Consider the following 56322-nt stretch of genomic DNA (forward strand, 5'->3'; position numbering starts at 1 on the left):
CACATGGCGCGGTCGGGCCCTCTCGGTGCTCCCGGCGGTCCCGGGGTGCGGTCAGCCCGTCAGCCCTTCCGCAGGCCCGTCGCCGAGGACTCGTCGAGGTACCAGGTGGTGGACTCGAGCCCGCGCACCGAGGAGGCCGGGACCTCCCACGGGTCGATGCCCCGGTGGGCGCGCGCGACCGCGTCGGCCTTCTCCGCGCCGGCGGCCAGCAGGCCCACGTGGCGCGCGGAGTTCAGCACGGGCCAGGTCAGCGACACCCGCAGCGGCGGCGGCTTGGGGGAGTCGACCACGGCCACGGCGCTCGCGCCGTCGAGCTGCTGCGCGGGGTGGCGCGGGAACAGCGAGGCCACGTGGCCGTCGGGACCGACGCCCAGCAGCAGCACGTCGAAGAACGCCTCGCCGCGGGTGCGGAACGGACGGTCGCCGCCCGCGCGATCCAGCTCCTGGCCGTACCAGGCGGCGGCCTCGTCGAGGGACATGCCGCTCGAGGTCGAGGGGACCGGATGCACCTTGCCGGGTGCGAAGGCGATCTTCTCGAGGAAGCCGACGCGCACCGACTGGTCGTTGCGGTCCTCCGAGTCGGCGTCGACGAAGCGCTCGTCGCCCCACCACACGTGCACGGCGGCCGGGTCGACCTCGTGCTCGACGAAGGCGACGGGGAGGGCGTCGGCGGTGGCGGCGCCTATGGTGCCTCCGGTGACCACGAGGTGCGCCTCGCCGCGCGCGGAGATCGCCTCGGCGAGGCGGGCGGCCACGTCGTCGGCGGCGCGCACGGCGGCGGCCTCGAGGGACTCGGAGACGGCGTCCGTCGGCTCCGGCTTGCCCTTCGCGAAGGTCGAGGCGTCCTCGACCTTGGAGAAGGCGTGGGCGAGGACCTCGCCGTAGACCTCGTCGGGGTCCAGGCGGCGCAGCTCCTCGGCGAGGAGCTCGTAGAGGGAGCTCGCGGGCACGGGGACGCGCTGGTCCTCCTGGTCGCCGGGCAGGGAGATGATGACGCTGTCGCCCTCGCCTCGGCGCAGGGCCACGGTCCCGTCCTCGCGCTCGAAGACGAGGGACTGGGGGCCGGCGGGGCAGCCGTCGACGGTCTCGATGTCGACCTCGAGGCCGAGCTCGAGGGCGAGCCATGCGGCCAGCAGGCGCACCGAGGGATCGCCAGCGGGGCCGGCGACGCTCACGCTGCGCGGGAGGGAGATCGGCGGGGTCTCGTAGGCCGTGGCGGCCAGTCCGCGCCAGCGGGTGATGCGGGCCCAGGAGAGGTCGGAGTCGCCGCTGGAGTAGCCGCGGCGCAGGCGCTTGAGGGTCGCGTCGGGGTCGCTCGAGGAGGCGGCGTCGGTGATGCGGCGCTGGGAGATCGAGCCCAGGACGTCGTGGACGGGCGAGGACGGGGCGTCCTCGGGCCACCAGGTGACGATCGGGGCGTCGGGCAGCAGCAGCGGGGTGATGAGGGTGTCCAGGCTGGACATGACGTCGCCCCGGGCGCGGAGGATGACGATCTCGCCGGCTCCCGCGTCGCGGCCCACGCGGATCTCCGCGTCCAGTCCGGTATCGGCGTCGGTGTCGGCATCGACCACGATGACCCGCGAGGGGTGCTCGTGGCTGGCCTGCACGGCGGCCTGCAGGGGCTGATCGATGTCCTCGCCGGTCGCGACGATGATCAGCGTGAGCACGCTGCCCACGGTGGTCGCGCCGAAGGTCTCGCGCATCTGCGTCATCTTCTTGTCGACGGCGGATGCGGTGGTGTCGTTCAGGGTGGTGATCACGGTCGCCTCCAGGCGCGTCCGTCGCGCGTGAGCATCTCGTTGGCGGTCTCCGGGCCCCAGGTGCCGGGGCGGTACGGAGCGGGCGGAAGGTTCTTCGCCCAGTAGTCGGTGATCGGGTCGAGGATCTCCCAGGACAGCTCGACCTCCCGCTGGCGCGGGAACAGCGGCGGGTCGCCCAGGAGCATGTCCAGGATCAGCCGCTCGTAGGCCTCGGGCGATTCCTCGGTGAACGAGGACCCGTACTGGAAGTCCATGTTCACGTCCCGGACCTCCATCTGGGTGCCGGGGACCTTGGAGCCGAACCGCATGGTCACGCCCTCGTCGGGCTGGACGCGGATCACGATCGCGTTCTGGCCGAGGTCCGCGGTGTCCGTGGAGGAGAACGGCAGGAACGGGGCGGACTTGAAGACCACGGCGATCTCGGTGACGCGGCGGCCCAGGCGCTTGCCCGCGCGCAGGTAGAACGGGACCCCGGCCCAGCGGCGGGTGTTCACGTCCAGGCGCATCGCGGCGAACGTCTCGGTCGTGGAGTCGGCGGGGATGCCGTCCTCCTCGAGGTACCCCTTGACCTCCTCGCCGCCCTGCAGTCCCGCGACGTACTGCCCGCGGGCGGTGTGCAGGGAGAGGTCGTCGGGCAGGGAGATGGCCTCGAGGACCTTCTCCTTCTCCGTGCGCAGCTCCTTCGCGTCGAAGGAGATGGGCTCCTCCATCGCGGTCAGCGCGAGCAGCTGCAGGAGGTGGTTCTGGATGACGTCGCGCGCGGTGCCGATGCCGTCGTAGTAGCCCGCACGCGAGCCGATGCCGATGTCCTCGGCCATCGTGACCTGCACGTGGTCGACGTAGTTCGCGTTCCAGATCGGCTCGAACATCTGGTTCGCGAAGCGGAACGCGAGGATGTTCTGGACCGTTTCCTTGCCCAGGTAGTGATCGATGCGGAAGACGTCCTCCGGGCGGAAGACCTTCTCCACGACGTCGTTGAGCTCCTTCGCGGAGGCCAGGTCGTGGCCGAAGGGCTTCTCGATAACCACGCGGCGCCACGAGCCGTCGCGCGGGGTGTTCAGTCCCGAGTTCGCCAGCTGCGAGCAGACCTGCGGGAACGCGTCCGGCGGGATCGAGAGGTAGAAAGCGTGGTTGCCGCCCGTGCCGCGGGTGCGGTCGAGCTCCTCGACGACCTCCGTGAGCTTCTGGAAGGCGGCCGTGTCGTCGAAGGTGCCGGTGACGAAGCGCAGGCCGCCGCGCAGCTGCTCGAAGGTCGACTCGTCGAACTCGGTGCGGGCGTGTTCGGTGACGGACGTGCGCACGTAGTCGGCGAAGTCGTCATGGCTCCAGTCGCGGCGCCCGTAGCCGACCAGGCCGAAGCTCGGGGGCAGCAGGCCCCGGTGGGCCAGGTCGTAGATCGCGGGGAGGAGCTTCTTGCGGGCGAGGTCTCCGGTGACGCCGAACATCACCATCGAGCTCGGACCCGCGATCAGCGGCAGACGCCGATCACGGGGATCGCGCAGCGGATTGCGCGGAGTGGGGGTCGTGTTCACGATCATCCTTCCGGCACGTGGCGGAGCCGACCCGTCGGGGCGGCTCCGCCGTGTGCTCGATGGAGTGAGGACCGCCGGCCCTCCTCCCCGCGCGGCGCCGCGGGCGGCGCTCAGGAGCGGACGGAGGAGGGGAGGCGGCGGGGTGGGATCAGGCCGAGGCGATCTGCGCCGCGACGGTCTCGAGCAGCTCGTTCCAGGCCTTCTCGAACTTCTCGACGCCCTCGCGCTCGAGGACGGCGTAGACGTCGTCGAGGTCGACGCCCGCGGCGGAGATCTTCTCGAGGTCCGCGGCCGAGGCCTGCGCGGCCTCCGCGTCCAGGGCCTTCCCGGGCTCGGAGTGGTCGGCGACCGCGTCGAGCGTCTTCTCCGGCATCGTGTTCACGGTGGGGGAGGCGACCAGCTGGTCGACGTACATGGTGTCGGCGTACTCGGGGTTCTTCACCCCGGTCGAGGCCCACAGCGCGCGCTGCACGCGGGCGCCCTTCGCTGCCAGCTTCTCGAAGCGCTCCGAGGAGAACTTCTCGAGGTACACGCCGAAGGCCACGCGGGCGTTCGCCACGCCCGCCTTGCCGCGCAGCTCCAGGGCGTCGCCGCCCAGCTTCTCCAGGCGGGCGTCGATCTCGGTGTCGAAGCGCGAGACGAAGAACGAGCCGACCGAGCGGATGGTCGAGAGGTCGATGCCGGCGGCGTCGGCCTTCTCCAGGCCCGCCAGGTAGGCGTCGATGACCTCGCGGTAGCGGTCCACGGAGAAGATGAGGGTCACGTTGACGCTGATGCCCGCGCCGATCACCTCGGTGATGGCCGGCAGGCCCTCCTTGGTCGCGGGGATCTTGATCATCACGTTGCTGCGGTCCACGATCTCGCTGAGGCGGTGTGCCTGCGCGATCGTCTTCTCGGTCTCGTGCGCCAGGCGCGGGTCGACCTCGATGGAGACGCGGCCGTCCTGGCCCTCGGTGGCCTCGGCGACCGGGGCGAAGAGGTCGGCGGCGGAGCGGACGTCATCGGTGGTGAGCTTCTCGACGACCGCGTCGACGTCCTTGCCGGCCTTCGCGAGCTCGGCGATGTCGGCGTCGTAGTCCTGGGCGCCGGAGATGGCGGCCTGGAAGATCGAGGGGTTGGTGGTGACGCCCACGATGTTCTTCGAGTCCACGAGCTCCTGGAGGTTGCCGGAGGTCAGGCGGCCGCGGGAGAGGTCGTCCAGCCAGATCGACACGCCGGCGTCGGAGAGGGCCTGGGTGCGGGTGTTCTGGGTCATGAGGGGAATCCTTCCTCGGCGCGCGCGGCGCCGATCAGATCATGGGGAGTCGGAGACGGATGGTCGCCGTGGATGCGCGGGGCGGGTGCGGGGCCCGAGGGCCGACGGCGGGCTCCCGCGCGGGCACGGCGAGAAGAGGGGGCGGGACCTCTGGGGTCCCGCCCCCGTCGGCGGATCAGCTCTGTGCGGCCTCGATGGACTCCTTCGCGGCGGCCACCACCGCGTCGGCCGTGAAGCCGTACTCGCGGAAGAGCGTGGCCGCGTCCGCGGAGGCGCCGTAGTGCTCGAGGCTGACGGCGCGGCCCGCGTCGCCCAGGTACTTAAACCAGGACTGGGCGATGCCCGCCTCGACGCTCACCCGGGCGCGGACGCCGCGGGGGAGGACCGACTCGCGGTAGGCCTCGTCCTGGTCCTCGAACCACTCGACGGACGGCATGGAGACCACGCGGGTCGGCGTGCCGGCCTCCTCGAGCTGCTTCTGCGCCTCGACGGCGTACTGCACCTCGGAGCCGGTGGCGATGAGGATGACCTCGGGCTCGCCGCTGCCGGCGTCCTTGAGGACGTACCCGCCCCGGGCGACGCCGTCGGTGCTCGCGTACTCGCTGCGGTCCAGCGTCGGCAGGGCCTGGCGGGAGAGGATCAGGCCGATCGGGCGCTCGCGGCGCTCGATCGTCGCCTTCCAGGCGGCGGCCGTCTCGTTGGCGTCGGCCGGGCGGACGACGTCCAGGCCCGGGATGGCGCGCAGCGCGGCGAGGTGCTCGACCGGCTGGTGGGTGGGGCCGTCCTCGCCCAGGCCGATGGAGTCGTGGGTCCACACGTAGATGTTGTCCACGCCCATCAGGGCCGAGAGGCGCACGGCGCCGCGCATGTAGTCCGAGAACTGCAGGAACGTGCCGCCGTAGGCGCGGGTGAGCTCGTCGAGGTTGATCCCGGAGAGGATCGCGCCCATGGCGTGCTCGCGGATGCCGAAGTGCAGCGTGCGGCCGTACTCGTCGCCCGAGAACTCCTTGGTCGAGCGGTCCTTCGGGATGAAGGAGGGCTCGCCGTCCATGGTGGTGTTGTTCGAGCCGGCGAGGTCGGCCGAGCCGCCCCAGAGCTCGGGCAGCACCGGGGCGAGGGCGTTCAGCACCTTGCCGGATGCGGCGCGGGTGGCCAGGCCCTTGGCGTCGGCCTCGAAGGTCGGCAGGGCGTCGGCCCAGCCGTCGGGGAGTTTCCCGGCGACGAGCCGGTCCAGCAGCGCGGCGCGGTCGGCGTTGGCCTCGCGCCAGCTCGCGAGCTTCTCGTCCCAGGCGGCGTGCGCCTCCTTGCCGCGCTGCACGAGCTCGCGGGTGCGGTCGAGGACCTCGGCGGGGACGTCGAAGGTCTTCTCGGGATCCAGGCCGAGCGCCTTCTTGAGGCCCGCGACCTCCTCGTCGCCGAGGGCGGAGCCGTGGGCGGCGCCGGTGCCCTGCTTGGTGGGAGCGGGCCAGGCGATCACGGTGCGCAGGGCGATGAAGGACGGCTTGTCGGTGACCTTCTTGGCGTCCTCGATGGCGGTCTTGAGGGCGGCGACGTCCTCGACGTACTCGGTGCCGCCGTGGGTCCAGTCCACGTGGTGGACGTCCCAGCCCAGCGCCTCGTAGCGGGCCGCCGTGTCCTCGGTGAAGGCGATGTCGGTGTGGCCCTCGATCGAGATGTCGTTGTCGTCCCACAGGACGATCAGGTTGCCCAGCTCCTGGGTGCCGGCGATCGAGGAGGCCTCGTTTGTCACGCCCTCCTGCATGTCGCCGTCGGAGGCGATCGCGTAGGTGAAGCGGTCGAAGGGGCTCTCGCCCGCGGGGGCCTCGGGGTCGAACAGGCCGCGCTCGCGGCGCTGCGCCATGGCCATGCCGACGGCGGTCGCCAGGCCCTGGCCGAGCGGGCCGGTGGTGGTCTCCACACCCTTGGTGTGGCCGACCTCGGGATGGCCCGGGGTCTTCGAGCCCCACGTGCGCAGGGACTCGATGTCCTCGAGCTCGAGGCCGAATCCGCCGAGGTAGAGCTGGATGTACTGGGTGAGGCTCGAGTGGCCCGCGGAGAGGACGAAGCGATCGCGGCCCAGCCACCCGGTGTCCGAGGGGTCGTGGCGCATGATGTCCTGGTACAGCAGGTAGGCGGCCGGGGCGAGGCTGATCGCCGTCCCCGGGTGGCCGTTCCCGACCTTCTGGACGGCGTCCGCCGCGAGGGTGCGCACCGTGTCGATCGCGCGCTTGTCCACGTCGGTCCAGCCGTCGATTCCCTTGAACGATTCGCTCACGAGTTGTTCTTCCTTCCGTCAGGAGCTGCAGGAGCGGCTCGCGTCGCCCGGGTCCCGGGGCGCGCCGCTCAGCGACCATTCGATCCTATCGCCCCGCCCCGTGGCCAGGGGTTGCCGCGACTTCTCGTGGGACGCGCATCCGGTGAGCCATGTCATGCGAGGTCAGGGACTCTCACGCCCCGAGCAACGGATCGAGCGGCCGCGAAGATGTCCGGAGGTGACGAGAGGCACGCGGTGTGGCGCGTCGAGCATCGCGGCGGCGGTCCGCGGGGCCGGCTGCCGGGTAGTATCGGGCCCGTTCGCCCCCTCGGCGCAGACGCGTCGGTCGCAGCAGGAAGGACGGTGGACGGTGACCGCTCCCCACGGCACCCCCGCTCCCGGGACCGCCCGGCGCACCCCGCAGACGTCGCAGACCCCCGGGTCGGAGTCGGCAGCGTCCGCCTCGTCGGACACGGTCTCGTCGCCCCCGGCCCCGTCGGGCCCCGAGGGCCGCCGCGGCATCGGCCGCACCGTGCGCGCCTACGTCGCGCTCACCAAACCGCGGATCATCGAGCTGCTGCTGATCACGACGATCCCCACCATGTTCCTCGCGGCGGGGGGCTTCCCGCACCCGCTGCTGATCCTCGCGACGATGATCGGCGGCTACCTCGCCGCCGGCGGCGCGAACACGCTGAACATGTACCTGGACCGCGACATCGACGCGAAGATGAAGCGGACGAAGAACCGTCCCATCGTCACCGGCGAGGTCTCCCCGCGGGCCGCCGTCGTGTTCGGCGTGGTGCTGTCGATCGTCTCCGCCCTCTGGCTGGGCCTGCTCGTGAACTGGGCCTCCGCCGTGCTCGCGATCGCCGCGATCCTGCTGTACGTCCTCTTCTACACGATGTTCCTCAAGCGCCGGACCTCGCAGAACATCGTGTGGGGCGGGATCGCCGGCTGCATGCCGGTCCTGATCGGCTGGTCGGCCGTCACCGGCACCGTCTCCTGGACCGCGTTCCTGCTGTTCCTCGTCATCTTCTTCTGGACGCCGCCGCACTACTGGCCGCTCGCCGAGAAGTTCACCAAGGACTACGAGACCGCGGGCGTGCCCATGCTCCCCGTGGTCAGCTCCCGCACGAACGTCGCCCACCAGATGGTGCTGCACAGCGTGCTCATGGTCGCCTCGAGCCTCGCGATCATCCCGCTGGGGCACACCGGCTGGGTCTACGCGGTCGCCGCCGTGGCCTCGGGCGCCTGGTTCCTCTTCCTCGTCATCCGCTACGCGGTGCGCACGCACAGGGGGCTGACCGGCAAGAAGCTCGGCCCGATGGTCGTCTTCCACGGCTCGATCACCTACCTGACGCTGCTGTTCGTGGCGCTCGCGATCGACCCGTTCGTCCGCTTCTGAGGAACGTGCCCGTGGTCGCCGCCGACGCCGGCCCCGCCGAGGTCCGCACGGACGACGCCCGCGATCTCGAGCAGTACCTGAGCCATCTGCGCGTCGAGCGCGGCCTGTCCGCGAACACGCTGGCCGCCTACCGGCGCGACCTCACCCGCTACCTGCGCCACCTCGCCCGCGAGGACCGCGCGCTGCACGCGATGAGCCCGGGGGACGTCTCGGCCTGGCTGCGGACGGTCCGCTCGGGGGCCGACGGGGGATCGGCGCTCGCGGCCTCGAGCGCCGCCCGGGCCCTGGCCGCGGTCCGCGGTCTGCACGCCTTCCTCGACGCCGAGCGCACCTCGAGCACCGGGGACCCCACGCGGCTGCTGCCCGCCCCGAGCCGACCGCGCACCCTGCCGCACCCGATCACGATCGACGAGGCCGCGCGGCTCGTCGAGGCCGCGGGTCGGCCCGGCACCGGCGCACTGTCCGCCGAGCGCGCCCTGCGGGACCGGGCCCTGCTCGAGGTGCTCTACGGGCTCGGGGCGAGGATCTCCGAGGCGATCGGCCTGGACGTGGACGACGTCGATCCGCTCGAGCGCGCCGCGGTGCTGCGCGGCAAGGGCGACAAGCACCGCGCGGTGCCCGTCGGGCGCTTCGCCCTCGAGGCGCTGGAGGCGTATCTCACCCGGGCCCGGCCCTCCCTCGCCTCCCGGGGACGGGGCACCCCGGCGATCTTCCTGGGCTCGCGCGGCACCCGTCTCACCCGGCAGGCGGCGTGGCAGATCGTGCAGCGCGCCGCCGCCGACGCGGACCTCGAGGGCGCGATCGGACCGCACACGCTGCGCCACTCCTTCGCAACCCATCTCCTGCACGGCGGCGCCGACGTCCGCGCTGTCCAGGAGCTGCTGGGGCACGCCTCGGTCACCACCACCCAGCTCTACACCCAGGTGACCGTCGACTCCTTGCGCGAGGCCCACGCGGCCGCCCATCCGCGCTCCCGCGATCGCGGCTGAGCCGGGACCGACCTCCCGCGGCGGCGGCGCCGCGGCCTCCGCGGCGGGACCGGCGGGCCCGAGGAACCCATGGGGCTTAGACTTGCGGGGCGATCCGCGGCCCCGCCACGTGCGGCGGAGCCGCCCCGCGTCCGCCGCGCGCACCGCGGCGGGACCCGAGCAGCGGGTCCCGATCGGCAGGATCGGCGCAGCAGCGCAGCAGTACGACGCCCGGACGAGCAGACGACAGGAACACCACGTGAGCGACTCCTCCAAGTTGACCCTGGACATCGACCTGGGACCCACGGGTCTCCCGCGGCCCGATTTCCCCGAGCCCCCGGCGCTGGAGAGCCACGGCCCCGCGCGTGTGATCTCGATGGTCAACCAGAAGGGCGGCGTCGGGAAGACCACGAGCGTCATCAACCTCGGTGCGGCGCTCGCGGAGATGGGCCGCAAGGTGCTCCTCGTGGACCTCGACCCGCAGGGCGCGCTCTCCGCCGGCACCGGCGTGAACCCCTACGAGCTCGACATCACCGTCTACAACCTGCTCATGGACCGCAGCCACGACGTCCACGACGTCATCCAGTCCACGAGCACCGACGACCTCGACGTGCTCCCGGCGAACATCGACCTCTCCGCGGCCGAGGTCCAGCTGGTCAACGAGGTCGCCCGCGAGATGGCGCTCGCCCGCGTGCTGCGTCCGGTGATGGACGAGTACGACGTCATCATCATCGACTGCCAGCCCTCGCTGGGCCTGCTCACCGTCAACGCGCTCGCGGCCAGCCACGGCGTGATCATCCCGCTCGAGGCCGAGTACTTCGCGCTGCGCGGCGTCGCCCTGCTCGTGGAGACCATCGAGAAGGTGCAGGACCGCATCAACCCCCGCCTCGACATCGACGGCATCCTCATCACGATGTTCGATCCGCGTACCCTGCACGCCCGCGAGGTCAGCCAGAGGGTCGTCGAGGCCTTCCCGGACCGGGTCTTCCGCACCACCATCAATCGCACGGTGAAGTTCCCCGATGCGTCCGTGGCGGCGGAGCCGATCACGTCCTTCGCCTCCTCCACGAAGGGCGCGGAGTCCTACCGGCAGCTCGCGCGGGAGCTCGTCGCGCGCGGCTGCGCCGCCTGATGGCCGAGCGCCGCCGCAGCGCCTTCACCCCGCCGCGCAGCGTCCGTCTGCGGGACAGCGACGGGCGGCCGGCGCCCGCCGCCGAGTCCGCGTCGGCCAGCGGCGAGCGCCTGCAGAAGGTCCTCGCCCGCGCGGGATTCGGCTCCCGGCGCGCCTGCGAGGCGATCATCTCCCAGGGCCGCGTGAGCGTCGACGGCGAGACGGTGCTCGAGCAGGGCGTGCGCATCGATCCGGCCCGTCAGGTCGTGCACGTGGACGGCCGCCGCCTCCAGCTCGACGGGGGCAAGCGCACCGTCGCCCTGAACAAGCCCCGCCACGTGGTCAGCGCCATGTCCGACCCGGAGGGCCGTCGCGACCTCACCGAGTTCGCGGAGCGCTTCCCGGAGAGGCTCTACCACGTGGGCCGTCTCGACTTCGAGACCGAGGGCCTGCTCCTGCTCACCAACGACGGCGAGCTCGCCCACCGCCTCACCCACCCGAGCTTCGACGTCGAGAAGACGTACGTGTGCCGCTTCCCGCTCACCGGGGCCTTCCCGCGCGGTCTGCTCAAGGCGCTGCGCGAGGGCGTCGAGCTCGAGGACGGCCCCGCCCGCGCCGATCGCGCGCGGCTCGTCGCCCACGACGGCCGCGAGGCCGTCGTCGAGGTCACGCTCCACGAGGGCCGCAACCGCATCGTGCGCCGCATGTTCGCCTCCCAGGGCCACGAGCTCACGGCGCTCGTGCGCACCCGCATCGGCCCGATCCTGCTCGCGGACCTCGCGCCCGGCGAGACCCGCGAGCTCGAGCCGAAGGAGCTCGGCACGCTGATGGCGGAGGTCGGCCTGTGAGCGAGGGGCCCGCCGCTCACGACGCGCCCCTGCTGCCGAGCCCGGTCCTCGTCATCGGCACCGGCCTGATCGGCGGGTCCCTCGGACTCGCCCTGCGGGGCGCGGGCGTCGAGGTCCACGTGCAGGACGTCTCCCCGGGCACCACCTCGCTCGCGGTCGAGCTCGGCGTCGGACGCGTCCGCCGCGCGGGCGACGCCGACCCCGCGCTCGTCGTCGTGGCCGCCCCGCCCGACGTCGCCGCCGCCCTCGTCGCCCAGGCGCTCGGCACCTACCCCGGGGCCCTCGTCGTCGACGTCGCGAGCGTCAAGCGGGTGGTCCTCGAGGGCCTGCGCGCACGCGCCGCGGCCGGCGAGATCACCGCGGACGACCTCTCCCGCTATCTCGGCACCCATCCCATGGCCGGTCGCGAGGTCTCCGGAGTGATCGCCGCCCGCGCCGACCTGTTCCTGGGACGCCCGTTCGTGATCTGCCCGCACGAGGGCACGCGCCGCGGCGCGGTCGCGAGGCTCCGCCAGATCGCGACCGAGCTGGGCTCCCTGCCCGTGGTGATGGAGGCGGCCCGCCACGACGAGGCCGTCGCCCGCGTCTCCCACGCCCCGCAGGTGGTCGCGAGCCTGCTCGCGACCGGGCTGCTCGACGCCGAGGAGCAGGCGCTCGAGCTCTCCGGCCAGGGGCTGCGCGACACGACGCGCATCGCCGCCTCGGATCCGCGGCTGTGGGTCGAGATCCTGGGCGCGAACGCCCGGGCCCTGCTCCCGGTGCTCGGCGACATGCAGGAGCGGCTCGCGGGCGTCGCGAACGCCCTGGCCACGATGCAGGGCGATCCGGACCCGTCCGTCGGCTCGCGCCGCGAGCTCGCGCGCCTCATCTCCGACGGCAACCGCGGGGTCGCCCGCATCCCCGGCAAGCACGGCAGCGGCACCGACGTCTTCGCGACGGTGTCCGTGATGGTGCCCGACAGCCCCGGCGAGCTCGCGCGCCTGCTCACCGAGACCGGGCAGATCGGCGTCAACCTCGAGGACCTCCACCTCGAGCACTCGCTCGGCCAGCGGGTGGGCGTCGCCCACATCGCGGTGATCCCGAGCCATGAGGATCTGCTCACGAGGGAGCTCTCCCGGCGCGGATGGAGCGTGCTCGAGGGCTGAGCGCCCGTATCCTGATCCGATGGAGTCCTCCGCAGCCCTGCCCGCATCCGAGCACGCCGTCACGTCGGACGCCGCGCCCGCCGGCGCGCCCCGCGGCGTGACCGTCGCGATCGACGGCCCCGCGGGCTCGGGCAAGTCGACCGTGGCACGCCGCGTCGCCGAGATCACCGGCGGCGGCTTCCTCGACACCGGCGCGATGTATCGGGCGGTGACCTGGCAGTGCCTCCGCGGCGGCATCGACCTCGAGGACCGCGAGGCCGTCGCGCACGTCGCCGAGTCCCTCGACCTGGACCTCGGGACCGACCCCGCCGGGGCCACCGTCGCGGTCTGCGGCCAGGACGTGACCGCCGAGATCCGCACCCAGGGCATCAGCAGCCAGGTCTCCGCGATCGCCACGAACACGGCCGTGCGCCCGATCCTCCAGCGGCGCCAGCGCGAGATCCTGCGGGAGACCGCCGATCTCCGCGGCCTCTGCGCCGCCGAGGGCCGCGACGTCACCACCGTCGTCGCTCCCGACGCCGACGTGCGCGTCCTGCTCACCGCGAGCGACGAGGCCCGCATGGCCCGGCGCGCCGCCGAGCTCGGCCTCGACGACTCCGAGGAGAGCCGCGAGCGCATGCGCGACCAGGTGCTGCGCCGCGACCGCGACGACTCCGCGGTCTCCGAGTTCCTCACCGCCGCCGAGGGCGTCACCCCGATCGACACCACCGACCTCACGATCGAGCAGGTCATCGAGCGCGTCCTGGCCCTCGTGGACGAGGCCCGCGCGCGCCACGAGCAGGAGTCCGACGCGCAGGACGATCCCGAGGTGCACTGGACGGGCGGTCCGGACCTCGCCGCCGTCCCCGGGGACGAGCCCACCGACGAGGAGATCGCCGAGGCCTGGCGCGCCGGGCTCGAGGACTACGCCCTGGACGACGAGGACCTCGCCCTCTTGACCGAGGGCGACGAGGAGGCGCCCGTCGGCCGCGCGGCGAAGAACCTGCCGGTCCTGGCTGTGGTCGGCCGCCCGAACGTCGGCAAGTCGACCCTCGTGAACCGCATCCTGGGCCGCCGCGAGGCTGTCGTCGAGGACGTCCCGGGCGTGACCCGCGACCGCGTCTTCTACGCGGCCGAGTGGGCGGGCACCGACTTCTGGCTCGTGGACACCGGCGGCTGGGAGGACAAGGTCCAGGGCATCGCCTACCGGGTCGCCGAGCAGGCCGAGGTCGCGATCGAGCTCGCCGACGCCGTCCTCTTCGTGGTCGACGCGACCGTCGGCATCACCACCACCGACGAGCAGCTGCTCAAGGTGCTGCGCCGCTCGGACCGCCCCGTGATCCTGGCGGCGAACAAGGTCGACGACGAGCGCGGCGAGCTCGAGGCGGCGGCCCTGTGGAACCTGGGCCTGGGGGAGCCGCACCCGGTCTCCGCGATCCACGGCCGCGGCTCGGGCGACCTGCTCGACGCCGTCCTCGCGGCGCTCCCGGAGGAGGGCCGCGGCGCGGCCCCCGACGACGGCCCCCGCCGCGTCGCGCTGCTGGGCCGCCCGAACGTCGGCAAGTCCTCCCTGCTCAATCGTCTGGCGGGGGAGAACCGCGTGGTGGTCGACGATCTTGCGGGCACCACCCGCGACCCGGTCGACGAGAAGATCGAGCTGGGCGGACAGGTCTGGACCTTCGTGGACACCGCGGGCATCCGCCGCCGCGTGCTGCAGTCCCAGGGCGCCGACTTCTACGCCTCCCTGCGCACCCGCTCGGCGCTCGACCGGGCGGAGGTCGCCGTGGTGCTGCTCGAGGCCTCCGAGCCGATCTCCACCCAGGACCTCAAGATCATCGACATGGTGCTCGAGTCCGGGCGCGCCCTCGTGCTCGCCTTCAACAAGTGGGATCTCATCGGCGAGGACCGGCGCCGCCAGCTCGAGTGGGAGATCGAGAAGGACCTCGCGCACGTCGCGTGGGCGCCGCGGGTGAACATCTCGGCCCTCACCGGACGCCACGCCGAGAAGCTCGTGCCGGCCCTGCGCACCGCCCTCGACTCGTGGGACACCCGCGTCGCCACCGCCCGCCTGAACGCCTTCCTGGGCACCCTCGTCGCCGCGCATCCGCACCCGCTGCGCGGCGGCAAGCAGTCGCGGATCCTCTTCGCGACGCAGGCCCGCACCCGGCCCCCGCGGATCGTCATTTTCGCGACCGGCTTCCTCGAGCACGGCTACCGGCGCTTCATCGAGCGCCGCCTGCGCGAGGACTTCGGCTTTACGGGCTCCCCGATCGAGATCGGCGTGCGCATTCGCGAGAAGCGCTTCCGCTGACCCGAGCGGGAGCGCCGTGGCCCGTGCCGGCCCCGTCCCGACCGCCGCCCCGACCCGCGTCCTGTCCCGTCCCGTCCCGAGGAGCAGACCATGAGCCAGTCCTGGCAGCAGGTGCCTCCGCCCCAGCCCCCGGGCCAGGGTGCTCCGGGCCCCACGTCCCCGGTGCAGTACCCGGAGCGCCAGTCCCTGCAGACGCAGGCGATCGTGCAGATCGTGATCGGCGCCGTGTGCGGGGCGATGATCCCGTCGATCCTCGGCATCATCGCGCTCGTGAAGCTCGACGAGCCCACCACGGCGCGCACCCTCGTGAAGTGGGGATGGATCTCGATGATCATCGTCGCCGCGCTCATCGTCCTCGCTTTCCTGGTGACCCTCGTGGTGCCCCTGGTCACCACCCTGATCACCGTCGCCGTGGCGTCGGCGGGCTGAGGGCTCCCATGGCGACCCCCGACTTCGTCCTCGCGCTGCGCGAGCGCATCGGCCACGACCTGCTGTGGATGTCCGGCGTGACCGCGATCGTGCTGGACGCCGAGCGCCGTTGTGCCCTCGTGGTGCGCCGCGCGGACACGGGCGACTGGACCCCGGTCACCGGCATCATCGATCCCGGCGAGCAGCCCGCCCGCGCCGCCGTCCGCGAGGTCGCCGAGGAGGCCGCGCTCTCGGTGCGCCCGCTGCGGCTGATCGAGGTGCGCACGCTGCCGGAGACCACTTACGCCAACGGCGACCGCGCGCAGTACCTCGACCTGTGCTTCGTCCTCGAGCACGTTGACGGGGATCCCCGGCCGGCGGACGGCGAGAACACCGAGGCGCGCTGGGCGGACCTCGACGACCTCCCGCCGATGCCCGGCCGGTTCCGCGAGCAGATCGCGCTCGCCCTCGAGGACCGCCCCGAAGCGGTGTTCCGGGCATGAGCACCGCCACCAGCTCCGCGCGTCCCGGCGACGTGCTCGCCCTCGCCCTCACCCAGCGCACCGGGGACGAGGCCCGCGTGCGGCTGCTGCTGGATCAGCGCGCGCTGGCCGACCGCGTGCCGGACGCCGCCGAGCACCTGGCCGCCTTCGGCGACGGCGTCCTGGTCGAGGTGCGGGTCGGCGAGCGCCTCGCGCTTCCGGGCGTCTGGGTCGAGCGCAGCGTGCTCGACCTGCGCCCGACGGGGGAGCACGAGCCCGTGCGCGAGGAGGACCTGCGGCTGCCCGCCGCCGTGGTCGGCGGCACCGGGCAGACCTCCCTGGCCTGGGGAGAGACCCGCTGGCCGCTGCCCCTGGACGCGACCGTCGCGATCCCGTCCTCCTGCCGGCCCGGGCCCCACTCCCTCCCGGAGCTGCGCCGTCTCGCCCTGCACGCGGCCGGTCGCCGCGCCGAGATCGCACTGACGCTCTGGCAGGACCCCGGCTTCGACGTGCCCTGGCGCGATGTGCGCCTGGTCCCGCACGCCTCCTGGTGGTTCGAGATCGCGCAGGTCCCGCCGGGCACCCGCTACGCCGACGCCGCCGCGGGGCAGGGCGTCGAGGCCGCGCGGCTGCTCGCCGCCGTCCGCGACTGACCCGGCGGACACGCCCGCGCTCGGCCTCCGGGGCCTGCTGCGCTCCGCCTGTAGGCTGGCTCACAGCCACGCGCCGCTCGCGGGGACGACCACGCGTCCCGCGGCTGCCGCCCCTCGATGTGGAGGAGCCTTCCCCATGGTCATCCCGGGACCGACCCGCCCCGACAGACGCACCTTCCTCAGGATCACCGCCGGCGCCGCCGTCGTCCTGCCGCTCGCCGCGTGCTCCTCGGACGCGGGAGCGGACACCGTGCGGATCGCCTACCAGCAGTTCGGCTCGGGCACGAACCTCAAGGACTGGCTGAGCGCGAGCGCGAAGACGTTCACCGCCGCCCGTCCGGGCCTCAGCGTCGAGCTGGTGCCGATCGTCGCCGCGGAGAACGACTACTTCACCAAGAACGAGCTGCTCATGTCCTCGCCGCGGACCTCGGCCGACGTCGTCTACGAGGACTCCTTCATCATGCTCTCCGACGTCGGCGCCGGATACCTGCGGCCGCTCGACGCGCACATCAAGACCTGGGACCACTGGGGCGACGTCGTGAAGGCGTCCCGCGAGGCCTTCACCGCGGAGGACGGACACGTCTACGGCGCCCCGCAGACCACCGACACCCGCGCCCTCTTCTACCAACGCGACGTCTTCGAGGAGGCCGGGCTCCCCAGCACCTGGGAGCCGACCTCCTGGGACGACATCCTCGAGGCCGCCCGCGCGATCAAGGACTCCGATTCCGAGGCCGCCCCGTTGTTCATCTTCAGCGGGAAGGCGCAGGGCGAGAAGGCCTCGATGCAGGGCTTCGAGATGCTGCTCTACGGGACGACCTCCCGTTTGTACGACGAGGACACGAAGAAGTGGGTCCTGGGCTCGCAGGGCTTCGTGGACTCGCTCTCCCTGCTGCGCACGATCTTCGAGGAGGAGCTGACCCTCCCGGTCTCCCAGCACCTCGACCCGAACATCAGCGAGAGCATCTACTCCACGATGATCCCCGAGGGGAAGCTCGGCATCCTGCTGGACGGCTCGTGGATCACCCGGAACTGGGCCGAGGGGTCACCGGGGGAGTGGCCGGAGTGGACCGAGAAGGTCGGCCTGGCGAAGATGCCCACGAAGGACGGCCAGGACCCGGGCACTCTCACCCTCGCCGGAGGCTGGGGCCTCACCATTCCCCAGCACTGCCGGGACGAGGACGCCGCCTGGGCGTTCATCGAGGCGGCGACGTCGACGGAGAACTCGCTGGCCTTCGCGATCGCGGACAACCACATCACCGTCCGCAAGGACGTCGCCGCGAAGAAGGAGTACCAGGAGTACGCGCCCAGCGTCGAGTTCTTCACCGGTCTCCTCGCGACCGCCTACTACCGGCCGGCCCTGCCCGCCTACCCCGAGGTCTCGGCGGCGATCCAGGAGGCCATGGAGGCGGTGATGTCCGACGCCGCGGATCCGAAGAAGGCCGCGGCCGACTACGACGCCGCGGTCACGGACATCGTCGGCGCCGAGAACGTGCAGGAGGAGTCCCGATGAGCACTCTCGGCCCCGAGCGCCCCGCGACCCGGTCCGTGCGGCCGCGCCGTCGGCGCCCCGCCGGCATCGGTGACCGCCTCACCCTGCGGCGCGCGGCGCCCATGATCCCCACCGCCGTGCTCCTGGTGCTGTTCATGGCCGGCCCCATCATCTACTCGCTCTACCTCGCCTTCACCGACAAGGCGATCCGCGGGGACGGCGCCTCGAAGACCTCCTTCGTGGGCGTCTCGAACTTCACCGACGCCCTCACCGACGGCGACTTCTGGAACTCGGTCGTGCTCACGATCCTGTTCACCCTGATCTCCGCCGTGATCGGGCAGAACCTGCTGGGACTGCTGCTCGCCCTGCTCATGGAGCGGGCGAACCGGGTGATCAGCTTCGCGATCACCTCCATCGTGATCGCCGCCTGGATCCTGCCCGAGGTGGTCGCCGGCTACCTGCTCTACACCTTCTTCGCCGAGGGCGGCAGCCTCGACGGCATCCTCGGCCTGGTGGGCATCCCGCCGCAGACGCTGCTGTTCAGCGCCCCGATCGTGGCGGTGAGCTTCGCGAACGTCTGGCGCGGCACGGCCTTCTCGATGCTCGTGTACTCGGCGGCGCTCGGTGCGATCCCCGGCGACGTCCAGGAGTCCGCAGCGATGGACGGGGCCGGGCCGATGCGCCGCTTCACCTCGATCACCCTGCCGCTGCTGCGCCCGGCGCTCGCCACGAACCTCATGCTCATCACCCTGCAGACACTCTCCGTCTTCGGGCTGATCTTCATCATGACCGGCGGCGGGCCCGACCGGAAGAGCCAGACCCTGCCGCTGTACATGTACGAGCAGGCCTTCTCCTACGGCCAGCTCGGCTACGGCACCGCGGTCGCCCTGCTCCTGCTGCTGATCGGGGCCGCCGCCTCCCTCGTCTACCTCCGCCTGCTCCCCGAGGAGGAGAAGCGATGACCTCCACCGCAGCGGCCGACGCCGCCTCCGCACCCGCCTCCCCGTCCGCCGCATCCGTCCCCGGCCCGACGACCGCGCCCACCCGGCGCGGCCACAAGGGCGGCAAGGGGCCGCGCGAGCGCACCGCCGAGCTCGCCTCGAGCCTCGCGATGATCGTCATCGGGGTGGCGTTCCTGATCCCGCTGCTGTGGGTCGTGCTGGCCTCGTTCAACGAGAGCGCCACGCTCTCGGTCAGCTGGCCCGAGAAGTGGAGCCTGGGCAACTTCCGGGCGATCTGGAACACCGAGACCACGTTCCGCCCGCTCGGGAACTCGCTGCTGCTGTGCGGCGGGGCGACGATCGTGACCATGGTCGCCGCGGTCCTGTGCGCCTACCCGTTCTCCCGGTACCGCTTCGCGGCCAAGCGTCCGCTGCTGCTGACCGTCATCTTCGCGACCGGCCTGCCGATCACCGCGATCATGATCCCCGTCTACTCGCTGTTCGTGCAGGTCAACCTCATCGACTCGATGTTCGGGGCGATCCTCTTCCTGGGTGCCTCGTCCCTGCCGTACGCCATCTTCCTCACCAAGGGGTTCATGGACTCGGTGCCCGTGGAGATCGAGGAGTCGGCATGGACGGAGGGCGCGGGCGTCCTGCGGACCCTGTGGTCCGTGGTGCTGCCGCTCATGCGCTCGGGACTCTCCGTGGCGACGATCTTCACCTTCGTGGGTATGTGGGGCAACTTCTTCGTCCCCTTCATGCTGCTGCTGAGCCCCGATCACCTGCCGGCGGCGGTCACCCTGTACACGTTCTCCTCGCAGTACGGGCAGGTGGCCTACGGCCAGCTCGCGGCCTTCTCGATCTTCTACTCCCTGCCCGTGGTCGCCCTGTACCTGATCATGGGCCGGAGCCTGGGCACGGGCTTCGCGGCCGCCGGCGGCGTCAAGGGGTGATCGGCCGACGGGCCGCGCGCCGGGGGGCGGGCAGCAGCGCCCGCGGCCTGCGGTGCCCGTTCAGCCACCGCCCGATCCAGGTGCTGCGCACCATCAGGTCGTAGGCGAGCAGGAGGATCCCGGTGGTGAGGAGCAGGTTCAGCGCGACCTTCATGAGCGGGGGCAGCGGCAGCTCCGCCATCGCCAGGCCCAGGGCCACGACGACTGGCAGGTGCAGCAGGTAGATCCAGTACGAGGCGTCGGCGAGGTAGCGGATCGCGAAGATCTCGCGGTCCATCGCGCGCGCGGCGAGGCCCAGGAGCCCGCGCACCCACGCCCACCCGGCCAGCGGGACGAGCACGAGGGTGAGGACCGGGGACCCGGGGGTCCCCGACCCGCCCACCAGGAGAGGCGCCGTGAGCAGGCCGGCGAGGGCCAGGCAGAGGGGCCACCCCCGGGCCATCCGCTCCAGGGAGGTGCTCTCGGCCTGGAGGAACCAGCCCACCAGGAACGCCCCGCCGTACGCGAGCGACGCGCCCGGTACCGGCACCAGGGTGGTCGGCCCCTGGATGCCGCCGATGATCGTCCCCTGGGCGACGAGGCCCGACGCATAGGGGAGCGCGGCCAGCAGCAGGCCCGCGGGGCTCGAGAGCACGCGGCCGATCATGCGGGCGGTGCGGCCCGCGCGCTCGGCGCCCAGGGCCTTCACCAGCAGCGCCCGGACCAGGACGACCACGAGGATGATCTCGACCAGCAGCAGCAGGAACCAGAGCTGCCCCGGCGTGAGCAGTTCGAGCAGCCCCGGCGCGCCTCCCTCGGCCCCGCCCTGCGCCTTGCCCGTGTCCCCGGCCCCGCCCTGCACGGCGCCGGGCAGCGGGCGACCCAGCAGGGCGCTGCCTCCGACGATCACCACGGGCAGCGAGAGCACCGCGAGGGGCCAGAAGGCGATCAGCGGGGCCCCGATGCGCAGCAGGCGGTCGCGCACGTACGACCCGGTCCCGCGGCGCATGAGCACCATGCGGCCGAAGTAGCCGGCCAGCATCATGAACAGGATCATCCGGAACAGGTGGATCACGACCATCACGGGCAGCGCCCACCACGCGGTCCGGGTGTCCTGGAAGAGCCAGGCGGCGCCGGGGACGAACCCGAGCACGGTGTGCAGCACGACCCCCAGCAGCAGGGCGCCGGCGCGGAGGGCGTCCAGATGGTGCAGTCGCGCGGACGGTGTGCGCGGTCCTGTCTCGGTCGTCGGCGAGGGGGACGTGGACGGATGCGCGGAGGAGGCCATGACCACGACGCTAGGCAGGGGCGTAAAGGGACGGATCCCCTCACCGGCGTCCGCACCCTCCGCCGATCGGGGGATGCCCCGGCGCTGGCGCCCGGTGCATGCGCGGGGGAGACTGGGGCGCATGCCTGTGGCGATTCCGCGTCCGACGGCGGGCGCGCGCCCGACGGGGCTCGCGGCCCCGCTGCCGATCCCCGTCCGCGGAACAGGGAGCGAGGCGACGATCCCGACCGGTCCTCTCGGGCGGCTGCTGACCGTGTGGCTGCCGCCCCTGCTCGCCGCGGTCTCGTGGACCGTGGGTCTGCTCGCCTCCGACGCCCTCGGGTTCCGGCACCTGATCCTCTGGGCCCTCGTGCCCACCCTCGCCACGCTGCTCCTGCGCGTCGTGCTCACCCGCAGGGCGCGCGTGCGCGGGGCGGGGGAGTCGGGTCTCGTCGCCCTGTTCGCCGTCCACCAGGCCCTTCTCGTGCTCACGGTCGCCCTGAACCCTCTCGCCTGCATCTACGCCTTCGTGGGCTATCTCGACGCGCCCCGCTTCCTGGCCGGCCGGGCGATCCCGGTCTCGGTCGGGGTGACGGCGCTGATCTGCGCCTTCGGCCAGACGGGCGGAACGGCGGGCGTGGCCGCCGCGCCTGCGCTGTTCGTGATGCTCGTGCTGGTCAACGTCCTGCTGAGCCTGGGCATGATGCACCTGGACAAGGAGCGCGAGCGGGAGATGCTCACGCGTGAGGCGGCCGTCCGGGAGCTGACCGAGGCGTATCGCGAGAACTCGGCGCTGCACGAGGAGCTGGTGCGCCGCGCCCGCGAGCGCGGCGTGGCCGAGGAGCGCACGCGCCTGGCACGGGAGATCCACGACACGGTGGCCCAGGGCCTGGTCGGTGTGATCCGTCAGCTCGAGGCCGTGCCGCAGGAGTGCCTGGACGACTCCGCGCGCCGGCGGATGCGGACGGCGGAGGAGGCGGCGCGCGAGAGCCTCGTGGACGCGCGCCGTGCGGTGGAGGCCCTGGCCCCTCAGCAGCTCGAGGGGGAGGACCCTCTCGAGAGCCTCGCGGAGCTCGTCGCCCGCTGGTCGCGGACCCACAGGATCGTCGCGACCTTCGACGCCGACGCGGCGCCGAGCCCCCTCCCGCATCCCCATGCGGTGGTGCGCGTGACGCAGGAGGCGATGGCGAACGCCGCCCGCCACGCCCGGGCGGGCGCGCTCGAGATCGTGCTCGAGGGGGAGCCCGACGCGCTGGTGCTGCGGATCCGCGATGACGGCCGCGGCTTCGACCCGGCGGAGGCCGCCGCCCACGGCCGCGGGCACGGGATCCCGGGCATGCGCTCGAGGATCCGCGAGATCGGCGGGACCCTCGACGTCGACTCGGCGCCCGGCGAGGGCACCCTGCTGACCGCCAGGATCCCGCGGTGAGCGCCGCCGTGCGTCCCGCGGTGGGCCCCGCTGTGCGGGTGCTCGTAGTCGACGACCATCCGGTGGTCCGCGACGGACTCGTGGCGATGCTCGGCGCCGACCCCGGGATCGAGGTGATCGGCGCCGCGGAGGACGGCGCCGAGGCGCTCGCCCTGATCGCCCGTGATCACCCGGACGTCGTGCTCATGGACCTGCGCATGCCGGGGATGGGCGGCGTCGAGGCCATCCGCGAGCAGCGCAGGCGCGGGGGAGAGCAGCCGCGGCTGCTCGTCCTCACCACCTACGACACGGACCGCGAGATCCTGGGGGCGCTCGAGGCGGGAGCCGACGGCTATCTCCTCAAGGACGCGCGCGGAGAGGACCTCGCGCGGGCGGTCCACGACCTCGCCGCCGGGCGTCCCGTGCTGGTCCCGGCCGCGCTCGCGGCGCTCACCGCGCAGCGCGGGCCGCGCCCCGCGCTCAGCGACCGCGAGAGCGAGGTGCTGCGCCTCGTGGCCGAGGGATGCACGAACCGGGCCGTCGCCCGTCGCCTGCGCATCGGCGAGGCGACGGTCAAGACGCACCTCGCGCACGTGTACGAGAAGCTCGGCGTCGGGGACAGGGCCTCGGCCGTGCGGACGGCGTGGGAGCAGGGGCTCGTCTAGCTCCGACGAGCCCCTGCTCCCGGCGTCGTCGCCATGCGATCGTCTCAGCGCGAGGCGACGAAGACGCCGCCCACGAGGGAGGCCTCCACGGCGGCGCTCCCCGAGCTGCCGGACGAGGAGGTCGAGGAGCTGTTCTGGGTCCCGCTCGCGCTGCCGCCGTCGGATCCTCCGCCGTCGGACGCGCCGCCGGGAGGCATGCCGCGCTGACCGCCGCCGTCGGACGGAGGCGCACCCCCGCCGTCGGACGGCGGCGTGCCGCCCTGTCCGCCGCCCGCGCCGAAGGCGTCGGTGGACTGCCCGGGCTCGGTGCTCGGGTCGATCGCGACGGGCAGCGTCACCGTGAACCCGCTGTCGGCGTCGCCGTCGACGTCGGCGAGCTGCAGCTCCCCGCCGTCGTCCCCGAAGACGTTGTCGGAGTCCAGGGTGACCTGCGCGAGGTTCTCGGCCGAGCCGTCGTACTCGTCGAGCGCGTAGACGGTCTCGCAGACGTCCTGGGGGAGGGCGACCTGCGAGGTGGCCAGCAGGTTGTCGGTGCTGGTGATGGAGTCCGCGTCGGGGTAGACCTCGAAGTGGATGTGGGGCCAGCGACCGGTGTAGCAGGCGGGGAAGATGCTCGTGAAGGTCACCTGCCCCTTCTCGTCGGCCACCTGGACGCCGCGGAGGTAGTTCTCGGCCTCGAGGCCCTCGGAGTACAGCGAGTACTTCCCGGCGGCGTCGCAGTGCCACACGTAGACGGCGACGCCCTCGTAGGGGTCGTTGTCCGCCTCGAGGTTCGTGAGGGTGAGCGTGAGCGACATCGGTACGCCGTCGGCCCTCGCGCTCGCGTCGCCGAAGCTCGAGGTGATGTCCGAGCGCACGATCCCGGACTCGGTGAGCACGTTCGCGCCGTTGGTGCCGTCGGCCGGATAGGGGCCGTTGGTCTCCTCGGGGATCTCCCCGTCGCTCGTGCCCGAGCCGCCCCCGTCGGAGGCGGAGGACGAGGCGGCGTCGTCGGAGGCGTCGGACGTGCAGGCCGCGAGGCCCACGGCGGCGGCCCCGAGCCCGAGGCCCGCGAGGGTCCTACGGCGTGAGAGCAGTGTGGCGAGGTCGAAGCCCAGTCCCTGGTCGGCCAGCGGCTCCTCGGGGTGGGAGAGGTCGCGTCCCTGGTAGCTCACGCGGCCGTCGCCGGCCACCTCGACGCGGGAGTCCTCGGGTGCGAGGGATGGTGGCGGGGCTCGTCCGGCTGCGGGTTCCGCTCCGGCTGCGGCTGCGGGGTCTGCGGGCTGTGCGTGGTCATCGCAGGTCCTTCGGTCGTTCTTCTGGGGCGAGAACGATCCTGCGGGGCGAGCCCGTGCCGGAGGCAGGTCCCGCCTGTGCCGGCGCTGTGCGACGCGGGCCGTGCGCCCGGGGAGGGACGTCAGCGGAAGATGACCGTGCGCATCCCGTCGAGCAGCACGCGTGACTGCGCGAACCAGGTGACCGCCCGCCGCAGCGCGAGGCACTCCTGGTCCTGGCCGATCTCCCGCAGCTGCGCGACCGAGTGCGAGTGCTCCACGCGCGTCACGTTCTGCTCGATGATCGGGCCCTCGTCGAGGTCCGAGGTGACGAAGTGGGCGGTCGAGCCGATGAGCTTCACGCCGCGCTCGTGCGCCTGCCGATAGGGGTTCGCGCCCTTGAAGCCGGGGAGGAACGAATGGTGGATGTTGATGCAGCGACCGGCGAGGGCCTCGCACAGCTCGGGGGAGAGGATCTGCATGTACCGGGCGAGGACCACGAGCTCGATGTCGTGCGAGTCGACCGCCTCGAGCACGGCGCTCTCGAAGGCCTCCTTCTGCTCCGGGCCCGCGACGGGCAGGGAGCGGAAGGGGACGCCGTGGAACTCCACGAGGTCGCGCAGGGTGTCATGGTTCGCCATCACGAGCGGCACCTCGATCGGCAGGTGCCCGGAGCGCTGGTGGAACAGCAGGTCGCTCACGCAATGGGCGGCCTTCGAGGCGAGGATCAGGGTGCGCCGGGGTCTGCCCGCGGCATCGAGGGAGGCCTCGAGGCCGAAGCGCTCGATCACCGGGGCGAGCGCGCCCTCGAGCGCGTCGCGCCCCGTGTCCGAGGCGATCTGCAGGCGCATGAAGAAGCGCCCCGTGTCGGGGGAGGCGAACTGCTGGGACTCGGTGATGTTCCCGCGCGCGGCGACGACGGCGCCGCTGACGGCGTGCACGATCCCAGGCCGGTCCTCGCACGCGAGGGTGAGCACCCAGGTGGTCGGCGCGGTGGTCGGCTCCGCGGGGGTCTGGGAAGCGGTCGTGGGGCCGACGGGTGCGGCGGGCTTCTCGGCGGGGGTCTCGGGCATGGGAGGAGTCTAGGGAAGAGCGGGGCCGCCCCGGCGGCTCGGACCGCGGGATGGGCTGGTCGAGGGGCTGGACTTCTCCCCGGAGGCGGGGGACGATCTCGGTATCCGTGCACCGCGCTCCCGCGCGGTCAGGGGAGGGAGGTCAGTGATGATGGACGCGACCCCCACCGTCGTGGTGGGTGTGATCCCTGGACAGCACTCCCGGGTCGTCGCCGAGGCGGCGACCTTCGCCGAGCGCTTCGGCGCCGAGCTCGTGTGCGCGAGCGTCGACGCCTCGAGCTACACCCTCGAGAGACGGCCCGACGGCACCGTCACCGCACTGCCCGTCGACCCGGACGCCTTCGAGGAGATCGTCGAGGTCTTCGACCCGGCCCTGCACCGGGCGATCGCCGAGACGCTCGCCGACCGCGGCGTGCACTGGTCCACGGTGGCCCTCGCGGGTCCGCCGGCGCAGGAGCTCATGCGCCTGGCCGACCAGCTGGACGCGGCGATGATCGTGGTGGGCACGCGTGAGTCGGGCCTCCGCGCCTCCCTGCGGGAGTTCCTGAGCGGCTCCGTCGCCGTGCACCTCGCGCACCACCAGGAGCGGCCCGTGGTCGTGGTGCCGCTCGCCTCCCATGGCGAGGACCTCACCCTGCCCTGGGAGGACGAGAGCTGATCCCCTCGCGCCTCAGCGCGGGGCGTCGGTGATCTGGAGCGTCGGCCGACGGCGGTGCACGGTGAGGTGGCGCAGCCCCTCGGGTCCCGCCGTGAAGGCACGGCGCGAGCGGCGGGGGAGCAGCACCAGCTCGCCCGGCGCGAGCGCGACCTCCCCGCGCTCCGTGGTGATCGTGCCGCTGCCGGCGAGGACCACGACCAGCACGTCGTGATCGGGTCCGATGTGCTCGCCGATGCCGCCTCCCGCGGGCAGGATCACGAGGTTCGAGTCGAGGTCGCGCGGATGCACGCCGATCGACCAGGCGGCCCCGCCGGCCGACCCCTCGGGCAGCTCGACCTCGGCGGTGTCCACGAGCACGCGGGCGAGCGCGGTCGAGGCGAGCCGTGAGATCCGCACGCGCCAGTCGCCGTCCTCCGTGTTCTCGTACTCCCAGCCGAAGCTGCCGGGCTGGTCCCGCTCGAAGTCCTCCCGCAGGTGGAGCGGATCGTGGTCGTTGACGAGCACGAACGACTCGCCGACCCCGAGCTCCTCGAAGCGGGCGAAGATCCGACCGTGCCGCTAGGGCTTCGCCACCTCGCGCACGTCCAGGACGGCGGGCTGCGAGGGGCGCGCGGACTGCGGATCGGTCGACGGAGAGGGCACGGAGGGACTCCTTCTCTGAGTGGGGCGGGTGGGGGTATGACCGCACCCTACGTGCGGCGCAGTACCCTCGAGCCGACGAAGGTCCCAGCGGCGAGGGAGGCGCGATGAGGGAGGGCGTGTCAGTGCGCATCGAGGGCGGGGAGCCCGCCTGCTGGCTGCAGCGCGTGTGCCCGGACTGCGGCGCGCTCACCGAGCAGCCCGGCGCGACCTGCTGGCGCTGCGGGCGCCGCCTCGAGGACGCGGCGGATGAGTCCGAGACCTGATCCGCGGACCGCCTGCACGCCCCTGCGTCCCCGCGCGGCCTTCCGGCCGGCCGGTCCCGACCCCGGACGGAAGGCGTGGTCCTGGTCCCTCACCGGACCGTGTCGGTGCTGCGCCGGGGAAGCGGTATCGGGCGCTGGCCGCCGCTGCGGAACCGCTCGAAGGCAGCCGCGGAGCGAGCGAACGCCAGGCGGTCGGACGCGGTGAGGTCGTGGAACGGCTCGAAGGCGGCCGTCGTGCGCCCCTCGGGATCGGTTCCTCGCCATGTTCCGATCACCCTGCCGCGGGCGAGCATCATGGGGTGAAAGATGCCGTTCCGGCCGCTGGTGACGCGGCCGGCGAACTCGTCCGGCAGCACGGCGGAGCGGTCCCCGTATCCGAGCAGATACTCGTCGTACCCGGGCAGCACGTGCGTGGTCCTCGGCAGGCGCAGTCGACCCACGCCGCGGTCCCCTGCCCCGTCCATCGTCCGTGCGGTGGCCCAGTGGGTCGCACCCCGGTGCTGGAGCTCGATGAGGTCGGCGCCTGCCAGCCGGATGGCCCTGCGTGCCTCGGAGAGCGGCATCCTCGCCCACCAGGCGAGGTCCCGGTCCGTGGCAGGACCGTGTCCGGCGAGGTACCGACCGGCGAGCTCGCGGAGGGCGTCGTCACCGGCGAGCTCGGCGGCGTCGCCGATCCACTCCTCCGCGAGGACGAGCCCCTGCCCGGTGCCGCGTGCCGGCCCCCAGCAGACGATGCCGCTCTGCGCCAGCCACCAGATGATGTGATAGCCGCGCTCCCCGCCCGTCGCGATCCCGGCAGCCTCCAGCCCGCGAAGGTACTCGGCACGGGGAAGCGCAGTGCGGTCGCCGAGAAGCGCCTCGGTGACGGAGCGCGCGCGCCGCAGTGCCCGGGCGTCGAGATCGAGCCGGCGCAGCCGCGGGCCCGCCGCAGCGATCTCCCGTGGAGAGGTGATGCCGAGCAGCCAGCGCAGATCTTGTGCAGCGAGAAGATGCAGGGTGCCGCGAAGCGGCGAGGCGCGGATGACCTCGGCCTGTTCGAGCGCGCGGTGCACGTCGTGAAGGGTCGATCCACGAGCGCGGACGCCGAGCCCCCATGCGCCCTGCGCGAGGTCCTGAGCCTGCACGGCCAGCATCCTGGTGGCGACCTCGCCGATCGAGAGGCCCGCGCCGCGTGCCACGAGACCGTGACTGCGCAGCCGAAGGGCGCGGAGCTGTGCGGTCGTGATCGTGGTGCTCACCGTGCCACCGCTTCGACGACGGCGCGGCGGCGCCCCGGGGGCAGGGCGATGAGTGCTGCGGGCTCGGACGGATCCCTCACCGTCACGGCGAGGCCCAGCAGCCCGGAGTGGACGGCGAACGGTTCGCAGTGCTCCGCACCTCGTCGCCTCTGTCGTCGTGTGCTCATCAGTGTCCTCCGTGACGCCGGGGAAGGATAGGAACTCATGGTCGCTCGGGGGACAGGTAGTGGTAGACGGTGCTGATCGAGCCGTCGGGGCCGACCGTGTGGATCGCCATGCCCGGCATCGCGCTCGGATCGGCGATGGGGTCCATCCTCCCTCCGAGACGCATCGTCGAGACGACGCCCGGGGCTCCGAGGATCGGTCGACCCGCGAATCCCGCGGCGAACGCCGAGTGGACGTGGCCGACGAGGACCGCCGCAACGTGCCCGTGATCGTGGACCACATCGGCGAGGGACCCCGGATCCAGGAGGCCGTTCCGATCCATGAACTCGTGCCCGACGGGGACCGGTGGGTGATGCAGCGCGAGGATCGCGGGACCGCCGGTCGCGCTGAGCGCTTCGTGCGCGAAGGCGATGGACTCCGCCGCCAGCTCCCCGCCGATCGACGACTCGATCAGGCTGTCCAGACCGATCACCGTCAGCCCGCCGACCGTGCGGACCGAGTTGAAGTAGCCGTTCGTGTCCGGATCGACATGTGCGGCGAGCGGCGCGCGCCGATCGTGGTTCCCGGGTACGACCTGGAGTTGCGGCACCCCGGAGAACAGATCGAAGAACTGGGCGTACTCGGCGGGATCCGCATCGTCGGTCAGGTCTCCGGAGACCAGCACCAGGTCGATGTCTCCGAGAGTCGAGATCTCCTCCACGAGCCGTTCGACGCGCCTCGCGCGGTCCGGGCCGCCGTCAAGATGTGTGTCGCTGAGATGTGCGATGCGCACCATGCCAGGTGCTCCTTCCATTCCGGATGTCGACAGCTTACATACCTTGAGGTAGGTATGTAAGCTGTCGGCATGAGTGCATCGCCAGCCCCTGGCGCGTCCGACCGTGGCGCCAGGACCCGCGAACGGCTTCTCGTCGCCGCGCAGGAGCTCATCTGGGAGCAGGGTGTGAGCGCCACGACGCCGCGCCAGGTCTGGGAGCGCAGCGGCACGGGACAGGGGAGCCTCTACCACCACTTCCCGACGAAGCACGCACTCGCTCTCGCCGCGGTGACCCGCACGGTGCGGCAGATGCTCGACGGCGCACGCGCCTCGCTCGCGCACGACTCCGAGCCCGAGGAGCGGGTGCACGATTATCTGACGCGACCGCGGGACGCCGTCGCCGGATGCCGCGTCGGACGACTCACGAGCGATGCGACCGTGATGGCCGATGACGAGCTGCGGGCCGCCGTGCGCGGCTATTTCACGCAGCTCCTGGATCTTGCGACCGTGGTCTTCGAGGAGGCGGGCGAGCCGCCCGAGGCGGCGCGACGTCGCGCGACGACCGCCGTCGCCGTCATCCAGGGCGGGTACGTGCTGTCGCGTGCGCTCGGCGACCCCGCACCGATGCGGGACGCGACCGAAGGACTTCTTCAGCTCCTCGACATCGCCGACTGACCCGGCTGCACCCCTGAGCGGTGCGCTCCGGGACGCGAACGTCCGGCTCGCAGACAGGAGACGTGCGCTTGCCCCGGGACAGGGCATCCGTGCATCAGGGCACGGCCCTGCGGCCGTATATAGGGAGAGGCCCGCCCCGGCGCTGGCCGGGTGCGGGCCTCTCGGTCCATATATGCAGTTCACCGATGTTTCCGGCGACCGATTCTCTCGGTCGGGCTGACAGGATTTGAACCTGCGACCCCTTGACCCCCAGTCAAGTGCGCTACCAAGCTGCGCCACAGCCCGGAACCTCCGCGGCGGGAGGACCGGGATCGATGCTACCCCGGAAGATGCGTCGAGAGCGAATCCGCGAGCGCGTGACCTGCGGCACCCCGGTCGACGCCCCGCCGCTGCGCGCGTCAGCGGTGCGCATGCGATAGTGAGGCCAGCCCCGTCGGCAGGAGGCCCGAGGATGGATCAGCAGCACAGCGAGCACCCGTCGGCGCCGCGCGAGGAGATCCCCGGCGCGCCCGTGCCCGACCTGCTCGAGCAGAGCCCGGGCCTCGACCTGCCCGAGCTGCCCTGGCGCGTCGCGCAGACCGCGAGCGCGCTCGCCCAGCTCTCCCATCACGTGCTCGCGATCGGGCCGCGCGCCGCGCGCCTCCTCGCCCGCCTGCGGGGCACGCTCGCCGAGGAGGGCGTCGCCGCACTGCCCGTCGGTCCCGCCCACTCCCGGACCCGTGAGCACCTGGGCTCCCTGGGTCTGGAGGTCCTCGACCACGATCCGTCGGACGTCGGCGCGACGCTGCCGTTCCCGCCCGAGCGCTTCGACCTGGTCATCGTGCTCGACGCCCCCTACGACCCGCGCGAGGTCCATCGCGTCCTCGCGCCCGAGGGGATGCTGCTCGCCCAGCAGCGGGGTCCCGGCGATCTCGCCGAGCTGGGCTCCAGGGGCTCCCCGGACACGCTCGCCGAGCACCTGCGCCGCGTCACCGAGGCGGGACTCGAGACCGAGCACTCGGACACCTTCCACGGCGAGGGGCGGGTCACGACGCGCGAGGGTCTGCGCGCCCTGCGCGAGGGGGAGGGCCTCGTCCTCCCTCCGACCGGCGGCCACGGGGCCCTGCCACTGCGGATCACGCTCTCGCGGTACCTGGTCCAGGCGCGTCGCCCGAGCCGGCCCGCTCCGGCGCGCACCGACTTCGCCGAGATGCTCGACGACCCCCTCGACGTTCCCCGCGTCTGACGCGACCCCGGGGCTGACCACGTGCGATGGCCCGCGCGTCCACGATGCCCGATTTCGTGGACCGGGCGCGCAACCGGTCTCGGTCAAGTGTTCGTCAAATCTCCACAGCATTGTCCTTGCACCTCCCGGGAGCCCTCGTCCACATGGGAGGATGGTCCGACCTAGGGAAGGGGAGCATCAGTGACCGAGAACGCCGACGGCACCTACGACAGCCTCGACAAGACCTCGACGCTGCACGCCATCCCCACGCAGGATGCGCTCGAGGAGCCGGAGCACGGCCTCAACCAGCAGGACCGTGCGGCGATCGAGAACCTCCCCGACGGCAGCGCCCTGCTGATCGTCCGCAAGGGCCCGAACCTCGGCGCGCGCTTCCTCCTGGACGCGGAGAAGACGGTCGCCGGCCGTCATCCCAACAGCGAGATCTTCCTGGACGACGTCACCGTCTCCCGCAAGCACGCCGCCTTCCTGCAGCAGGGCGCGGACTTCGTGATCCGCGATCTCGGCTCGCTCAACGGCACTTACGTGGGCATGGAGCGTGTGGACGAGGCCGTCCTGCGCAACGGCCAGGAGGTCCAGATCGGCAAGTACCGGCTGACCTTCCACCTCAAGCCCGGGAAGGACTGAGCCCGTGGCGGCATCGGCCTCGCGCAGGCCGACCCCGTCCGGCAGTGCGCGCCTGAGCATCGGGCAGGTCCTGGATCTCCTGCAGGAGGAGTTCCCCGACCTCAGCCACTCCAAGCTCCACTACCTCGAGGCGGAGGAGCTGATCTCCCCCGAGCGCACTGCGAGCGGCTACCGCAAGTACTCGCGCGCCGACGTGGACCGGCTGCTGTTCGTCCTGCGGGCCCAGCGCGATCGCTTCTGGCCGCTCAAGGTCATCAAGGAGCACCTGCTCGAGCACGGGGTCGACGACGACGTCACGTCGATCGCCTCGCGCCCCGGGCCCACCTCCCAGATCCAGCCCGTCCGTCTCGACCGGCGCGGTCTCCTGCGCGAGGCGCAGATCGACGAGGAGCTGCTCGAGGAGCTCGAGAGCTACGGCATGCTCGAGGAGGGTCTCGTCTTCTACGGGGCCTCGGAGCTCGAGATCGTGCGCGCTGCCCGTGTCCTCGCCGACGAGGGGCTGCACCCGCGCCACCTCGTGATGGTCCGCACGTCCGTCGAGCGGCAGGCGCACATGCTGCGCTCCGTCGCCCAGCCCCATTCGCGGCCGACGGACGCCGCTGCCCGCGGCCAGGCGCAGAGCCTTGCCGAGGAGCTCGGCGAATCCCTGAACTCCCTGCACAACGCCCTGCTCAGGAAGCAGGTCCACCGCGGCGGGTGACTCCGCCGCCCTTTCCGTCCCTCCCGATGGCGCGCCCGCGCGGCGGTGTCCGGATCCTCCGCGCGCGCCCGGATTCGTCGGCGACACGCGCGGGACGGGGAGGACGCCCGCGCGAGGAGACGCTAGGCTGTCAGCGTGCTCTCACCCTTCCCCATAGGAGAGCCGCTACCGGAGGCGAATGTGAACAGCGATCAGCGCGCGGACCGCACGACGCAGTCGACAGTGCCCGCCGAGGACGCGCAGGGCGTGCTCTTCGACGAGCTCGTGGATGCGCCCGGCGAGTTCGGCTACCGCGGCCCCGCAGCCTGCAAGGCCGCCGGCATCACCTACCGCCAGCTCGACTACTGGGCCCGCACCGGCCTCGTCGAGCCCGGCGTGCGCGCCGCGAGCGGCTCGGGCAGCCAGCGCCTCTACGGCTTCCGCGACGTGCTCGTCCTCAAGGTCGTCAAGCGGCTCCTCGACACCGGCGTCTCCCTCCAGCAGATCCGAGTGGCGGTCAGCGCGCTGCGTGAGCGCGGCGTCGAGGACCTCGCCCAGATCACCCTCATGAGCGACGGCGCCTCGGTCTACGAGTGCACGTCCGCGCAGGACGTCTTCGACCTGGTCCAGGGCGGCCAGGGCGTCTTCGGCATCGCCGTGGGCCGCGTGTGGCGCGAGGTCGAGAGCGAGCTCTCGGTGCTTCCGAGCGTCGATCCGGCCGACGACGCCGAGATCGCCCTGCACGACGAGCTCGCCGCGCGCCGGCGCACGCGCCACGCGGGCTGAGCGGACCACGAGCGGCACCGCCGCAGCAGACACGCACGAGGGCGGGCACCCGGGAAGGGTGCCCGCCCTCGTGCGATGAGCGGAGCGGAGCGCGCGCGCCGGGAGGCGCTGCTCAGCTGTCCTGGCGGGAGTCCATCACGCGCTTCAGCAGGGCGTCGAAGTCCTCGGTGAGCCGCGCGCCGCTCGCGCCGTGGTACTCGTGCAGGGGGACCGCTCCGCCCTGCGCCTGCTGCAGGCCCACGCGCTCCTCGATGATGGGGTCGAGCACGAGGTCGCCGAACAGCTCGCGCAGCTCCGCCAGGCGGTACTGGTGCTCGACGGAGCGCGGGCGGTAGCGGTTCACGACGAGGCCCAGCGGCTGCAGGCGCGGCGCGAGATCCCCCTCGCGCATCTCCTGGGCGAGCTTGAGCGCCCGGTCGGCCGCGGTGACGGCGAAGAAGCCCGGCTCGCAGACCACGAGCGAGCGGTCGGAGGCGGACAGAGCCATCTGCGTGAGCCCGTTGAGCGAGGGTGGGCAGTCCACGATGACGAGGTCGTAGCGGTGGGTGCGGCGGTCCAGGGCGTCGCGCAGGCGCCGCACCTCCCGGCCCTTGGGGGCGGGGGAGTCGACAAGCACCGAGCGGTGGCTGCCGGGGATGATGTCCAGGTGCGAGGAGGAGTCCTTCGACCACGGGGCCGGGATGATCGCGCGGTCCACGGTCTCGGTGCGCGGCGAGGACAGCACCTCGGCGACGTCGGTGGTGGTGCCCGGCTCGCCGAGCAGGCCCAGGGTCGCGTCCGCCTGCGGGTCCAGGTCGATGACGAGCGCGTTCACCCCCTGATGGAGGGCCGCGGACGCGAGGCCCAGGGTCACGGACGTCTTGCCGACGCCACCCTTGAGGGAACAGACGCTCACAGTGAACACACGGCGAGTCTACCGATCCCGAGCCGCTCGGCCCGCACCGGCGCACCGATGATGTGCCTCGGGTTACCGTGAGTGGCCGCCCGACACCGTGCCGCGCCGCCCACGCGGTCTCACCCGCTCCAGGAGGGGCCCATGACAGCCGATCGCCCGGACCCCGCACGCGAGCTGGTCCTCGAGGTCCTCGACGGCTGCGGCCCGCTCGCCCGGCGCGAGGCGGAGCAGCTCGGCACCGTCGTCTCCGAGGAGCCGACGGAGCTCCGGCTCGCGGTCCCGGATCTGACGGCAGCGATCCCCATTGCACGATCATGGCGCCGGGTCGTCGCCGCCTCCGCGGTGCTCTCCCTGCCCGCACGTCGACCGCGCGAGCTCCTCGAGACCTCCGCGCAGCAGCGCATCGGCGAGCTGATCGAGCAGGTGCGGCGCGCGAAGCCGCGCCAGCGCTTCGGTGCGCTGCGTCTGCGTGCGGCCGGCGCCGACAGCCCCGACATGCGGCGCCTGTCCGCGGCGATCGCCGAGCACGCCGGGCTCCCGGTCGCGGACGACGGCGACCTCGTGGTCCGGGTCCGCCGGGCACTGGCGGCGGGCCAGTGGGAGCTGCTCGTGCGCCTCACCCCGCGCCCGCTCTCGACCCGGTCCTGGCGCACGGGCGACTACCCCGGCGCCGTGAACGCGACGATCGCCGCGAGCTGCCTCGATCTGCTCGGCGTCGGCCCTCAGGACGAACTGCTGGACATGACCTGCGGCTCCGGCACGTTCCTCATCGAGCAGCTGCACGAGGTCGCGCCCCGTCGGGTCGTGGGCGTCGACCTCTCCGAGCAGGCGCTCGAGCTCGCGCGCGGCCATCAGCGGGCCGCGAGGCGCCGCGGCCGCATCGACTGGGTGCACGGGGACGTCCTCGAGACGCCGCTCGAGGGCGGCTTCACGCGCCTCGTGTCGAATCCGCCCTGGGGCACCCTGCACGGGGAGCACGAGAGCAACGAGCAGCTGCTCGGGGACCTCATGTCACGCGCCGCGGAGCTCGCGGCGCCCCGGGCGCGCCTCGCGATCCTCACCCACGAGATCCGGCGCATGCACGCGGCCCTCGAAGGGCGCGCGGACTGGCGCCTCGTGGACGAGCACAGGTTCTTCCAGAAGGGGCATCATCCCCGGCTCTTCCTGCTCGCACGGGGCTGAGCGGCGCGGGCGAGCACGGCCCCCGAGGGGCCGCGGGCCCGCCTCAGAACCCGCGGTCGCCGCGACGCAGCACGAGCAGCGCCTCGGGGTCGCCCTCGAGGCGCACGCGGGAGACGCGATCGCGGCCGAAGGCCCACAGGGTCAGCTCGGTCGGGCTGCCGTGCACGCGCACAGAGCCGATGGGGTCCTTCGACGGCACGCGCACCCCGCCGAGCGGGGAGACCAGGGTGACGTCGACGTCGGTGCGCACGAGCGGGCGCGCCATGCGCTTCAGATGCGTCCACAGCTCCTGGTCATGGGCCTCGGAGAGCGTCCGCGGCTCCCAGCCGGGTCGCGCGCGCAGCAGGTCCTCGTGATGGACGAGGTACTCGACCGTGTTCGCGAGCGAATCGACGAGGCGGAACGGGGAGAAGCGCGGCGGACCGCTGCGCAGCATCTCGACGCGATCGGCCCAGGTGCGCTCCTGGAGCCGGCGCAGGGCGGCGTACGAGCGGTCGGCGATCGGGCCGACGGGGAGCTTGGGGCCGATCATGAGGTCCTGGCGCTGCTCGCGCAGGATCAGGTGCTCGAGGAGCGCGGACGCGTCCCACTCGTCGATCACGGTGGGCGCGTCGGGCCCGAAGGACACGAGGTCGTCGGCCAGGGCGGCGCGTTCGTGGCGGGCCAGGGGCTCGGAGTGGGGGGACATGGCCACATGATAGGCGCGGCGGATCGGCGGACGCCGGGTGCGCCCTGTGTGTCCGCCGACCGCGCGCGGGAGCCTCACTCCTGGTTGCTGAAGGCGGCGTCGAAGGCGGCGTCGGACACCGGGTAGTCCAGAGACTTCAGATGCTCGATGGCCTCGGCGGCGCCGTGCAGGCGGTCCATGCCCGCGTCCTCCCACTCGACCGAGAGCGGCCCGTCGTAGCCGACCGACCGCAGTGCCCGCAGGCACGCGTCGAAGGGCACGTCGCCGCGCCCGAAGGAGACGAAGTCCCAGCCACGGCGCGGGTCTCCCCAGGGCAAATGGGAGGACAGCCGTGTGTTGCGCCCGGTGATGCGCACGCGCACGTCCTTGCAGTGCGCGTGGTAGATCCGGTCGCCGAAATCGGTGATGAAGGAGACCGGATCGATCTCCTGCCACATCATGTGCGAGGGGTCCCAGTTCAGGCCGAAGGACTCCCTGTGGCCGATCGCCTCGAGGGTGCGCTGCGTGGTCCAGTGGTCGTAGGCGATCTCGGAGGGGTGGACCTCGAGGGCGAAGCGCACGCCGCACTCCTCGAAGACGTCGAGGATCGGGTTCCAGCGCTCGGCGAAGTCCTCGTAGCCCTTCTCGATGACGTCCGCGCCGACCGGCGGGAACATCGCCACGTACTTCCAGATGCTCGAGCCCGTGAAGCCCGTCACCGTGCTCGCGCCGAGCGCCCGTGCGAGCCGCGCCGCGTCCTTCATGTCCTCGGCGGCGCGCTGCCGCACGCCCTCGGGCTCGCCGTCGCCCCACACGCGCGAGGGCACGATCCCCTGGTGGCGGAAGTCGATCGGGTCGTCGCAGACGGCCTGTCCCACGAGGTGGTGGGAGATCGTCCAGACCTTCAGGCCGTAGCGGTCGAGGATCTCCTTGCGCTCGGCGATGTACTCCTCGTCGTCCCACCGGGAGGCGTCGAGGTGCTCGCCGGAGATCGCGATCTCCAGGCCGTCGTAGCCCCAGCCCGAGGCGAGCCGCGCGACCTCCTCGAGCGTGAGGTCGACCCACTGGCCGGTGAACAGGGTGTGCGGCTGAGGCATGTCTGATGCTCCTTCGGATCGGACGGTGCGTACTTCGGTGGGTGGATGAGTCGTGCCGCGGGCCGATCACGCTCGGCCGGCGGGCATCAGGTGACGGGCGTCAGCCGACGGGCGTGCTCGCCCCGTCGGCCGCGTCGGAGGCGATGACGGCGTCGAGCACGCGCTGCAGGGTGAGGCCCTCGGCGAAGTCGGGGGAGAAGGACTCGCCGCCCGTGATCGCGACCAGCAGGTCGTGCGCCTGGTTCGTGAAGGCGTTCTCCCAGCCCAGCGCGTGCCCCTGCGGCCACCAGCCCTCGAGGTAGGGGTGCTCGGGCTCGGTGACGAGGATGCGCGTGAAGCCTTGCTCGGCGACCGGGACGGTCCGATCCAGGAACCAGAGCTCGTTGAGCGCCTCGAGGTCGAAGCGCAGCGCACCCTCGGTTCCGAAGAGCTCCACGACCAGCTCGTTCTTGCGGCCGGTGGCGAGGCGGCTGGCCTCGATCGAGGCGATCGCCCCGCCCTCGAGCTCGAGGGTCGCCCACGCGGCGTCGTCGACCGTCACCGGCTCGAGGGCGCCGTCCTCCCCGGGCCTCTCGGGGACCGCGGTGGTGAGGCGACCCCGCACCGAGGTCGCGCGCAGCCCGGTGAGGAACTGGATCTGGTCGATCGCGTGGGAGCCGATGTCCCCGAGAGCCCCCGACCCGGCCGTCTCGCGGCGCAGCCGCCAGCTCATCGGGGCGCTCTCGTCCACGAGCCAGTCCTGCAGGTAGCTCGCGCGGGCCTGCAGGATCCTGCCCAGACGCCCGGCCGCGACGAGACGGCGCGCCTGTGCGAGCGCGGCCACCCGGCGGTAGGTGTGGCCGAGCGCCGCGACCTGGCCGCGCTGCTGGGCGGCGTCGGCCGCGGCGACCATCCGCTCGGCCTCGGCGGTGTCGTTCGCGATCGGCTTCTCGCAGAGCACGTGCTTGCCCGCTTCGAGCGCGGCGATCGCGATCTCGGCGTGCAGGAAACCGGGCGTGCAGATGTCGACGATGTCGATGTCGTCCCGCAAGATCGCGCGCCGCCAGTCGGTCTCGTGCTCCTCCCAGTCCAGTCGGCGCGCCGCCTCGGAGACCTTCTGCTCGTCGCGTCCCACGATCACCCTGCGGGCGACGGGAGGGCCGTCGAAGGCGGCGCCCAGGGTGCGCCAGGCCTGCGAGTGGGCGCGTCCCATGAACTCGTAGCCGATGAGGGCGATCCCGAGCGGACGCTCCTCGCCCTCTCGGGGATGCTGGTCAGGGGTGGTCATGCGTGCTCTCCTCCGCTGATGCTCGTCGGTGCGCTGCCGTGCTCTGCTGTGCCCTGGAGTGCTCCGCAGGGCCCTGCAGTGCCATTCCCGGGGCTGCTCAGAGCGTCGACGCGCTCGGGTCGAAGTCGGCGGGCAGCGGGTCGGGGACGAGGGTCGTGGAGGCGACGGCGACGGGCTGCGCCGTCGCCACGGCCTCGTCGATCGACACCATCACGTCCAGCACGTGCGCGGCGAGCTCGCCGGTGAGGCGGTGGGGGACGCCCGCGCGGATCGCGCGCGCCATCTCGAGGGTGCCGAGCCCCCGCCCGGTGGCCGGGCCGCTCTCGGGCCGCGGCTTCCAGGTGTCGCCGCCCGCGCCCGCCTCCTCGCGCAGCGAGAGCATGCTCGCGCCGTCGAAGACGTTCGGGTCGGGAGCGGCGATCGTCCCGAGCGAGCCCGTGAGGTCGAGCTCGGCCGGGTAGGCGGCGCCGGAGTCGAAGGTGAGCATGACGGTCGCGGTGGTGCCGTTCTCGAAGGAGAGCAGGGCGCTGACCTGGGTGGGGACCTCGACGGGGAAGTCCTGGCCGGCCTTCGGGCCGGAGCCGATGGTGCGGGCGGTGACGGCCTGCGTGCCGACGGCCGTCACCGAGGCGACGGGGCCCTGGGCGAGCACGAGCGAGGTGAGGTAGTAGGGGCCGATGTCGAACAGCGGGCCCGCACCGAGGGCGAAGAGGAAGGCGGGGTTCGGGTGCCAGGACTCGGGGCCGGGCACGCGGAACAGGGCGAGGCCGAAGCGGGGCTCGCCGATCGCGCCGTCGCCGATCTGCCGCAGGGTCGACTGGATGCCGGCGCCGAGCACCGTGTCCGGCGCGCCGCCCACGCGCAGCCCCTTCTCCTTCGCGCTCGCGAGCAGTGCGGCGGCGCTCTCCCGGTCGGTGGTCAGGGGCTTCTCGCTCCACACGTGCTTGCCGGCGGCGAGGATCTGCTCGGAGACCTCGAAGTGGGCGGCGGGGATCGTCAGGTTCACGACGATCTCGATCTCCGGATCGTCCAGGACGACCTCGGGTCCGCCGAAGGCGGGGACGCCGAACTCCTCGGCGCGCTGCGCGGCGGCCTCGGGGACGATGTCCCCGATCGCCCGCACGTCCAGGTCGGGGAAGGACCCCAGGTGCTCGAGGTACTGGGCGGAGATGGTGCCCGCTCCGATGATCCCGACTCCGACGCGTCCGGTTCCGCTCATGCTCGTTCTCTCCTCGGTTCTGCCGGCCGGTCGGCCGTGCTGATGGGTGGTGGGGCCTGTGGGTGCTGTGGGTGCTGAAGCTGCTGCGGGTCCTGCGAGGGCTGCGGGGAGGCTCAGCGCCCCTCGTCCAGATGCGCGAGCGAGGCGGCGATGCCCTCGAAGATGTCGCCCGCATAGTCGTCGAACTCGATGACGCCCAGGTGCCCGGCCTCCTGCGAGGCGGCGATGATCGCGTCGACGTCGATCTCGCCGCCGCCCAGCGGCTGCTGGGCGTCCTTGCACCCGTCGCGCGGGCCGTCCTTGAGATGGACGGCGCGCACGCGGTCGCCGAGCGCGGCGAGCAGCGCGACGGGATCCGATCCGCCGACGGCCGCCCAGTAGGTGTCGACCTCGAGGACGACGTCCGCGCCGAGCGCCTCGTCGAGGACCTCGAGGCCCGTGCGGCCCGCGAAGACGGGTTCGGCCTCGAAGCCGTGGTTGTGATAGCCGACGGCCACGCCCTCGGAGCGCCCGACCTCGGCGGCGGCGTCGAGCAGCTCGGCCGTGCGCCGGATGTCGGCCTCCTGCGTCCACAGCGCGGGATCGCGGTGCGGCTGGATGACGGTGCCGACGCCGAGCTCGGCGGCGGTCGCGAACAGCGCCCGCTGGTCCTCGGCGCCGAGGACGTCGGCGTGCGTCGTGGGCGCGCTGAGGCCGAGGGCCCCGAGGTGCTCCCGCAGCATGTCCGCGTGCTCGACGAGGCCGAAGGGCTCGACGCGGGTCAGGCCCAGGTCGCGGAGACGGGCGAGCGTCCCGCCCGGATCGGCGGCGAGGGCCTCGCGCACGCTGTAGAGCTGGACGGAGATCTGCACGGGGCTCCTTCGACGCGGTGCGGTGACGCGGCAGCAACCGGTTTCCTGTGCGCCGCGTCACCAGCCTACGAGGTCGAAGGGCCTGCCACAACGACCGCCCGCGACGCGGTCTCTCAGGCCTCGGGCGCGTCGTGCCCGGGGTCGCCGTCCGCGGGGCCCTCGTCGGCGGCGCCGTCGAGCCCCTGCAGGAACTTCTCGACCTCGGCGGCGATCTCCTCGGCGTCGGGGACGTCGGTGTCGTCGAGCGCTCCAGAGATCCCCATGCGGTCCACGTTCTCCTCGAGGGAGGAGACCATCTCCTGGAGCTGCGGGGAGGCCTCGACCTGCTGGGCGATCGACTCGCGCACGCTCTCGGCCATCGGCTCGAGGGCGCCGGCCGGCAGCAGCGGCCCGCCCTCCTCGCCGACGGCGCGCAGCAGGGAGATCGCGGCATCGGGGTACTCGAGCTCGTGCAGGTACTGGGGGACCTGCACGGCGATCCCGACCACCGTGTGCCCCGCCTCGTGCAGACGCATCGTCAGCAGCGCCGTGAACGGGGCGCGCAGGCGGAAGGTCGCGGGCACGGGGTGCGGGCGGGTGATGTCGGCGCGGTCACCGGCGAAGCGGCTGACCTGCAGGGCGCGGGTATGGGGCACGGGCGCGGGGAAGCTCTGGGCCACCAGGGTGCGCTCGACGCCGAGCTGCTCGACGACGATCCGCAGGGAGGAGGCTACCCGCTCCCACTGGAACGACGGCTCGGGCCCGGTGAGCAGGAAGAAGGTCTCGCCGCTGGGGTCGGTGACCTCGTGCAGCAGGATCTCCGGCTTGTCGTACTCGGCGAACTCGTCGCGCTCGAGCGTGATCGAGGGGCGGCGGCCCGTGTAGTCGTGGACCTGGTCCATGTCGAGGCGGCCGACGACCCTGTTCTCCAGGGTGTTCAGCAGGTGGTCGTCGACCAGCCGCTGGGCGTGGCCGGCGTCGCCGAAGGCGCCGAGGGTGACCACGAGCGTGCGGCCGCGCAGCGCGCGCGAGTCGACATGGCGTTCGTAGCTGAACAGTGCTGTCGGGTCCATGGTGCGCCTCCTGGTCCTGCCGCTCGGTCGGTGCCGGCGCGGTCGATGCGGATGTCCAGGTCAACGTCGTCGGCGGATCCCGTATTCCGGTCCCGGAGCGCGCAGGGTGTGAGACGGGAGTCATCGGGCCGACGGCGCCTCCTCGCGGCCGCCCACGAGCCTGATCGCGAGCGCGGCGAGCGCCGCGAGCAGTGCGAAGGCCCAGAACGTCAGGCCGTACCCGCTCGCGCCGAGCGCGGCCAGGGCGAGCAGGGGACCGGTGAGGATCGCGCCCGCGCGACGCGAGTTGAGGTAGACGCCGGAGGCGAGGCCGGGCCGGTCGATCGCCTCCTGCATCCACGCGAGTCCGACGCCGGTGAGCGCCGCGATCCCCAGCGCATTGGGGATCTGCAGCGCCACGAGCGCCGCGGGGGAGGCCATCAGCGGCACGAGCGCGTAGTAGAGCGCGGCGAGAAGGGCGCCGGCGGCCAGGAGGGTCGTCGGCCGGATCGTGCGGGTGAGCCGGCCCAGCAGCAGGAGCGCGGGCGCCTCGAGCGCGGCGCAGACCCCGAGCGCGACGCCGGCCCAGACCGTGGCGAGGCGCAGGTGCTCGGTGACCAGCAGCGGCATCGCCGTGACGGAACCGGCGTTGCCCGCCTGCAGCGCGGTGATCGCGAGCACCACGACGACCAGCTCGAGTCGGCGGGCCGGCCTCCGTGGCGCTGCGGCCCCGTCGTCGGCATCGCCGGCCCGCCCGTGCGCGCGGCCGGTCCCCGTGCCGTCGGCCCGTCCCCTCGCGTCCTCGCCCTCCGCCGGATCCGTGCGGGCGGCCGCGCGCAGCACGCTCCGCCGGATCGCGACGCTGAGGGCGAGCGACCCGAGGGCGACGGCGGCGATCAGCAGCAGCACGGCCCGATCGCCGAAGCCCGTCATCACACCCGTCGCGAGCGGCGGACCGGCGACCCATGCCACCGAGAACACGGCGCGGGTGCGCACCACCTGCTCGGAGCTCGACCCCTCGGAGCGCTGCAGCGCGAAGAGCATCCCCGACCACACGCCGGCGGGTCCGGCGAGCACCACGAGCACGATGCCCGCCACGGTGAGGCTCGTGGTGGCGGCGAGGCTGAGCACGGTGGCGAGCGTGAGCGCCGCGCACAGGATCATCGGGCCCGCGTAGTCGCGCCGGCGGTCCGCCCAGGCGGGGATCACGAGCGCGGCGAGGAAGCCGCTCGCGTTCATGATCGCGAGCACGAGGCCCACCTGTCCGGGGTCCGCGCCGAACAGCGCGGAGAGCAGCAGCGCGATCACGGGGTTCAGCAGGGCGAGCTGCAGTCCGCCGACGAGGGCGGAGGCGGGGATCAGGTAGCGGCGCACCCCGTGAACGATACGGAGCGCTCCGTGCGGGGCGAGGCCCGGCCGACCGGGGCACCGCCGCTGCCCCCGTCGGTCGTGCCCCGGTGGCCGGGGCCCCGGTCTCGCGACCGATCGGGGCCCCTCGCGGCACGCGAGCGCATACGGTAACCCCCGAGCGGTGCCCTCTCGGCGCCGCGGACGAGGGGATGGGGAGGAGGCGATCTCGATGAGCTCGACGCTGAGCGATGTGGCGCGGGAGGCGGGAGTCTCCAAGGGGACGGCCTCCAAGGCGCTCAACGGCCGGTCGGGGGTGTCCGCGGCCACCCGGGAGCGCGTGGTCGCCGCCGCGGAGGATCTCGGGTGGAAGCCGTCGTACGCCGCGCGGGCGCTCTCGCGCTCGGCGACCGGGGTGTTCGGGCTCGCGATCGCGCGCTCGAGCGAGACCGTGGGCGCGGAGAACTTCTTCATGGCGTTCGTCGCCGGGATGGAGGAGGAGCTCTCCCACAGCGACCGGGCGCTGCTCATGCAGATCGTGCCCGACGTGGGCGCCGAGGCGGTGCTGCTCGAGCGCTGGGCGGCCGAGCGGCGGGTGGACGGGATCGTGCTCATGGACGCGCGCGTGGACGACCCCCGGATCCCGATCGTCGCCGCCGCGGGAGTGCCGACCGCCGCGATGGCCTGCGAGGACCTGGGGGCGGGCATCGCCATGCTGCTCGTGGACGAGGAGGAGCGGATGCGCACGATGCTCGAGCACCTCGCCTCCCGCGCCGGGGGCGGCCATGAGCGCATCGCCTACATCGCGGGACCGCCGGAGTTCCTGCACGTGGCCCGCCGCCGTCGCGCCTTCGAGGAGATCTGCGAGGCCCGGGGGATCGGGGCGAGCGTGCTCACCTCGGACTATCGGCGCGCGTCCGTCGCGCGCTGGGGCCGCGAGATCCTCGCCCTGCACGAGGACGAGGGCTGCCGCGCCGTCATCGTGGACAACGAGCTGCTGGCCGCGCAGCTGCTCGCCCAGCTCCGCGGGGCCGACCTCGCCGTGCCGCGCGATCTCGCGGTCACCGCGCTCGAGGACTCGATCCTGTGCACGGTCACCGATCCGCCGCTCACCGCCCTCGGGAGGGACGTGGGCGAGAACGGCAGGCAGCTCGCGCGCCTGCTCGTCGAGCTCGCCGAGCAGGGCCCGGCGGGCGTCGTGGTCGCGGATCCGGGAGCGGTCGTCGAGCGCGGAAGCAGCTGAGCGGATCCGCTGAGCGCCCGTGCGCTCGCGAGCGGCGGAACGCGCACAGTCGCGCAGGTCACGGAAACCGGTTGCGATCGTTATTAGTTCGTGACCCCGGATTCGGTGCGGTGACCGACGGCACAGCCTAGATTCTGGAGCCATCGGATCAAGGCGGATCCGCGGCTCCAACGGCGGGGCCGATCCTTGAGAGGCCACGGTCACCATGTCCCACCTCGATTCATCCCAGCGCACCCTTTCCGGCTCCACCCGTCGCGGCTTCCTCGCCGCCTCCGGCGCGGCCGGCGGCGTCCTCGCCCTGGCCGCCTGCGGCGGCAAGAGCGGGGGAGGAGCCGGCGCGTCCGACGACCTCGTCGGCGTCGGCAACAACGGCATGGCCGGCAAGGGCCGCAGCGGCGACGCCGCGGACCAGCTGTTCATCGCCGGCTTCCAGTGGAGCCCGCCCACGAACTTCAACACCTTCGCCGCGGCGCCCGCATGGCCCGCCTCGAACAACGTGGCCCAGTACGTCTACGAGACCCTGCTGCGCTACGACATCGTCTCCGGTGATCTGCTGCCCGGCCTGGCCGCGAAGTACGAGGTCGACGGCACGTCCTCGATCACCCTCACCCTCCAGGACGGCATCACCTGGCACGACGGCACCGAGTTCACGACGGACGACGTGCTGTACACCTTCGAGCTCGGCAAGATCGACGAGAGCCTGGGCGTCGCCTCCTTCTGGGTCGAGGTCGACGAGGTGACCGCCGACGGCAGCACGATCAGCATCGCGATCAACAAGGACCGCAAGAACGTGGGCATGGTGCTGGCGACCCTCGCCCAGCAGTTCGTCGTGCCCAAGGCCGTCTTCGAGAAGGCCGCGAAGGAGACCGGCAACAAGCTCGCCTCCTGGGAGACCAAGGAGTGCATGGGCACCGGTCCGTACACCCTCGAGAAGGCCGACCAGACCCAGATCATCCTGGCCCGCAACGAGAAGTACTGGGGCAAGGACTTCTACGGCGGCCTGCCCGCGCCCACGAAGGTCATCCACCCGATCTTCAAGTCCAACGAGGACGGCAACCTGAAGTTCCAGAACGGCGAGCTCGACGTGATGCAGCAGTTCATCCCGCAGATCTCGAAGATGTGGGACTCCGGCAAGCCCGTGGGCACCTACCTCCAGGAGGAGCCCTACTTCGTGCCCGGGTCGATGCCGATGTTCGTCATCAACACCACCAAGGACGGTCTCAAGGACCCCGAGGTGCGCCGCGCGATGGCCCATGCCGTCGATTACGCGTCGATCGCCGAGACCGCCATGTCGGGATACTCGGCGGACGTGCTGGCCTCGCTCATCGTCCCCGGCGGCGCCGAGGACCAGTGGCTGGACAAGGACAAGGCGAAGTCCGACGGCTGGAGCTACGACCCGAAGAAGGCCGAGCAGATCCTCACCGACGCCGGCTACGCAAAGGGGTCGGACGGCATCTTTGCCAAGGACGGCGTGAAGCTGGGCCCCTGGAAGCTCATCACCCCGCAGGGATGGACCGACTGGAACGCGGCCCTCGAGATCGTGGCCAAGAGCTTCACGGCCGTCGGCATCTCCGCGGCCACGAACTTCCCGCAGCAAGCGCAGGTGACGACCTCCATCCAGAACGGCGACTTCGACCTCGCCTGCTGGTCCGTGGCGGGCTCGAATCCGGCGACGCCCTGGCAGCGGTTCAGCGACGTGATGAGCAACGTCGAGATGGTCGCGCTCGGGAAGACCGCCTACCGCAACTACGGCCGCTGGGAGAACGACGAGGTCAACGACCTGCTCGAGGCCGCCGCCGCAGCCGCGGACGACGACTCCAAGAAGAAGGCGCTGACGGCCCTCGACGACCTCTTCCGCAAAGAGGTCCCGGCGTTCCCGCTCATGTACCGGCCCGACGAGTTCTTCGAGTTCAACGCGAGCAACTGGTCGAACTGGCCCACCGAGAAGAACGACTACGCGCCGCCGATGTTCCGCGGCGCCGGCAACCAGTGGATCTTCAAGATCCAGAAGATCGGCGGCTGAGGCACCGCCGTGAAGCTCGGACGCTACATCGCACGCAAGACGATGTGGTACCTGGTCGCGCTGGTGGCAGCAGTGTCCCTGAACTTCCTGCTGCCCCGGCTCGTCCCGGGCAACCCCGTCGACGTCATCGTCTCCAACCTCACCCGCGGCGGCTCCATCACAGGTGATCAGCAGAAGCAGATCTACGACAGCTTCGTCACCGAGTTCGGTCTGGACCAGCCCCTGTGGCAGCAGTTCCTCACCTACCTCGGCAAGGTGTTCACGGGTGATCTGGGCACGTCCTTCGGCTCGTACCCGACCTCGGTGAACACGCTCATCGGCGACGCCCTGCCCTGGTCGATCGCCGTGCAGCTGCCCGCGATCATCATCGGCTGGCTGCTGGGCAACCTGGTCGGTGCCGTCGCGGCGTTCCGCGGCGGCAACTGGGACCGCAGCGTGTTCACCTCCTCGCTGTTCCTCTCGGCCATGCCCTACTACTGCCTGTCGATCCTGCTGCTCTACGGCCTCGCCGTGGTCGCGGGCGTGTTCCCCGTGGGCGGCGCGTACTCGCTCGGCGAGACGCCCTCGCTCAGTCCGTCATTCCTCATGGACGCGCTCAGCTACTACTGGCTGCCGTTCCTCTCGCTCGTCGTCGTCTTCATCGGCGGGCAGGCGGTGGGCATGCGCTCGATGGCGATCTACGAGCTGGGCGGGGACTACGTGAACTACGCCCGTGCGATGGGCATCGGCGACAACAAGATCACCCAGTACATCTTCCGCAACGCGATGCTCCCGCAGATCACGGGCCTCGCCCTGTCGATCGGCACGCTCGTGGGCGGCGCCCTGATCACCGAGCTGGTGTTCAACTACCCGGGCGTCGGGACGCTGCTGTTCACGGCCATCTCCAACAACGACTACCCGGTGATCCAGGCGATCACCCTGATCATCACGGTCGCCGTGCTGGTGGCGAACTTCTGCGTCGAGATCGTCTACGGCATCGTCGACCCGCGCATCCGCGCGGCGGCCACAGGGGAGAAGTGACATGTCCGCTCCGAACGCTCCCCTCACCGACGAGAAGGCCGCACCGCGGTCCAACCCGTTCCGCAGCATCAACCTCTCCACCCGGTTCTGGGTCGCACTGGTCCTCGTCGCCTTCGTGGTGGTCCTGGGCATGGCCGGCTGGGTCTACCCGACGGGCCCGGGCGAGAAGGTCGGGTCCCTCTACGACCCGCCCGGCGACGGGCTGCTCTTCGGCACCGACAACTTCGGTCACGACGTGGTCTCCGTGCTCATGGCCGGCACCCGCACCTCGCTGATCATCGGGCTCGTGGCCGGCATCGTCGCGACCACGATCGGCGTGGCCGTCGGGCTGGTCTCCGGCTTCGTGGGCGGCTGGCTCGAGGAGCTCCTGATGGGCGTCACCAACGTGGTGCTCGCGATCCCCTCGATCATCGTGCTGATCCTGATCTCGATCTCGCTGCCCCAGAGCACCATCTGGTCGCTCGCGATCGTCATCGGCATCACCGCGTGGCCCTGGACGGCGCGCGCCGTGCGCGCGCAGGCCAGCAGCGTCGCGACCCGTGAGCACATCGACGTCGCCCGGCTCTCCGGCTCGCGACTGCCCTCGATCCTGCTGCGGGATGTGCTGCCCTACATCCTGTCGTACACGGTGATGGCCTTCGTGCTGCAGGTCTCCGGCGCGATCCTCGCCGAGGCGGCGCTGTCGATGCTGGGGCTCGGCCCGTCGGGCGCGAACTCCCTGGGCACTCAGCTGCACTGGGCGCTCGCCTTCCAGGCCGTCGCGAGCGGCGCCTGGTGGGCGTTCCTGCCGCCGACCATCATCCTCACCCTCGTGTCCTTCGGCTTCCTGCTGCTGCAGGCCAGCCTCGACGAGGTCTTCAACCCGCGCCTGCGGCGCGGCAAGCGCCGGCAGATGAAGCAGTCCGCCGCCCGCCGTGCCGAGGACGCCCGTGCGCTCGCCGCCTCGCGCAGCGAGCAGGACGGGGACGACGCACAGGATCCCGAGAGCGAAGCCGTCCCGGCCGCCGGCCGCGGCATCCAGGAAGGAGGCGTGGCATGAGCCTCGCCGCACCGGCCCCCGAGACGCCCTCCCGCCGCGAGGGGATGCTCGCCCGCGCCGTCGACGTCACCGCCGTCTACGGCGGCGGCGAGAAGGACTTCACCGCCGTGGACGCCGTCTCCCTCGAGCTGGGGGAGGGGCAGATCCTGGGCCTCGCGGGCGAGTCCGGCTGCGGGAAGACGACGCTCGGCAACTCGCTCGCGATGATCGCGACCCCGCCGCTGTACGTCCTCGGCGGGCGGCTCGAGATCGACGGTCAGGACATCGACCTCACCACCGTCCACGGCGCGGCCGACGTCAAGCGCCAGCGCCCCTACCGCGGCGGCACCGTCTCGATGCTCCCGCAGGGCGCGATGAACGCCATCAGCCCGACGGTCAGGATCCGCTCCCTCGTGCACGACGTGATGCGCGCGCACGACCACTCAGTCACCAAGGAGCAGGCGCTCGACCTCGCCCGCGACAGGCTGAAGATGCTCGAGCTGCCCGTGCGGGTGCTCGACTCCTACGCCCATCAGCTCTCCGGCGGCATGAAGCAGCGCGTGATCACCGTGATCTCGACCCTGCTGAACCCGCGCCTGCTGATCGCCGACGAGCCGACCTCCGCGCTCGACGTCTCCAGCCAGCGCATGCTCGTGGAGATGCTGCTCGCGATGGTCGAGGAGGGAATCATGTCCGGCGTCGTCTTCGTGACGCACGACCTCCCGGTGCTCTCCCAGGTCTCGGACAGGCTCGCGATCATGAACGCCGGCCGGATCGTCGAGACCGGGCCGACGGAGCAGCTCGTCCACGACCCGCAGCACCCCTACACCAAGAAGCTGCTCTCCTCGGTGCTCGACCCCACCGAGGAGACCCGGCAGCGCGGCCAGGCCCGGGCGCGCGGCACGACGCCGTCCGCGGTGCCGGCCCCGACCCCTGAGCGAGAGGCGTGAGCGCCATGGAGCAGATCACGACGGCCGAGGCGACCGGCGACCGGACCGATGACATGTTCAGCCACAGCGTGGTGACGGGGGAGGCCGTGCTGGCCTGCCAGAACGTCACGAAGGAGTTCAGCGTGGCGGGCGGCAAGGTCGTCGCGGTCGACGACGTCTCCCTGCAGTTCCCCGCCGGCAGCGTGCTCGCGGTGGTGGGGGAGTCAGGGTCGGGCAAGTCGACGCTCGCCCGCATGCTGCTGCGGCTGATGCCCGTCACCTCGGGCAGCATCACCTTCCGCGATCAGGACGTCACGCGACTGCACGGTCGTCAGCTGCGCGGGTACTGGCGGGAGGTGCAGGCCGTGTTCCAGGATCCCTTCGCCTCCTTCAACCAGTTCTTCACCGTCGGCTCGCTGCTGCGGCGCAGCCTGCACCTGACGGAGGTCCCCAAGGACGAGGCCGACGACCTCATCGAGCAGTGCCTGGGCTACGTCGACCTCACGCCCGACGAGGCGATGGGGAAGTTCCCGCACCAGCTCTCCGGCGGCCAGCGCCAGCGCGTGATGATCGCCCGCGCGCTGATGATGAAGCCGACGGTGCTGCTCGCCGACGAGGCGACGAGCATGCTGGACGCGACCCTGCGGGTGAACGTCCTGAACGTGCTCCACGACCTCAAGCACGACCTGGGCCTCACCGTCCTGTTCATCACCCACGACATCGGCCAGGCCTGCTACCTCGCGGACCGCGTCGCGGTGATGGAGCACGGGCGAGTGGTCGAGCGCGGCACCACCGAGGAGGTCATCTTCGACCCCCACGGCGACTACACCAAGAGACTGCTCTCGGACGTCCCCGACCTCAAGGGGAGCCTCAAGCGCAGCGCCTGAGCCGACCACGCGCGTGGGAGCATCGGGGCATGCGGGATCGGGACGGCGACGGCGACGGCGACGGCGACGGCGACGGCGACGGGGCGAGCATCATCTGGGACCTCGGCGGGACGCTCCTGGACACCTACCCGGACGTGGACCGGGCGCTGGCCCGCGCGGTCTTCGGCGACGAGCCGCCGGGCACCGCGCCTCGGCGGATCGCCGAGGTCGCGCGGCTGACGCGGATCTCGAGCGCCCGCGCGATCGACGAGCTGAGCGCCCGCCACGGCGTGCCGCGCCATGAGCTCCAGGAGGCGTACGACCAGGTGAAAGAGCGCTGGCGCGAGCATCCCGCGCCCGCGATGCCCGGTGCCCGTGAGGTCATGGATGCCGTGCGGGAGGCTGGGGGAGCGGACCTGGTGGCCACGCATCGCGACGCGGTCAGCGCACGCATGCTCCTGGACGCGGCGGGGCTCGAGGTCGAGGACCTCGTGTGCGCGCCCGACGCCTTCACCCGCAAGCCCGACCCGCAGATGCTGCAGGCGCTCATCGCGCGCCACCGCCTGGATCCCGCACAGGTGCTCGCGGTGGGGGACCGGAGCGCGGACGTCGAGGCCGCCCGCGCCGCCGGCGTCCCCGCCGTCCTCCTCGAGACCCCGGGAATCCATCTGCCGGCGGGCTCCGCCCCGCGGATCACCCGCCTCGCACAGCTCCTCGACGTGTCGCCGCTCACCGCGCGCCGATAGGCTGGGCGAGGCGTCCGCAGCGGGCGTCGACCCGGGGGAGAGGAGTCGCACCGTGGGCGCGATCACGCCATGGCATCTCCTCGCACTCGGCGAGATCGGCCCCGAGGAGCACGCGCGGCTCCGGCGGATCCTCGACTCCGAGAACGGAAGGAATCCATGACCGCGACCTCCCGGCCCGCACACCTCACCTGGGACACGCTGCGCCCCGACGACGCCGAGCAGCTGTGCTCGCTGATGAACGACATCGGCGAGGCCGACGACACCGGCGAGATCATCTCCCTCGAGTCGACGCGCGAGTTCCTCGAGACTCCGGGCACGGATCTGGCCCGCGAGTCGATCGCCGTGCGCGAAGGCGACCGACTGGTCGGCTACGGCTGCGTCGACGTCGCGGCGCAGCCCGATCGCGAGGGACGTGCGAGGTGCCGTCTGCCGGGAGGGGTGCATCCTTCCCGCCGGCGCCGGGGGATCGGCGGCCGGATCCTCGATGCCCAGCAGGAGATCGCCGAGCGCCTGGCGGCGTCGGAGCACCCGGGCCGAGCCGGTCACATGCACGTGGGCGGAGGGCTCGAGGGCGCGGACGTGCGCCCGCTCCTGACCGCCCGAGGTTTCGCGCCCGTGCGCTCCTTCCTGGAGATGCTCCGCGAGCTGCCGGGGGAGCAGGCGCCGCCCGCGCCGCCGATCGCGGGCATCGAACTGCGCACCCCCGGTGACGCGGACTCCGAGTCCGTGCACGCCGCGCATGTCGCGGCCTTCGCCGACCACTGGGGATCGGCGCCGTCGTCCCCGGAGCGCTGGGCGCACCTGTGGAGCGCCTCGACCCGTCGCCCCGAGTTCTCCTCGGTCGCGGTGGACGGGTCGGACCGCGTCCTCGCCTATGTGATGACCGATGTGTGGGAGGACCGCCGCCTCTACATCGCGCTGGTCGGCACCCGGCCCGAGGCCCGCGGGCGCGGGATCGGCACCGCCGTGCTCGCCCGCACTCTGGGCCTCGCAGCGGCGTCGGGGGAGTTCGACGAGGTCCAGCTCGAGGTCGACGGCGAGAGCCTCACCGGAGCGACGCGGCTCTATGAGCGACTCGGCTTCGTGAGGGACAAGGAAATCACGCTGTATAGTAAAGATCTGCAGAAAGAGGCTGTATAGATGGCGATCATCCACAGGGCGCAGCTGACGCCCTCGAAGCCCGAGATCCTGCGCGGCCTGCTGGCCTCCCGCGGCTGGCTCGAGGACGGGGACCTCACGGTCCTCGGTGCCTATAGATTCGATGATCCTGCAGGTCAGGTGGGTATCGAGTGTCATCTGGTGCGCACGGGGGAGACGGTCTTCCATCTGCCGCTGACGTATCGCAGCGCACCGATCGAGGACGGCCGCGACGACACCGACGCCGTCGAGGTCGTCACGACCATGGAGCACTCGGTGCTCGGCACGCGCTTCGTCTACGACGCCCTCGACGACGAGGTGGCGCTCGACGCGTTCTGGCGCGCGCTGTGCGACGAGCAGCAGCAGGCGGAGCTCGACGTCTACGACGGCGACCGGCTCGTGGAGCGTCGCGGTCAGTCCGTCGAGCTGCGGCTCGAGATCGACGCGGGCGCGCAGGCGCCGCGCCTCGGACAGCTCGAGGGCGACGGCGCGTCGTTCACGATCGCCCAGAGCATCGGCGGACTCGACGGCGTGGTCCGCCTCGTCGCCGACTGGGGAGAGGGCAGCGGGGTGGTCGCCGCGTACGACGGCGACTGAGCGGCGGCCCGTCCCGGCTCTTCCGCTCTACTTTACATAACGTGCATTATCGGCGTTGCACGGAGTGCTCGCCACGTAGGCTCTTCCTCACGCCCGCGCACCAGAACCCACTGCAGAACCCGCTGACCTCGACGAGGAGACTCCGCATGCTGTTCGGCCCGGCCGACCCGAAGCACCTGCACCTGATGTCCTTCAACATCCGCATGGCGTCCGACGGCACGAGTCCGGGCGACAGCGACCACTGGCCGGACCGCGCGCCGCTCCTGGACGCACTGCTGCGCACCGAGCAGCCGACGCTCCTGGGCATCCAGGAAGGGACCTTCCCGCAGCTGCCCGTCGTCCAGCGCGCGCTGCCCGGCCACCGGATGGTCGGCACCGGGCGCGAGGGCGGCAGCGCCGGAGAGCACGCGGCGATCTTCTTCGATGCCGAGCGCCTGCACCTCGAGGCCTGGGACCAGCTCTGGCTCTCGGACACGCCGCGCCTCGTCGGCTCGCGCACATGGGGCAACCAGGTCACCAGGATCCTCACCTGGGCGCGCTTCCGCGACGCTGTCACAGGAACCGTGTTCGCGCACGTCAACACGCATTTCGACCACGAGGTGGAGCATGCGCGCGTGCGCAGTGCGGGGCTCTTGGCGGGTCTCGTGACGAGCCCGGAGCTCGCCGAGCTGCCGATCCTGGTGACGGGGGACTTCAACTCCCCCGTGCTCTCCCCCGCCTGGCAGGCGCTCGTCGCCCGCGGCCCGCTCGTCGACCTCTGGGAGGCCGCCGACCGTCGGGTCACGCCAGCGTGGGGATCCTTCCCCGACTACGGTCCTCCAGTCGAGGGCGCCGAGCGCATCGACTGGATGCTCGCCTCCCCGGACGTCCATGCGGAGAAGATCGGCATCGGCGCGGTCCCCGCCGGGCGGCCCGCGCCCTCGGACCATGCGCCCCTGCACGCACTGATCCGCCTGGGCTGAGCCTCACGGCGGCCCGGGCGGATCAGGATCGGGCACCCCTCGGGGGCCCGGAGCTGTGATCTCCGGTCAGATCCCGCGCGGCGCGTAGTCCTTGTCGGAGACGAACGAGGTGAACGCGCTCTCCGAGCCCTGGAAGACGCTCGAGTCCCCCGCGAAGGGCGCGGAGTCGGAGAACTGCCACATGTCCCAGTCCCACCAGCGTCCGGGCAGGTTCGTCGGCTTCTTCGAGCTGTAGTACGCGATCTGCATGGGCGTGTGCGCGGGAGCGAAGTCCCCGACGTACTTGTCCCACCAGTTGGCGTTGGTGTAGATCATCGGCCGACGGCCCACGGCGCTCCTGTACGCCGAGATGAAGCCGGAGATCCAGGTCTGCATCTCCTTCTGGCTGAGCCCGAAGTTCGCGGGCACGCCGGAGACGGACTCGAGATCGAGCATTCCGGGCAGCGTCCGACCGTCGGCCGACCAGCCGCCGCCGCCGTTCAGGAAGGCGTCGACCTGCTTCTCCGGACCACCGGAGTCGGGGCGCGCGAAGTGGTAGGCGCCGCGGATGATCCCGGCCTTCGTCGCCGAGCTGTACTGCTGGCTGAAGGTGCTCGAGTGCCAGGTGTTGCCCTCGGTCGCCTTGATGAAGGCGTAGCGCGAGCCCTTGGACATCTGCGCCTTCCAGTCGACGCTGCCCTGGTAGGTGGAGACGTCCTGGCCGGGGATGCCGGCGGGGATCGAGGCGGCGAGCGCCGGTGCGGTCGCGAGTCCGCCGACGGTCAGCGCGGAGACGCCGACCGCTCCCCCGCGCAGCAGGGCGCGGCGGGAGGCGGGGTGCCGGGAGTCGGAGGTCGGGAGGGGACGGGAGGGGCCTGTGGCGCCGGCGGCACGCGCGTGCCGGGGAAGATAGCGGGTCACGGGGATGCTCCTGAGGTGGGGGGAAGTCGCGACTGCGGAGCGAGCCGCGCCCGGTCACCGTAGCGGCCTTGGAGGCGCAGGTCACTCCCCCGGCGCCCGTGTCGCCGGATTCGCCGGAACCTCGGGACGTCGATCCCGGGCCGCCGTCACGCGCCCGTCGCGCGCTGTTCGCCCGCCCGTCCACGCCGTTCACGCCGCGTGCGACGACGCCCGAGCATCGCGAGGATCGCGACCACGAGGAGGTCGAGCCCCAGCATCCCGAGCACCCATGGCCCGCCGGCGCCGCCCGCCGCGGAGCGGTCGATGACGATCCCGCCGTCGCCCACCGTGAGCGCTGCGAAGAGCATGAACACCATGTTGTTGCCCACGTGGAAGGCGATGGAGGCCTCGATGCCTCCCGTGGCGATCGCCAGCAGCGCCCCGCACAGCCCGAAGCCCGTGTAGTAGAGCGCGAGCCAGGGATCGGTGGCGCCGTGGACCAGGCCGAACAGCACGGTCGACAGCGCGGTGCCCAGGATGATCGCCCCCAGCGGGCGATGTCGGATCCAGGAGCCCAGCAGCGGGAGCAGCGTCCCCCGGAACATGATCTCCTCGCCGGCCGCCTGCAGCGGCGTGGTCAGCAGGGTGATGAGCACCAGCGGCAGGGTCGAGGCGCCGACCTGCACGGCGCTCTCGGCGCGCAGGTCGGGGCTCGCGAGCAGGGCGGCGCCCAGGGCGAGGGCCATCACGAGCAGCACGATCACGACGCCGCGCAGCGCCCGCCCCAGGAGAAGGGCCGCGCGACGGCCAGGGCCGCCCGCCACGGCACGCCCGCGATCCAGCGCAGGGCGAGCAGCGAGACGGGGATCAGCAGCGCGAGGCAGAGGTTCGTCAGCAGCATCAGGGACGGGGACAGTCCGCTCCCCGCCGGCGCCGCCCCGTGCAGGGCCATCGTCGCGATCAGCCAGAGGATGCCGGCGGCGATCTGCGAGGAGAACATGATCGCCATGAGCGCGACCAGAACGGCGATCGGCGCCCACCAGCGCGTGCGGACATGCGCCCCGAACGGCCGATCGTGGAGCACCGACGCCCGGGCTTCCGCGTGCGGTGCGGGCGGGGTCGACCCGACGGGCGGGCCGGGCGTCCGGTGCGTCGAGGGAGGAGTCTGCGGGGCATCGGAGGAGGTCATGGCTCCACCCTTGCGGCGCCCTGCCCCCTGCGGCATCCGCCTCTCGGCCAGGGGACGTCGGCCGATCGCGACCGGTGCCGGGGCCCGGCCGCGACTTTCGTCGCACGGTCCCTGGGTCGAGCGGCGACTCAGCTCGTCTGCTCGCGCCCGCTCCCCCGTCCCGCGATCACGAAGCACGTCACGGAGATCAGCGAGCCGATCACCATGACGACCGCCATCGGCAGGGAGGACTCGGTGCCGCCCAGTCCCACGAGGGGCGCGGCGAGGGAGGCGGCGATCGAGAAGCCCAGCCCCAGCATCGCCGAGCCCGTGCCGGCGACCTCGAGGGCGGCGCGGGAGGCGAGCGCGCCGCCGTTGCCGAAGATCATGCCCTGCGGAGCGACGGTGAGGAAGAAGGCCGGCAGCACGATCCATGCGGGCGTGTCGAGGAAGAGGCTGCCGATGAGCAGGGCGAACGACGCGCACACGACCACGCAGAGGCCGATCCGGATCAGCGGGCGCGGATGGATGCTGCGGGTCAGGCGCGCCGAGAGGAAGGACATGGCCATCATCCCCATCGAGTTGATCGCGAAGCTGACCGAGTACGCGGACGAGGAGAAGCCCAGCATGTTCTGCACGACGAAGGACGACGCCGACACGTAGGCCATGAGCGCGAACGCCGAGAACGCGTTGACGAGCATGTAGGCGACGAACTGACGTCGCCGCAGCAGCATCGCGCAGTTGTGGGCGAAGGTGCGCAGGCCTCCGCTGTGGCGCCGCGAGACCGGGAGCGACTCCGGGATCAGCAGCAGCGTCCCCACCAGGGAGAGCAGCGACATCGCGGCGATCACCCAGAACACCTCGCGCCACTGGCCGAAGAGCAGGATGATCCCGCCCAGAAGCGGCGCGACGATCGGGGCGATGCCGCCCACGCCCTGCATGATGTTCATGACCCGGAACAGCTCCGGCCCGTCGGTGAGATCGATGAGCACCGCGCGCCCGAGCACCATGCCGAAGCCGCCGCCGAAGCCCTGGAGCACGCGGAAGGCCAGCAGCACCCCGACGTTCGGGGCGAGGGCGCAGACGATCGACGCCGCCAGGCACAGGGAGATGCCGAGCAGCAGCGGGATCCGCCGCCCCACGCGGTCCGAGAGCGGCCCGGCGATGATCTGCCCGCTCGCGGTGCCCAGGAAGAAGGCGGTGATCGTCAGCTGCATCCGCGAGGCCGTCGTCCCCAGGTCGCCTGTGACCTCGGGGAAGGCGGGGATGTACATGTCGGTCGCGAGGGGGCCGATGGCGCTGAGCGTGGTGAGCACGAGGATCACGAGCG

The 56322-nt window shown here is 72.2% G+C and carries 55 protein-coding genes and 1 tRNA gene (1 of these 56 only partly in view); 32 read left to right on the forward strand and 24 right to left on the reverse strand.

The window, feature by feature from the left end:
- Positions 1–59 precede the first annotated feature (59 nt).
- The 4 genes from pgl to tkt all read right to left on the reverse strand — a co-directional run bounded on the left by pgl (position 60) and on the right by tkt (position 6822).
- Positions 60–1760 (reverse strand): 6-phosphogluconolactonase, encoded by a 1701-nt coding sequence (gene pgl / locus ACFQ53_RS02925; protein WP_377855096.1) that lies wholly within the window; start codon positions 1758–1760, stop codon positions 60–62.
- Positions 1757–3298, reverse strand: a complete 1542-nt coding sequence (gene zwf, locus ACFQ53_RS02930) for a glucose-6-phosphate dehydrogenase (protein WP_377855099.1) — start codon at positions 3296–3298, stop codon at positions 1757–1759. Before zwf ends, pgl begins: the two co-directional genes overlap by 4 nt.
- A gap of 142 nt (positions 3299–3440) precedes the next feature.
- Complete coding sequence (gene tal / locus ACFQ53_RS02935; protein ID WP_377855102.1) at positions 3441–4547, reverse strand: transaldolase; 1107 nt, start codon at positions 4545–4547, stop codon at positions 3441–3443.
- 175 nt (positions 4548–4722) lie between these two features.
- Entirely contained in the window at positions 4723–6822 is a 2100-nt protein-coding gene (gene tkt / locus ACFQ53_RS02940) for a transketolase (protein ID WP_377855105.1), read from the reverse strand.
- A 349-nt stretch (positions 6823–7171) separates the two neighbouring features.
- Between tkt and ACFQ53_RS02945 the strand changes: the two genes are divergently transcribed.
- The 12 genes from ACFQ53_RS02945 to ACFQ53_RS03000 all read left to right on the forward strand — a co-directional run bounded on the left by ACFQ53_RS02945 (position 7172) and on the right by ACFQ53_RS03000 (position 19494).
- A complete protein-coding gene (locus ACFQ53_RS02945) occupies positions 7172–8206 on the forward strand; it encodes a heme o synthase (protein ID WP_377855108.1) in 1035 nt (344 codons plus the stop codon).
- A gap of 11 nt (positions 8207–8217) precedes the next feature.
- Positions 8218–9195: a tyrosine recombinase gene (locus ACFQ53_RS02950; RefSeq protein ID WP_377855111.1), complete on the forward strand. Its 978-nt coding sequence runs from the start codon at positions 8218–8220 to the stop codon at positions 9193–9195.
- Between the two features lie 238 nt (positions 9196–9433).
- A complete protein-coding gene (locus ACFQ53_RS02955; RefSeq protein WP_152353016.1) occupies positions 9434–10306 on the forward strand; it encodes a ParA family protein in 873 nt (290 codons plus the stop codon).
- Positions 10306–11133, forward strand: a complete 828-nt coding sequence (locus ACFQ53_RS02960; RefSeq protein ID WP_249480240.1) for a pseudouridine synthase — start codon at positions 10306–10308, stop codon at positions 11131–11133. The genes ACFQ53_RS02955 and ACFQ53_RS02960 overlap by 1 nt, the downstream gene beginning before the upstream one ends.
- Complete coding sequence (locus ACFQ53_RS02965; protein ID WP_377855116.1) at positions 11130–12278, forward strand: prephenate dehydrogenase; 1149 nt, start codon at positions 11130–11132, stop codon at positions 12276–12278. Before ACFQ53_RS02960 ends, ACFQ53_RS02965 begins: the two co-directional genes overlap by 4 nt.
- A 19-nt stretch (positions 12279–12297) precedes the next feature.
- Entirely contained in the window at positions 12298–14568 is a 2271-nt protein-coding gene (gene der / locus ACFQ53_RS02970; RefSeq protein ID WP_377855119.1) for a bifunctional cytidylate kinase/GTPase Der, read from the forward strand.
- A gap of 90 nt (positions 14569–14658) precedes the next feature.
- On the forward strand, positions 14659–14997 hold the full coding sequence (locus tag ACFQ53_RS02975) for a hypothetical protein (RefSeq protein WP_377855121.1): 339 nt from the start codon (positions 14659–14661) through the stop codon (positions 14995–14997).
- A gap of 8 nt (positions 14998–15005) precedes the next feature.
- Positions 15006–15479 (forward strand): NUDIX domain-containing protein, encoded by a 474-nt coding sequence (locus ACFQ53_RS02980; protein WP_377855124.1) that lies wholly within the window; start codon positions 15006–15008, stop codon positions 15477–15479.
- Positions 15476–16111 carry a hypothetical protein gene (locus ACFQ53_RS02985; RefSeq protein ID WP_377855127.1) on the forward strand — a complete coding sequence of 212 codons (636 nt, stop codon included), beginning with the start codon at positions 15476–15478 and terminating at the stop codon, positions 16109–16111. Before ACFQ53_RS02980 ends, ACFQ53_RS02985 begins: the two co-directional genes overlap by 4 nt.
- A gap of 136 nt (positions 16112–16247) precedes the next feature.
- Positions 16248–17621, forward strand: coding sequence for an extracellular solute-binding protein (locus tag ACFQ53_RS02990; protein ID WP_377855130.1), 1374 nt, complete (start codon positions 16248–16250; stop codon positions 17619–17621).
- Positions 17618–18562, forward strand: a complete 945-nt coding sequence (locus tag ACFQ53_RS02995) for a carbohydrate ABC transporter permease (RefSeq protein ID WP_377855133.1) — start codon at positions 17618–17620, stop codon at positions 18560–18562. The genes ACFQ53_RS02990 and ACFQ53_RS02995 overlap by 4 nt, the downstream gene beginning before the upstream one ends.
- The gene (locus ACFQ53_RS03000) at positions 18559–19494 is read left to right on the forward strand and encodes a carbohydrate ABC transporter permease (protein ID WP_377855136.1); all 936 of its coding nucleotides are present in this window, start codon (positions 18559–18561) and stop codon (positions 19492–19494) included. The genes ACFQ53_RS02995 and ACFQ53_RS03000 overlap by 4 nt, the downstream gene beginning before the upstream one ends.
- Here ACFQ53_RS03000 and ACFQ53_RS03005 read toward each other — a convergent pair.
- Positions 19484–20761, reverse strand: a complete 1278-nt coding sequence (locus ACFQ53_RS03005; RefSeq protein WP_377855139.1) for an acyltransferase family protein — start codon at positions 20759–20761, stop codon at positions 19484–19486. The genes ACFQ53_RS03000 and ACFQ53_RS03005 overlap by 11 nt on opposite strands.
- 121 nt (positions 20762–20882) lie before the next feature.
- Here ACFQ53_RS03005 and ACFQ53_RS03010 point away from each other — a divergent pair, with 121 nt between their 5' ends.
- The gene (locus ACFQ53_RS03010) at positions 20883–22169 is read left to right on the forward strand and encodes a sensor histidine kinase (protein ID WP_377855141.1); all 1287 of its coding nucleotides are present in this window, start codon (positions 20883–20885) and stop codon (positions 22167–22169) included.
- A complete protein-coding gene (locus ACFQ53_RS03015) occupies positions 22166–22813 on the forward strand; it encodes a response regulator (protein ID WP_377855144.1) in 648 nt (215 codons plus the stop codon). The genes ACFQ53_RS03010 and ACFQ53_RS03015 overlap by 4 nt, the downstream gene beginning before the upstream one ends.
- A 44-nt stretch (positions 22814–22857) precedes the next feature.
- On the opposite strand, the gene ACFQ53_RS03020 is transcribed toward ACFQ53_RS03015, so the two are convergent.
- Complete coding sequence (locus tag ACFQ53_RS03020; RefSeq protein WP_377855147.1) at positions 22858–23985, reverse strand: intradiol ring-cleavage dioxygenase; 1128 nt, start codon at positions 23983–23985, stop codon at positions 22858–22860.
- 224 nt (positions 23986–24209) lie between these two features.
- Entirely contained in the window at positions 24210–25139 is a 930-nt protein-coding gene (gene purU, locus ACFQ53_RS03025) for a formyltetrahydrofolate deformylase (protein ID WP_377855150.1), read from the reverse strand.
- A gap of 148 nt (positions 25140–25287) precedes the next feature.
- On the opposite strand from purU, the gene ACFQ53_RS03030 reads away from it, so the two are divergent.
- Complete coding sequence (locus ACFQ53_RS03030; RefSeq protein ID WP_249480228.1) at positions 25288–25797, forward strand: universal stress protein; 510 nt, start codon at positions 25288–25290, stop codon at positions 25795–25797.
- Between the two features lie 12 nt (positions 25798–25809).
- On the opposite strand, the gene ACFQ53_RS03035 is transcribed toward ACFQ53_RS03030, so the two are convergent.
- Positions 25810–26343 (reverse strand): DUF2249 domain-containing protein, encoded by a 534-nt coding sequence (locus ACFQ53_RS03035; RefSeq protein WP_377855642.1) that lies wholly within the window; start codon positions 26341–26343, stop codon positions 25810–25812.
- Between the two features lie 212 nt (positions 26344–26555).
- Here ACFQ53_RS03035 and ACFQ53_RS03040 point away from each other — a divergent pair, with 212 nt between their 5' ends.
- Positions 26556–26702, forward strand: coding sequence for a hypothetical protein (locus ACFQ53_RS03040; RefSeq protein WP_377855154.1), 147 nt, complete (start codon positions 26556–26558; stop codon positions 26700–26702).
- Between the two features lie 89 nt (positions 26703–26791).
- Here the strand turns inward: ACFQ53_RS03040 and ACFQ53_RS03045 are convergent, their stop codons facing one another.
- From ACFQ53_RS03045 to ACFQ53_RS03055, 3 genes are read right to left on the reverse strand one after another with little or no spacing between them, the layout of a single operon-like run.
- Positions 26792–27940 carry a winged helix DNA-binding domain-containing protein gene (locus ACFQ53_RS03045; RefSeq protein ID WP_377855157.1) on the reverse strand — a complete coding sequence of 383 codons (1149 nt, stop codon included), beginning with the start codon at positions 27938–27940 and terminating at the stop codon, positions 26792–26794.
- Positions 27937–28107, reverse strand: coding sequence for a hypothetical protein (locus ACFQ53_RS03050; RefSeq protein WP_377855160.1), 171 nt, complete (start codon positions 28105–28107; stop codon positions 27937–27939). The genes ACFQ53_RS03045 and ACFQ53_RS03050 overlap by 4 nt, the downstream gene beginning before the upstream one ends.
- Before the next feature lie 35 nt (positions 28108–28142).
- Positions 28143–28880 (reverse strand): metallophosphoesterase, encoded by a 738-nt coding sequence (locus ACFQ53_RS03055; protein WP_377855163.1) that lies wholly within the window; start codon positions 28878–28880, stop codon positions 28143–28145.
- Positions 28881–28949: 69 nt separating this feature from the next.
- Between ACFQ53_RS03055 and ACFQ53_RS03060 the strand changes: the two genes are divergently transcribed.
- The gene (locus ACFQ53_RS03060) at positions 28950–29534 is read left to right on the forward strand and encodes a TetR/AcrR family transcriptional regulator (RefSeq protein WP_377855166.1); all 585 of its coding nucleotides are present in this window, start codon (positions 28950–28952) and stop codon (positions 29532–29534) included.
- Positions 29535–29745: 211 nt separating this feature from the next.
- On the opposite strand, the gene ACFQ53_RS03065 is transcribed toward ACFQ53_RS03060, so the two are convergent.
- A tRNA-Pro gene (locus tag ACFQ53_RS03065) sits at positions 29746–29819 on the reverse strand.
- Positions 29820–29985: 166 nt separating this feature from the next.
- Between ACFQ53_RS03065 and ACFQ53_RS03070 the strand changes: the two genes are divergently transcribed.
- The 4 genes from ACFQ53_RS03070 to ACFQ53_RS03085 all read left to right on the forward strand — a co-directional run bounded on the left by ACFQ53_RS03070 (position 29986) and on the right by ACFQ53_RS03085 (position 32848).
- A complete protein-coding gene (locus tag ACFQ53_RS03070) occupies positions 29986–30759 on the forward strand; it encodes a hypothetical protein (protein ID WP_377855169.1) in 774 nt (257 codons plus the stop codon).
- Between the two features lie 180 nt (positions 30760–30939).
- Positions 30940–31383 carry an FHA domain-containing protein gene (locus ACFQ53_RS03075; protein ID WP_200500655.1) on the forward strand — a complete coding sequence of 148 codons (444 nt, stop codon included), beginning with the start codon at positions 30940–30942 and terminating at the stop codon, positions 31381–31383.
- 4 nt (positions 31384–31387) lie between these two features.
- Positions 31388–32083, forward strand: a complete 696-nt coding sequence (locus tag ACFQ53_RS03080; protein WP_377855172.1) for a MerR family transcriptional regulator — start codon at positions 31388–31390, stop codon at positions 32081–32083.
- Positions 32084–32263: 180 nt separating this feature from the next.
- Complete coding sequence (locus ACFQ53_RS03085; RefSeq protein WP_152352998.1) at positions 32264–32848, forward strand: MerR family transcriptional regulator; 585 nt, start codon at positions 32264–32266, stop codon at positions 32846–32848.
- A 112-nt stretch (positions 32849–32960) separates the two neighbouring features.
- Here the strand turns inward: ACFQ53_RS03085 and ACFQ53_RS03090 are convergent, their stop codons facing one another.
- Positions 32961–33752: a ParA family protein gene (locus ACFQ53_RS03090; protein ID WP_152352997.1), complete on the reverse strand. Its 792-nt coding sequence runs from the start codon at positions 33750–33752 to the stop codon at positions 32961–32963.
- 132 nt (positions 33753–33884) lie between these two features.
- Here ACFQ53_RS03090 and ACFQ53_RS03095 point away from each other — a divergent pair, with 132 nt between their 5' ends.
- Positions 33885–34925 carry a methyltransferase gene (locus tag ACFQ53_RS03095; RefSeq protein ID WP_377855177.1) on the forward strand — a complete coding sequence of 347 codons (1041 nt, stop codon included), beginning with the start codon at positions 33885–33887 and terminating at the stop codon, positions 34923–34925.
- A gap of 43 nt (positions 34926–34968) precedes the next feature.
- On the opposite strand, the gene ACFQ53_RS03100 is transcribed toward ACFQ53_RS03095, so the two are convergent.
- From ACFQ53_RS03100 to ACFQ53_RS03130, 7 genes are all read right to left on the reverse strand, one after another.
- Complete coding sequence (locus ACFQ53_RS03100; protein WP_249480221.1) at positions 34969–35613, reverse strand: TIGR03085 family metal-binding protein; 645 nt, start codon at positions 35611–35613, stop codon at positions 34969–34971.
- Positions 35614–35687: 74 nt separating this feature from the next.
- Entirely contained in the window at positions 35688–36689 is a 1002-nt protein-coding gene (locus ACFQ53_RS03105; protein ID WP_249480220.1) for a sugar phosphate isomerase/epimerase, read from the reverse strand.
- A gap of 100 nt (positions 36690–36789) precedes the next feature.
- A complete protein-coding gene (locus ACFQ53_RS03110; RefSeq protein WP_377855182.1) occupies positions 36790–37956 on the reverse strand; it encodes a Gfo/Idh/MocA family protein in 1167 nt (388 codons plus the stop codon).
- 97 nt (positions 37957–38053) lie between these two features.
- The gene (locus tag ACFQ53_RS03115) at positions 38054–39175 is read right to left on the reverse strand and encodes a Gfo/Idh/MocA family protein (protein WP_377855185.1); all 1122 of its coding nucleotides are present in this window, start codon (positions 39173–39175) and stop codon (positions 38054–38056) included.
- 113 nt (positions 39176–39288) lie between these two features.
- Complete coding sequence (locus tag ACFQ53_RS03120) at positions 39289–40026, reverse strand: sugar phosphate isomerase/epimerase family protein (RefSeq protein ID WP_377855188.1); 738 nt, start codon at positions 40024–40026, stop codon at positions 39289–39291.
- A gap of 113 nt (positions 40027–40139) precedes the next feature.
- On the reverse strand, positions 40140–41078 hold the full coding sequence (locus ACFQ53_RS03125; RefSeq protein ID WP_377855191.1) for a PAC2 family protein: 939 nt from the start codon (positions 41076–41078) through the stop codon (positions 40140–40142).
- Between the two features lie 120 nt (positions 41079–41198).
- Entirely contained in the window at positions 41199–42431 is a 1233-nt protein-coding gene (locus ACFQ53_RS03130) for an MFS transporter (protein WP_377855194.1), read from the reverse strand.
- Positions 42432–42636: 205 nt separating this feature from the next.
- Here ACFQ53_RS03130 and ACFQ53_RS03135 point away from each other — a divergent pair, with 205 nt between their 5' ends.
- The 10 genes from ACFQ53_RS03135 to ACFQ53_RS03180 all read left to right on the forward strand — a co-directional run bounded on the left by ACFQ53_RS03135 (position 42637) and on the right by ACFQ53_RS03180 (position 52945).
- Positions 42637–43647: a LacI family DNA-binding transcriptional regulator gene (locus ACFQ53_RS03135; RefSeq protein ID WP_377855197.1), complete on the forward strand. Its 1011-nt coding sequence runs from the start codon at positions 42637–42639 to the stop codon at positions 43645–43647.
- A 205-nt stretch (positions 43648–43852) separates the two neighbouring features.
- Positions 43853–45670, forward strand: coding sequence for an ABC transporter substrate-binding protein (locus tag ACFQ53_RS03140; RefSeq protein ID WP_377855200.1), 1818 nt, complete (start codon positions 43853–43855; stop codon positions 45668–45670).
- 9 nt (positions 45671–45679) lie between these two features.
- Positions 45680–46690: an ABC transporter permease gene (locus tag ACFQ53_RS03145; protein WP_249480212.1), complete on the forward strand. Its 1011-nt coding sequence runs from the start codon at positions 45680–45682 to the stop codon at positions 46688–46690.
- A 1-nt stretch (position 46691) separates the two neighbouring features.
- Positions 46692–47729 carry an ABC transporter permease gene (locus ACFQ53_RS03150; RefSeq protein ID WP_249480211.1) on the forward strand — a complete coding sequence of 346 codons (1038 nt, stop codon included), beginning with the start codon at positions 46692–46694 and terminating at the stop codon, positions 47727–47729.
- On the forward strand, positions 47726–48658 hold the full coding sequence (locus ACFQ53_RS03155) for an ABC transporter ATP-binding protein (protein WP_377855204.1): 933 nt from the start codon (positions 47726–47728) through the stop codon (positions 48656–48658). The genes ACFQ53_RS03150 and ACFQ53_RS03155 overlap by 4 nt, the downstream gene beginning before the upstream one ends.
- Before the next feature lie 5 nt (positions 48659–48663).
- Positions 48664–49524 carry an ABC transporter ATP-binding protein gene (locus tag ACFQ53_RS03160; RefSeq protein WP_377855207.1) on the forward strand — a complete coding sequence of 287 codons (861 nt, stop codon included), beginning with the start codon at positions 48664–48666 and terminating at the stop codon, positions 49522–49524.
- 29 nt (positions 49525–49553) lie between these two features.
- Positions 49554–50249, forward strand: a complete 696-nt coding sequence (locus tag ACFQ53_RS03165; protein ID WP_377855210.1) for an HAD-IA family hydrolase — start codon at positions 49554–49556, stop codon at positions 50247–50249.
- A 156-nt stretch (positions 50250–50405) separates the two neighbouring features.
- The gene (locus ACFQ53_RS03170; protein WP_377855213.1) at positions 50406–51389 is read left to right on the forward strand and encodes a GNAT family N-acetyltransferase; all 984 of its coding nucleotides are present in this window, start codon (positions 50406–50408) and stop codon (positions 51387–51389) included.
- Positions 51390–51983: a hypothetical protein gene (locus ACFQ53_RS03175; protein ID WP_377855216.1), complete on the forward strand. Its 594-nt coding sequence runs from the start codon at positions 51390–51392 to the stop codon at positions 51981–51983.
- 146 nt (positions 51984–52129) lie between these two features.
- Positions 52130–52945, forward strand: a complete 816-nt coding sequence (locus tag ACFQ53_RS03180) for an endonuclease/exonuclease/phosphatase family protein (protein ID WP_377855218.1) — start codon at positions 52130–52132, stop codon at positions 52943–52945.
- A 66-nt stretch (positions 52946–53011) separates the two neighbouring features.
- Here the strand turns inward: ACFQ53_RS03180 and ACFQ53_RS03185 are convergent, their stop codons facing one another.
- The 4 genes from ACFQ53_RS03185 to ACFQ53_RS03200 all read right to left on the reverse strand — a co-directional run.
- Positions 53012–53845, reverse strand: a complete 834-nt coding sequence (locus ACFQ53_RS03185) for a GH25 family lysozyme (RefSeq protein ID WP_249480204.1) — start codon at positions 53843–53845, stop codon at positions 53012–53014.
- Between the two features lie 146 nt (positions 53846–53991).
- On the reverse strand, positions 53992–54648 hold the full coding sequence (locus ACFQ53_RS03190; protein WP_377855222.1) for a CPBP family intramembrane glutamic endopeptidase: 657 nt from the start codon (positions 54646–54648) through the stop codon (positions 53992–53994).
- Positions 54585–55013 carry a hypothetical protein gene (locus ACFQ53_RS03195; RefSeq protein WP_377855225.1) on the reverse strand — a complete coding sequence of 143 codons (429 nt, stop codon included), beginning with the start codon at positions 55011–55013 and terminating at the stop codon, positions 54585–54587. The genes ACFQ53_RS03190 and ACFQ53_RS03195 overlap by 64 nt, the downstream gene beginning before the upstream one ends.
- A gap of 128 nt (positions 55014–55141) precedes the next feature.
- Positions 55142–56322, reverse strand: partial view of a multidrug effflux MFS transporter gene (locus tag ACFQ53_RS03200; RefSeq protein ID WP_377855228.1) — the 3' portion only. It continues 202 nt past the right edge of the window; the window shows 1181 of its 1383 coding nt (coding positions 203–1383); its start codon lies off the right edge, out of view; it ends in the stop codon at positions 55142–55144.

This window comes from Brachybacterium sp. NPDC056505 (assembly GCF_042794925.1).
GTDB classification, from domain to species: Bacteria; Actinomycetota; Actinomycetes; order Actinomycetales; family Dermabacteraceae; genus Brachybacterium; species Brachybacterium kimchii.

Coding starts and splice junctions, on each gene's coding strand:
- zwf (WP_377855099.1), bottom strand. CDS start 3,298: ATGATCGTGAACACGACCCCCACTCCGCGCAATCCGCTGCGCGATCCC.
- tal (WP_377855102.1), bottom strand. CDS start 4,547: ATGACCCAGAACACCCGCACCCAGGCCCTCTCCGACGCCGGCGTGTCG.
- ACFQ53_RS02960 (WP_249480240.1), top strand. CDS start 10,306: ATGGCCGAGCGCCGCCGCAGCGCCTTCACCCCGCCGCGCAGCGTCCGT.
- der (WP_377855119.1), top strand. CDS start 12,298: ATGGAGTCCTCCGCAGCCCTGCCCGCATCCGAGCACGCCGTCACGTCG.
- ACFQ53_RS02975 (WP_377855121.1), top strand. CDS start 14,659: ATGAGCCAGTCCTGGCAGCAGGTGCCTCCGCCCCAGCCCCCGGGCCAG.
- ACFQ53_RS02980 (WP_377855124.1), top strand. CDS start 15,006: ATGGCGACCCCCGACTTCGTCCTCGCGCTGCGCGAGCGCATCGGCCAC.
- ACFQ53_RS02985 (WP_377855127.1), top strand. CDS start 15,476: ATGAGCACCGCCACCAGCTCCGCGCGTCCCGGCGACGTGCTCGCCCTC.
- ACFQ53_RS02990 (WP_377855130.1), top strand. CDS start 16,248: ATGGTCATCCCGGGACCGACCCGCCCCGACAGACGCACCTTCCTCAGG.
- ACFQ53_RS02995 (WP_377855133.1), top strand. CDS start 17,618: ATGAGCACTCTCGGCCCCGAGCGCCCCGCGACCCGGTCCGTGCGGCCG.
- ACFQ53_RS03000 (WP_377855136.1), top strand. CDS start 18,559: ATGACCTCCACCGCAGCGGCCGACGCCGCCTCCGCACCCGCCTCCCCG.
- ACFQ53_RS03005 (WP_377855139.1), bottom strand. CDS start 20,761: ATGGCCTCCTCCGCGCATCCGTCCACGTCCCCCTCGCCGACGACCGAG.
- ACFQ53_RS03010 (WP_377855141.1), top strand. CDS start 20,883: ATGCCTGTGGCGATTCCGCGTCCGACGGCGGGCGCGCGCCCGACGGGG.
- purU (WP_377855150.1), bottom strand. CDS start 25,139: ATGCCCGAGACCCCCGCCGAGAAGCCCGCCGCACCCGTCGGCCCCACG.
- ACFQ53_RS03030 (WP_249480228.1), top strand. CDS start 25,288: ATGATGGACGCGACCCCCACCGTCGTGGTGGGTGTGATCCCTGGACAG.
- ACFQ53_RS03050 (WP_377855160.1), bottom strand. CDS start 28,107: ATGAGCACACGACGACAGAGGCGACGAGGTGCGGAGCACTGCGAACCG.
- ACFQ53_RS03055 (WP_377855163.1), bottom strand. CDS start 28,880: ATGGTGCGCATCGCACATCTCAGCGACACACATCTTGACGGCGGCCCG.
- ACFQ53_RS03060 (WP_377855166.1), top strand. CDS start 28,950: ATGAGTGCATCGCCAGCCCCTGGCGCGTCCGACCGTGGCGCCAGGACC.
- ACFQ53_RS03070 (WP_377855169.1), top strand. CDS start 29,986: ATGGATCAGCAGCACAGCGAGCACCCGTCGGCGCCGCGCGAGGAGATC.
- ACFQ53_RS03095 (WP_377855177.1), top strand. CDS start 33,885: ATGACAGCCGATCGCCCGGACCCCGCACGCGAGCTGGTCCTCGAGGTC.
- ACFQ53_RS03100 (WP_249480221.1), bottom strand. CDS start 35,613: ATGTCCCCCCACTCCGAGCCCCTGGCCCGCCACGAACGCGCCGCCCTG.
- ACFQ53_RS03105 (WP_249480220.1), bottom strand. CDS start 36,689: ATGCCTCAGCCGCACACCCTGTTCACCGGCCAGTGGGTCGACCTCACG.
- ACFQ53_RS03110 (WP_377855182.1), bottom strand. CDS start 37,956: ATGACCACCCCTGACCAGCATCCCCGAGAGGGCGAGGAGCGTCCGCTC.
- ACFQ53_RS03115 (WP_377855185.1), bottom strand. CDS start 39,175: ATGAGCGGAACCGGACGCGTCGGAGTCGGGATCATCGGAGCGGGCACC.
- ACFQ53_RS03125 (WP_377855191.1), bottom strand. CDS start 41,078: ATGGACCCGACAGCACTGTTCAGCTACGAACGCCATGTCGACTCGCGC.
- ACFQ53_RS03135 (WP_377855197.1), top strand. CDS start 42,637: ATGAGCTCGACGCTGAGCGATGTGGCGCGGGAGGCGGGAGTCTCCAAG.
- ACFQ53_RS03140 (WP_377855200.1), top strand. CDS start 43,853: ATGTCCCACCTCGATTCATCCCAGCGCACCCTTTCCGGCTCCACCCGT.
- ACFQ53_RS03150 (WP_249480211.1), top strand. CDS start 46,692: ATGTCCGCTCCGAACGCTCCCCTCACCGACGAGAAGGCCGCACCGCGG.
- ACFQ53_RS03155 (WP_377855204.1), top strand. CDS start 47,726: ATGAGCCTCGCCGCACCGGCCCCCGAGACGCCCTCCCGCCGCGAGGGG.
- ACFQ53_RS03160 (WP_377855207.1), top strand. CDS start 48,664: ATGGAGCAGATCACGACGGCCGAGGCGACCGGCGACCGGACCGATGAC.
- ACFQ53_RS03165 (WP_377855210.1), top strand. CDS start 49,554: ATGCGGGATCGGGACGGCGACGGCGACGGCGACGGCGACGGCGACGGC.
- ACFQ53_RS03170 (WP_377855213.1), top strand. CDS start 50,406: ATGACCGCGACCTCCCGGCCCGCACACCTCACCTGGGACACGCTGCGC.
- ACFQ53_RS03175 (WP_377855216.1), top strand. CDS start 51,390: ATGGCGATCATCCACAGGGCGCAGCTGACGCCCTCGAAGCCCGAGATC.
- ACFQ53_RS03180 (WP_377855218.1), top strand. CDS start 52,130: ATGCTGTTCGGCCCGGCCGACCCGAAGCACCTGCACCTGATGTCCTTC.
- ACFQ53_RS03195 (WP_377855225.1), bottom strand. CDS start 55,013: ATGACCTCCTCCGATGCCCCGCAGACTCCTCCCTCGACGCACCGGACG.